Source organism: Bradyrhizobium sp. CCBAU 11430 (assembly GCF_028128855.1).
GTDB lineage: Bacteria > Pseudomonadota > Alphaproteobacteria > Rhizobiales > Xanthobacteraceae > Bradyrhizobium > Bradyrhizobium ottawaense.
Map to the genome: position 1 here is coordinate 57,672 of NZ_LBJV01000065.1, position 52,698 is coordinate 110,369.

General features: G+C 64.4%; 64 protein-coding genes, 3 tRNA genes and 1 pseudogene (2 of these 68 running past the window's edge). 33 read left to right on the forward strand and 35 right to left on the reverse strand.

Translation table 11 applies throughout. From position 1 onward, the window contains the following. Positions 1–4,690, reverse strand: the 5' portion of a protein-coding gene (locus tag XI04_RS24310; RefSeq protein ID WP_271623789.1) for an alpha-2-macroglobulin family protein. 515 nt of this gene lie to the left of the window's left edge; only the first 4,690 of its 5,205 coding nucleotides appear in the window; the start codon lies at positions 4,688–4,690; its stop codon lies off the left edge, out of view. Between the two features lie 408 nt (positions 4,691–5,098). Here XI04_RS24310 and XI04_RS24315 point away from each other — a divergent pair. Beyond that, positions 5,099–5,175: transfer RNA gene (locus XI04_RS24315), tRNA-Arg, on the forward strand. A gap of 144 nt (positions 5,176–5,319) precedes the next feature. Next, positions 5,320–5,547 (forward strand): hypothetical protein, encoded by a 228-nt coding sequence (locus tag XI04_RS24320; protein WP_157158010.1) that lies wholly within the window; start codon positions 5,320–5,322, stop codon positions 5,545–5,547. Positions 5,548–5,580: 33 nt separating this feature from the next. Here the strand turns inward: XI04_RS24320 and XI04_RS24325 are convergent. After that, positions 5,581–6,866, reverse strand: a pseudogene (locus tag XI04_RS24325) (hypothetical protein). Between the two features lie 116 nt (positions 6,867–6,982). Here XI04_RS24325 and XI04_RS24330 point away from each other — a divergent pair. Beyond that, positions 6,983–7,210 (forward strand): DUF2171 domain-containing protein, encoded by a 228-nt coding sequence (locus XI04_RS24330; protein WP_028144728.1) that lies wholly within the window; start codon positions 6,983–6,985, stop codon positions 7,208–7,210. A gap of 152 nt (positions 7,211–7,362) precedes the next feature. On the opposite strand, the gene XI04_RS24335 is transcribed toward XI04_RS24330, so the two are convergent. Both XI04_RS24335 and XI04_RS24340 read right to left on the reverse strand, forming a co-directional pair. Next, positions 7,363–7,581 (reverse strand): hypothetical protein, encoded by a 219-nt coding sequence (locus XI04_RS24335; protein WP_028144729.1) that lies wholly within the window; start codon positions 7,579–7,581, stop codon positions 7,363–7,365. Between the two features lie 280 nt (positions 7,582–7,861). Further along, positions 7,862–8,023 carry a hypothetical protein gene (locus tag XI04_RS24340; protein WP_162832224.1) on the reverse strand — a complete coding sequence of 54 codons (162 nt, stop codon included), beginning with the start codon at positions 8,021–8,023 and terminating at the stop codon, positions 7,862–7,864. A 246-nt stretch (positions 8,024–8,269) separates the two neighbouring features. On the opposite strand from XI04_RS24340, the gene XI04_RS24345 reads away from it, so the two are divergent. Further along, positions 8,270–8,443: a hypothetical protein gene (locus tag XI04_RS24345; protein WP_157158009.1), complete on the forward strand. Its 174-nt coding sequence runs from the start codon at positions 8,270–8,272 to the stop codon at positions 8,441–8,443. Positions 8,444–8,495: 52 nt separating this feature from the next. Here XI04_RS24345 and XI04_RS24350 read toward each other — a convergent pair whose 3' ends face one another. From XI04_RS24350 to XI04_RS24365, 4 genes are all read right to left on the reverse strand, one after another. Then, positions 8,496–8,807, reverse strand: coding sequence for a hypothetical protein (locus XI04_RS24350; protein WP_131233215.1), 312 nt, complete (start codon positions 8,805–8,807; stop codon positions 8,496–8,498). Then, the gene (locus tag XI04_RS24355; protein WP_271609164.1) at positions 8,798–9,589 is read right to left on the reverse strand and encodes a hypothetical protein; all 792 of its coding nucleotides are present in this window, start codon (positions 9,587–9,589) and stop codon (positions 8,798–8,800) included. The genes XI04_RS24350 and XI04_RS24355 overlap by 10 nt, the downstream gene beginning before the upstream one ends. Positions 9,590–9,776: 187 nt before the next feature. Next, on the reverse strand, positions 9,777–10,007 hold the full coding sequence (locus XI04_RS24360) for a hypothetical protein (protein WP_028144732.1): 231 nt from the start codon (positions 10,005–10,007) through the stop codon (positions 9,777–9,779). A gap of 77 nt (positions 10,008–10,084) precedes the next feature. After that, complete coding sequence (locus tag XI04_RS24365; protein ID WP_028144733.1) at positions 10,085–10,321, reverse strand: hypothetical protein; 237 nt, start codon at positions 10,319–10,321, stop codon at positions 10,085–10,087. Between the two features lie 266 nt (positions 10,322–10,587). Here XI04_RS24365 and XI04_RS24370 point away from each other — a divergent pair, with 266 nt between their 5' ends. Beyond that, a complete protein-coding gene (locus XI04_RS24370) occupies positions 10,588–10,935 on the forward strand; it encodes a DUF6481 family protein (protein WP_028144734.1) in 348 nt (115 codons plus the stop codon). A gap of 108 nt (positions 10,936–11,043) precedes the next feature. On the opposite strand, the gene XI04_RS24375 is transcribed toward XI04_RS24370, so the two are convergent. Further along, the gene (locus tag XI04_RS24375) at positions 11,044–11,289 is read right to left on the reverse strand and encodes a pentapeptide MXKDX repeat protein (protein WP_018323138.1); all 246 of its coding nucleotides are present in this window, start codon (positions 11,287–11,289) and stop codon (positions 11,044–11,046) included. Positions 11,290–11,621: 332 nt separating this feature from the next. Here XI04_RS24375 and XI04_RS24380 point away from each other — a divergent pair, with 332 nt between their 5' ends. From XI04_RS24380 to XI04_RS24390, 3 genes are read left to right on the forward strand one after another with little or no spacing between them, the layout of a single operon-like run. Further along, positions 11,622–12,644 carry a TRAP transporter substrate-binding protein gene (locus XI04_RS24380; RefSeq protein ID WP_028144735.1) on the forward strand — a complete coding sequence of 341 codons (1,023 nt, stop codon included), beginning with the start codon at positions 11,622–11,624 and terminating at the stop codon, positions 12,642–12,644. Beyond that, the gene (locus XI04_RS24385; RefSeq protein WP_038946715.1) at positions 12,641–13,195 is read left to right on the forward strand and encodes a TRAP transporter small permease; all 555 of its coding nucleotides are present in this window, start codon (positions 12,641–12,643) and stop codon (positions 13,193–13,195) included. Before XI04_RS24380 ends, XI04_RS24385 begins: the two co-directional genes overlap by 4 nt. Then, positions 13,192–14,550: a TRAP transporter large permease gene (locus tag XI04_RS24390; protein ID WP_018323135.1), complete on the forward strand. Its 1,359-nt coding sequence runs from the start codon at positions 13,192–13,194 to the stop codon at positions 14,548–14,550. Before XI04_RS24385 ends, XI04_RS24390 begins: the two co-directional genes overlap by 4 nt. A 117-nt stretch (positions 14,551–14,667) precedes the next feature. Here the strand turns inward: XI04_RS24390 and XI04_RS24395 are convergent, their stop codons facing one another. Further along, positions 14,668–15,360 (reverse strand): GntR family transcriptional regulator, encoded by a 693-nt coding sequence (locus XI04_RS24395; protein WP_271609163.1) that lies wholly within the window; start codon positions 15,358–15,360, stop codon positions 14,668–14,670. A 216-nt stretch (positions 15,361–15,576) separates the two neighbouring features. Between XI04_RS24395 and XI04_RS24400 the strand changes: the two genes are divergently transcribed. The 4 genes from XI04_RS24400 (at position 15,577) to XI04_RS24415 (ending at position 19,474) form a co-directional block, all read left to right on the forward strand. After that, positions 15,577–16,200: a TRAP transporter small permease gene (locus tag XI04_RS24400; protein WP_271609162.1), complete on the forward strand. Its 624-nt coding sequence runs from the start codon at positions 15,577–15,579 to the stop codon at positions 16,198–16,200. Further along, positions 16,200–17,465 (forward strand): TRAP transporter large permease, encoded by a 1,266-nt coding sequence (locus XI04_RS24405; protein WP_028144739.1) that lies wholly within the window; start codon positions 16,200–16,202, stop codon positions 17,463–17,465. Before XI04_RS24400 ends, XI04_RS24405 begins: the two co-directional genes overlap by 1 nt. A gap of 24 nt (positions 17,466–17,489) precedes the next feature. After that, positions 17,490–18,473, forward strand: a complete 984-nt coding sequence (locus XI04_RS24410) for a TRAP transporter substrate-binding protein (protein ID WP_212429172.1) — start codon at positions 17,490–17,492, stop codon at positions 18,471–18,473. Between the two features lie 74 nt (positions 18,474–18,547). Beyond that, positions 18,548–19,474: a dihydrodipicolinate synthase family protein gene (locus XI04_RS24415; protein WP_271623790.1), complete on the forward strand. Its 927-nt coding sequence runs from the start codon at positions 18,548–18,550 to the stop codon at positions 19,472–19,474. Positions 19,475–19,659: 185 nt separating this feature from the next. Here the strand turns inward: XI04_RS24415 and XI04_RS24420 are convergent, their stop codons facing one another. The 4 genes from XI04_RS24420 to XI04_RS24435 are packed head-to-tail and all read right to left on the reverse strand — an operon-like array spanning position 19,660 to position 25,337. Continuing rightward, positions 19,660–20,571: a hydroxymethylglutaryl-CoA lyase gene (locus tag XI04_RS24420; RefSeq protein ID WP_095424184.1), complete on the reverse strand. Its 912-nt coding sequence runs from the start codon at positions 20,569–20,571 to the stop codon at positions 19,660–19,662. A gap of 1 nt (position 20,572) precedes the next feature. Further along, positions 20,573–22,576 carry an acetyl/propionyl/methylcrotonyl-CoA carboxylase subunit alpha gene (locus XI04_RS24425; protein WP_271609161.1) on the reverse strand — a complete coding sequence of 668 codons (2,004 nt, stop codon included), beginning with the start codon at positions 22,574–22,576 and terminating at the stop codon, positions 20,573–20,575. A gap of 4 nt (positions 22,577–22,580) precedes the next feature. Further along, positions 22,581–24,185, reverse strand: a complete 1,605-nt coding sequence (locus tag XI04_RS24430) for a carboxyl transferase domain-containing protein (protein ID WP_038946711.1) — start codon at positions 24,183–24,185, stop codon at positions 22,581–22,583. A gap of 24 nt (positions 24,186–24,209) precedes the next feature. After that, complete coding sequence (locus XI04_RS24435) at positions 24,210–25,337, reverse strand: isovaleryl-CoA dehydrogenase (protein ID WP_085967564.1); 1,128 nt, start codon at positions 25,335–25,337, stop codon at positions 24,210–24,212. 166 nt (positions 25,338–25,503) lie between these two features. Between XI04_RS24435 and XI04_RS24440 the strand changes: the two genes are divergently transcribed. Beyond that, positions 25,504–26,532, forward strand: coding sequence for an AraC family transcriptional regulator (locus tag XI04_RS24440; protein ID WP_028144746.1), 1,029 nt, complete (start codon positions 25,504–25,506; stop codon positions 26,530–26,532). Between the two features lie 143 nt (positions 26,533–26,675). Here the strand turns inward: XI04_RS24440 and XI04_RS24445 are convergent, their stop codons facing one another. From XI04_RS24445 to XI04_RS24455, 3 genes are all read right to left on the reverse strand, one after another. Next, the gene (locus tag XI04_RS24445) at positions 26,676–26,972 is read right to left on the reverse strand and encodes a DUF3551 domain-containing protein (protein ID WP_028144747.1); all 297 of its coding nucleotides are present in this window, start codon (positions 26,970–26,972) and stop codon (positions 26,676–26,678) included. A gap of 250 nt (positions 26,973–27,222) precedes the next feature. After that, positions 27,223–27,714, reverse strand: coding sequence for an Lrp/AsnC family transcriptional regulator (locus tag XI04_RS24450; protein ID WP_038946708.1), 492 nt, complete (start codon positions 27,712–27,714; stop codon positions 27,223–27,225). Between the two features lie 274 nt (positions 27,715–27,988). Continuing rightward, the gene (locus XI04_RS24455; protein WP_028144749.1) at positions 27,989–28,294 is read right to left on the reverse strand and encodes an ETC complex I subunit; all 306 of its coding nucleotides are present in this window, start codon (positions 28,292–28,294) and stop codon (positions 27,989–27,991) included. A gap of 253 nt (positions 28,295–28,547) precedes the next feature. On the opposite strand from XI04_RS24455, the gene XI04_RS24460 reads away from it, so the two are divergent. After that, on the forward strand, positions 28,548–29,723 hold the full coding sequence (locus tag XI04_RS24460; RefSeq protein WP_038946707.1) for an OpgC domain-containing protein: 1,176 nt from the start codon (positions 28,548–28,550) through the stop codon (positions 29,721–29,723). Between the two features lie 100 nt (positions 29,724–29,823). Here the strand turns inward: XI04_RS24460 and XI04_RS24465 are convergent, their stop codons facing one another. From XI04_RS24465 to XI04_RS24485, 5 genes are all read right to left on the reverse strand, one after another. Further along, positions 29,824–30,018, reverse strand: a complete 195-nt coding sequence (locus XI04_RS24465) for a hypothetical protein (RefSeq protein ID WP_028144751.1) — start codon at positions 30,016–30,018, stop codon at positions 29,824–29,826. 752 nt (positions 30,019–30,770) lie between these two features. Further along, positions 30,771–30,847, reverse strand: a tRNA-Pro gene (locus tag XI04_RS24470). A 141-nt stretch (positions 30,848–30,988) separates the two neighbouring features. Beyond that, positions 30,989–31,474: a DUF192 domain-containing protein gene (locus XI04_RS24475; protein WP_028144752.1), complete on the reverse strand. Its 486-nt coding sequence runs from the start codon at positions 31,472–31,474 to the stop codon at positions 30,989–30,991. Between the two features lie 169 nt (positions 31,475–31,643). Continuing rightward, positions 31,644–32,306, reverse strand: a complete 663-nt coding sequence (locus XI04_RS24480) for a cold-shock protein (RefSeq protein ID WP_026202878.1) — start codon at positions 32,304–32,306, stop codon at positions 31,644–31,646. Between the two features lie 197 nt (positions 32,307–32,503). Next, positions 32,504–33,265 carry an SIR2 family NAD-dependent protein deacylase gene (locus tag XI04_RS24485; protein WP_028144753.1) on the reverse strand — a complete coding sequence of 254 codons (762 nt, stop codon included), beginning with the start codon at positions 33,263–33,265 and terminating at the stop codon, positions 32,504–32,506. Between the two features lie 242 nt (positions 33,266–33,507). On the opposite strand from XI04_RS24485, the gene XI04_RS24490 reads away from it, so the two are divergent. Next, positions 33,508–33,672 (forward strand): hypothetical protein, encoded by a 165-nt coding sequence (locus tag XI04_RS24490; RefSeq protein WP_162832225.1) that lies wholly within the window; start codon positions 33,508–33,510, stop codon positions 33,670–33,672. A 68-nt stretch (positions 33,673–33,740) separates the two neighbouring features. On the opposite strand, the gene XI04_RS24495 is transcribed toward XI04_RS24490, so the two are convergent. Beyond that, a complete protein-coding gene (locus XI04_RS24495; RefSeq protein WP_028144754.1) occupies positions 33,741–34,031 on the reverse strand; it encodes a hypothetical protein in 291 nt (96 codons plus the stop codon). A gap of 245 nt (positions 34,032–34,276) precedes the next feature. Here XI04_RS24495 and XI04_RS24500 point away from each other — a divergent pair, with 245 nt between their 5' ends. Together XI04_RS24500 and XI04_RS24505 are read left to right on the forward strand one after the other, a co-directional pair. Next, on the forward strand, positions 34,277–34,543 hold the full coding sequence (locus XI04_RS24500) for a hypothetical protein (protein ID WP_244439101.1): 267 nt from the start codon (positions 34,277–34,279) through the stop codon (positions 34,541–34,543). 102 nt (positions 34,544–34,645) lie between these two features. Then, positions 34,646–34,771, forward strand: a complete 126-nt coding sequence (locus XI04_RS24505; protein ID WP_109866604.1) for a hypothetical protein — start codon at positions 34,646–34,648, stop codon at positions 34,769–34,771. Positions 34,772–34,778: 7 nt separating this feature from the next. On the opposite strand, the gene XI04_RS24510 is transcribed toward XI04_RS24505, so the two are convergent. The 3 genes from XI04_RS24510 to XI04_RS24520 form a co-directional block, all read right to left on the reverse strand. Continuing rightward, entirely contained in the window at positions 34,779–34,976 is a 198-nt protein-coding gene (locus XI04_RS24510) for a hypothetical protein (RefSeq protein WP_095424320.1), read from the reverse strand. A 326-nt stretch (positions 34,977–35,302) separates the two neighbouring features. Continuing rightward, on the reverse strand, positions 35,303–35,449 hold the full coding sequence (locus XI04_RS24515) for a hypothetical protein (RefSeq protein ID WP_162832226.1): 147 nt from the start codon (positions 35,447–35,449) through the stop codon (positions 35,303–35,305). 563 nt (positions 35,450–36,012) lie between these two features. Continuing rightward, the gene (locus XI04_RS24520) at positions 36,013–36,150 is read right to left on the reverse strand and encodes a hypothetical protein (RefSeq protein ID WP_162832227.1); all 138 of its coding nucleotides are present in this window, start codon (positions 36,148–36,150) and stop codon (positions 36,013–36,015) included. 460 nt (positions 36,151–36,610) lie between these two features. Here XI04_RS24520 and XI04_RS24525 point away from each other — a divergent pair, with 460 nt between their 5' ends. Next, entirely contained in the window at positions 36,611–36,787 is a 177-nt protein-coding gene (locus tag XI04_RS24525) for a hypothetical protein (protein WP_157158356.1), read from the forward strand. Positions 36,788–36,840: 53 nt separating this feature from the next. Here XI04_RS24525 and XI04_RS24530 read toward each other — a convergent pair whose 3' ends face one another. Beyond that, complete coding sequence (locus XI04_RS24530; protein ID WP_007591377.1) at positions 36,841–37,137, reverse strand: HU family DNA-binding protein; 297 nt, start codon at positions 37,135–37,137, stop codon at positions 36,841–36,843. Positions 37,138–37,496: 359 nt separating this feature from the next. Between XI04_RS24530 and XI04_RS24535 the strand changes: the two genes are divergently transcribed. Together XI04_RS24535 and XI04_RS24540 are read left to right on the forward strand one after the other, a co-directional pair. Further along, positions 37,497–37,988: a hypothetical protein gene (locus tag XI04_RS24535; RefSeq protein ID WP_212476063.1), complete on the forward strand. Its 492-nt coding sequence runs from the start codon at positions 37,497–37,499 to the stop codon at positions 37,986–37,988. Positions 37,989–38,100: 112 nt separating this feature from the next. Next, entirely contained in the window at positions 38,101–38,403 is a 303-nt protein-coding gene (locus XI04_RS24540) for a hypothetical protein (protein WP_028144758.1), read from the forward strand. A 116-nt stretch (positions 38,404–38,519) separates the two neighbouring features. Here XI04_RS24540 and XI04_RS24545 read toward each other — a convergent pair whose 3' ends face one another. Both XI04_RS24545 and XI04_RS24550 read right to left on the reverse strand, forming a co-directional pair. Then, complete coding sequence (locus XI04_RS24545) at positions 38,520–38,900, reverse strand: hypothetical protein (RefSeq protein ID WP_095424190.1); 381 nt, start codon at positions 38,898–38,900, stop codon at positions 38,520–38,522. A 12-nt stretch (positions 38,901–38,912) separates the two neighbouring features. Further along, positions 38,913–39,131 (reverse strand): hypothetical protein, encoded by a 219-nt coding sequence (locus tag XI04_RS24550; protein WP_271609160.1) that lies wholly within the window; start codon positions 39,129–39,131, stop codon positions 38,913–38,915. A gap of 217 nt (positions 39,132–39,348) precedes the next feature. Here XI04_RS24550 and XI04_RS24555 point away from each other — a divergent pair, with 217 nt between their 5' ends. Together XI04_RS24555 and XI04_RS24560 are read left to right on the forward strand one after the other, a co-directional pair. Next, positions 39,349–39,801 carry a VOC family protein gene (locus tag XI04_RS24555; protein WP_038970232.1) on the forward strand — a complete coding sequence of 151 codons (453 nt, stop codon included), beginning with the start codon at positions 39,349–39,351 and terminating at the stop codon, positions 39,799–39,801. A gap of 303 nt (positions 39,802–40,104) precedes the next feature. After that, positions 40,105–40,743, forward strand: coding sequence for a glutathione S-transferase family protein (locus XI04_RS24560; protein WP_271609159.1), 639 nt, complete (start codon positions 40,105–40,107; stop codon positions 40,741–40,743). A gap of 124 nt (positions 40,744–40,867) precedes the next feature. On the opposite strand, the gene XI04_RS24565 is transcribed toward XI04_RS24560, so the two are convergent. From XI04_RS24565 to XI04_RS24575, 3 genes are read right to left on the reverse strand one after another with little or no spacing between them, the layout of a single operon-like run. After that, positions 40,868–41,035, reverse strand: a complete 168-nt coding sequence (locus tag XI04_RS24565; protein ID WP_085967565.1) for a hypothetical protein — start codon at positions 41,033–41,035, stop codon at positions 40,868–40,870. A gap of 6 nt (positions 41,036–41,041) precedes the next feature. Continuing rightward, the gene (locus XI04_RS24570) at positions 41,042–41,287 is read right to left on the reverse strand and encodes a hypothetical protein (protein WP_271609158.1); all 246 of its coding nucleotides are present in this window, start codon (positions 41,285–41,287) and stop codon (positions 41,042–41,044) included. 56 nt (positions 41,288–41,343) lie between these two features. Then, positions 41,344–41,598, reverse strand: coding sequence for a PilZ domain-containing protein (locus XI04_RS24575; protein ID WP_018323099.1), 255 nt, complete (start codon positions 41,596–41,598; stop codon positions 41,344–41,346). A 224-nt stretch (positions 41,599–41,822) separates the two neighbouring features. On the opposite strand from XI04_RS24575, the gene XI04_RS24580 reads away from it, so the two are divergent. From XI04_RS24580 to XI04_RS24620, 9 genes are all read left to right on the forward strand, one after another. Then, positions 41,823–41,897 (forward strand) — tRNA-Glu (locus XI04_RS24580). A 112-nt stretch (positions 41,898–42,009) separates the two neighbouring features. Beyond that, positions 42,010–42,684 carry a hypothetical protein gene (locus XI04_RS24585; protein WP_271609157.1) on the forward strand — a complete coding sequence of 225 codons (675 nt, stop codon included), beginning with the start codon at positions 42,010–42,012 and terminating at the stop codon, positions 42,682–42,684. 215 nt (positions 42,685–42,899) lie between these two features. Beyond that, positions 42,900–43,526, forward strand: a complete 627-nt coding sequence (locus tag XI04_RS24590; protein ID WP_038946697.1) for a PilZ domain-containing protein — start codon at positions 42,900–42,902, stop codon at positions 43,524–43,526. A 122-nt stretch (positions 43,527–43,648) separates the two neighbouring features. Continuing rightward, complete coding sequence (locus tag XI04_RS24595) at positions 43,649–44,656, forward strand: acyl-CoA desaturase (RefSeq protein ID WP_271609156.1); 1,008 nt, start codon at positions 43,649–43,651, stop codon at positions 44,654–44,656. A gap of 137 nt (positions 44,657–44,793) precedes the next feature. After that, entirely contained in the window at positions 44,794–45,048 is a 255-nt protein-coding gene (locus XI04_RS24600) for a hypothetical protein (protein ID WP_028144766.1), read from the forward strand. Positions 45,049–45,107: 59 nt separating this feature from the next. Beyond that, the gene (locus XI04_RS24605; protein WP_162832228.1) at positions 45,108–45,263 is read left to right on the forward strand and encodes a hypothetical protein; all 156 of its coding nucleotides are present in this window, start codon (positions 45,108–45,110) and stop codon (positions 45,261–45,263) included. 283 nt (positions 45,264–45,546) lie between these two features. Continuing rightward, on the forward strand, positions 45,547–46,587 hold the full coding sequence (locus tag XI04_RS24610) for a PrsW family glutamic-type intramembrane protease (RefSeq protein WP_028144767.1): 1,041 nt from the start codon (positions 45,547–45,549) through the stop codon (positions 46,585–46,587). A 54-nt stretch (positions 46,588–46,641) separates the two neighbouring features. Then, on the forward strand, positions 46,642–47,220 hold the full coding sequence (locus XI04_RS24615) for an HdeD family acid-resistance protein (RefSeq protein WP_028144768.1): 579 nt from the start codon (positions 46,642–46,644) through the stop codon (positions 47,218–47,220). Positions 47,221–47,452: 232 nt separating this feature from the next. Then, positions 47,453–48,538, forward strand: coding sequence for a 3-deoxy-7-phosphoheptulonate synthase (locus XI04_RS24620; RefSeq protein ID WP_038946693.1), 1,086 nt, complete (start codon positions 47,453–47,455; stop codon positions 48,536–48,538). Between the two features lie 59 nt (positions 48,539–48,597). Here the strand turns inward: XI04_RS24620 and XI04_RS24625 are convergent, their stop codons facing one another. From XI04_RS24625 to epmA, 3 genes are read right to left on the reverse strand one after another with little or no spacing between them, the layout of a single operon-like run. Then, on the reverse strand, positions 48,598–48,858 hold the full coding sequence (locus XI04_RS24625) for a hypothetical protein (protein ID WP_271609155.1): 261 nt from the start codon (positions 48,856–48,858) through the stop codon (positions 48,598–48,600). 43 nt (positions 48,859–48,901) lie between these two features. Then, entirely contained in the window at positions 48,902–49,996 is a 1,095-nt protein-coding gene (locus XI04_RS24630; protein ID WP_271609154.1) for a lysine-2,3-aminomutase-like protein, read from the reverse strand. After that, the gene (gene epmA / locus XI04_RS24635; protein WP_271609153.1) at positions 49,993–51,057 is read right to left on the reverse strand and encodes an EF-P lysine aminoacylase EpmA; all 1,065 of its coding nucleotides are present in this window, start codon (positions 51,055–51,057) and stop codon (positions 49,993–49,995) included. Before epmA ends, XI04_RS24630 begins: the two co-directional genes overlap by 4 nt. A 162-nt stretch (positions 51,058–51,219) precedes the next feature. Between epmA and efp the strand changes: the two genes are divergently transcribed. Together efp and XI04_RS24645 are read left to right on the forward strand one after the other, a co-directional pair. Then, positions 51,220–51,786: an elongation factor P gene (gene efp, locus XI04_RS24640; protein ID WP_018323088.1), complete on the forward strand. Its 567-nt coding sequence runs from the start codon at positions 51,220–51,222 to the stop codon at positions 51,784–51,786. Positions 51,787–51,807: 21 nt separating this feature from the next. Then, a protein-coding gene (locus XI04_RS24645; protein WP_271609152.1) for a M23 family peptidase crosses the window boundary here: on the forward strand, positions 51,808–52,698 show its 5' portion. It continues 732 nt past the right edge of the window; 891 of the gene's 1,623 nt are visible here — the first part of the coding sequence; the start codon lies at positions 51,808–51,810; its stop codon lies beyond the right edge, outside the window.

Here is a 52,698-nt window from a genome sequence, read left to right on the forward strand (position 1 = left end):
TATTGGTGATCTTCAGCGGCTTGCCCTCCAGCGTCGCGGCCTTATAGCTGCGGTACAGCGCGGTCTTGACCGGCTGACCGTCCACTTCCATGGACAGGTTCTCCTTGGCCAGCGCCCGCGCCGCCAGCACCAGCCATGCATTCTCCTGCGTGGAGGTGTAGGGCGTCAGCCCGCGCGCGGTCTCGACCCGCGACACCGCCTGCGTCAACGTCGCCTTCGGCGCGTTGCCTTCGCTGGCAAGCGACACCAAAGCCGCCGCATCGCGAAGCTGCGAGCCGTAGTCGGTACGGCCGAACTCCAGCACGGGCTTCGGCGCGAGGCTGTCGAGCGCGGCGCCGTACACGCGTTCGGCGCGGTTGCGATCGCCGACCAGAGCGAGCGCCGCCGCGAGCTGCGACTTCGCGATCGGGGTTGCGAGGTTGCTGAGCTTGGTGTCGGCGAGATAGCGGAGATCGCCGATCGGCGCTGCGCCGTTACGTGCGAGCACATAGAGGCCGTAAGCGAGATCGCGCCCGCCGTCCTTCTCCGGCTCGTTGCCGTTGACGACGGAGTTTCTGACACGGTCGAGCGCGTTCTTGAACAGGACGTCCGGCACCGCAAAACCCTTCTCACGGGCACGGGTCAGGAAGTCCGTCACGTAAGCGTCGAGCCAGGCGTCGTCGCCGCCGGCCGACCACAGGCCGAACGAGCCGTTCGAACCCTGACGGGCCAAAAGCCGCTCGATCGCATCGCGGATGCGCTGATCGACCTCGGTGTCCATGGCCAGATGCGCGCCGGCAGCAAGGTCGTTGACATAGAGCAACGGCATCGCGCGGCTCGTGATCTGCTCCGAGCAGCCATACGGATAACGGTCGAGCGCTTTCAGGATCGTCGCCGCATCGAGCGCGGTCGACAGGCTGGCCGAAACCGAGACGCTGCCGGTGCCCGGCACGAGGTCGGAGAACATGTCCGAGGTCAGCGTCAGGCTCTCGCCTTTCGCCAGCGTCCGGATCGACCGCCGTGCCAGGACCTGCGTCGCCGCCTTGACGTCGAACGCGTAATGGCGCGCCAGCGTCAGCCCGTTCGGCCCCCTGATGTCGACGTCCAGCGTCGCCTGCCCGGCCGCGGTCGCGTCGATCGCCAGCGCAAACGAGTTGCGCTGCTTGGCGGCGAGCTTGACCGTGGTGGCGGGATTGCCGGTCATCTTCACGGGGCCGCCGGTCTTCACGTTGATGACGTAGTCGCCGGCCTGTCCCTCGACATTGTCGATCTCGAGGTTGACCGTGCCGTGGTCGCCATTGAGCAGGAAGCGCGGCAGGGTCGTGGTGAGCACGACAGGATCGCGGATCACGACGTCGGTGTTGGCGCGGCCAAGCTTGGTCGCGGTCCACGCCACCGCCATCACGCGCGTGGTGCCGGCGAACTCCGGAATGTCGAAGCCGACTTCCGCGCTGCCATCGGAGCCAACCGTGACGATGCCGGAATAGAGCGCCAGCGGCTTCTGCGCGGGCGGCGAACCCTGCAGCTCGGCAGCCCCAGCGTCACCACCGGACTTGATCTGGCCTCGCGTGCCGGACATGCCGTCGATGAGCTGCCCATAGAGATCGCGGATCTCGGCGCTCAGGCGGCGCTGGCCGAGATAGTAATCGTCCGGCGCCGGCGGCTTGTAATTGGTGAGGTTGAGGATGCCGACATCGACCGCGGCGATGACGATCTTGGCGTCCTCGCCCGGATTGAGTCCGTCGAGCTTGACCGGGATCTTCAACGTTGCGTTGGGCCGGATCAGCGCCGGCGGCGACAGCTTGACCTGCAAGGTGCGGGCCTGCTTGTCGATGCCGAACCATTTCAGCCCGATCGCCCGGCCCGGCATGCGCTGGGCAGCGGCATCGAGCGGGCGGCGCAGCGTCGCCACCACGTAAGCACCTGTGCCCCAGTCCTTACCAACCGGGAGCTTCACCTGGGCAGTGCCTTCCTTGACGTCGATCGTCTGCGTCGTCAGCAGGCGGTCGCCGAGCACGTTGACGGTCAGCTTGCCGGCGCTGCGGACGTTGACCGACACCGTCATGGTGTCGCCGGAGGAATATTGCGGCTTGTCGATCGAGGTCTCCAGGAGGTCCGGCGTGTCGGCGCTGCCGTCGGAATACCAGCCGACGTCGAACTGCACCGAGGTCACCGGGCCATCGGCGTCGTTCGACTTCACATCGAGACGGTAGCGGCCGGGCTGGGGAGTGAGCGAAATCCGCGCCGGCTTGTCGGCCGTAACGGTCACATCACCGTCGGCAACGCGCGAGGTCGACTTGACCGGCTCGTACTCCCAGTAATTGTTCTGGCGATACCACTGGTAGCGCGACTCCATCTTCAGGAGCTCGTAGCGCAGGCCGTCGCGGCGCAACCTCTCGCCCTCGGGCGAGACGAACAGGACATCGAACTCGGCCTTGTCGCCCTCGGCGACGTTCTTGTCACCGAATAGCGGCTTGACGCCGATCAGGGCGGTCGCGGGCGCCACCGGCAGCACGATCTTGCGCTCGACGGCGCGGCCGCCGGTCTCCACCATGCGGACGAAGATCTGGGCTTCCTGCGGACGGGTCGAAGCCGGCTGCTTGTCCAGCGTCACCGGGAAGGTCGCAACGCCATTGGCGTCGGCCTCGGGCAGATTCTCGAGCGGCGTGCGCTCGTTGGAGGTGGTCTCCTCGTCGGCGACGCCGAACTGGTAGCCGGCAAAGCCCGGACGTTCGCTCGCGGTCGCGACCAGCATGTCGCCTTCAAGCTGCAGGCCGGACGCGGGCGCGCCATAGAGGAAATGGCCGTCCGCCTTAAGCTCCACTGGAGCGTTAGCTTTGATCAGCTTGTCCTTGGCGGACAAGTCGAATTCGATCCGATCAGGAACGTAGTCCTCGACCATGAAAGTGGTCTCACCGACCGAGGAGCCTTTCGGGTCGGTGAAGGCGCGCACCCGCCACGTCCCGGTCGGAACGGCCGAGTTGAGCGGCACGGCCAGCGTACGGCCGCCGGCGCCCTGGTCGGCGAGCACGGCACGTCGGTATTCGACGCCATCAGGACGCTCGATCACCAGCGTCAGCGGTCCGCCGCTGACGGCATTGCCCTGCCCGTCGCGGAGCAGCGCGGTGAGATAGACGGTCTCGCTGGAGCGGTACACGCCACGCTCGGCATAGACGAAGGCATCGGCGCCTGCAGGTACCACGCGGCCGGAGACGCCGCGATCGGACAAATCGAAGGCGGAGGACTTCAGGCTGAGGAAGGCATAATCGGCCTTCTCGCCCGTGACCGTCAGCATCGCCGGCGACAGGCCGCCCTCGCCGCGCGCAAGCCCCGCCTCGAACAGCACATGGCCGCTGTCGTCGGTCTTGCGCGTCGCCAGGATCTCGTTGTTGCGGGCAACCAGCCGCACCTCGGCCTTGCCGACCGGATCGGTCGAGGCCAGCGAGTTCACGAACACGTGGATACCGTCATTGCCGGAATAGGCTGACACCCCGAGATCGGAGACGATGAACCATTGGGTGGCGAGCTGGTAATCGTCGTCCGAGCCCGGACCCTTGGCGGCCGCCGTCATCACGTAGACGCCCGGCTGAAGCTCGCCGAGCGCCTGGTCGACCGGAAAGGCCGTGGTGACGTCCTGGTTCAGCGTCATCGCGGTTGCGAGCTCGCCGGTCCAGACCTTCACGCCGCGCTCGTCGCCGAGATCGGAGAGCTGGTATTTCGACAGCGTCTTCTGGAAATCGCTGTCGACCACCGTGTTGATCAGATTGCGGTCGCCGATCCGGAAGACGTTGATGTTGACCGCGGGCGTATTGACGCTGACCACGGGAATGCCGCGCTGGCCGGTCCGCGGCAGCACATAGGCCCGGCTGGTGAAGCGCACGAACGGCTTGCGGTCGCGCACATAGACGTTGAACTCGGCCGATTTCGGCAGCCCCTCCTTCACGGTGGACGGCAGGCCGGCGCGCAGACTGATGTTGTAGCGCTCGCCGTGCTTCAGCCCGTCGACGCAGAGCTGCTTGCCTTCGGCCGACAGCGCCGGCTTGTCCTGGCCCGCCAGCGCCAGGAACGGCGCAAAGTCGGTGCGTTTTGCCAATTCCTCGGAGAACTGGAAGCAGGCGCGCGGGCTCGCCGAATCCGAGTCCACCGTATAGTCGAGCAGCCGGAAGCCGTGCTCGTCGCGCATCTTCTCATATTGGCCGCGGACGTCGGCGACCTCGCGCATGTCGAGCGACAGCCGCAGCGAATCCAGCGCCGGCCGCCACAGCTTGCGTTCCGACAGCGACTTGCCGAGCACGGCGAGGGCGTCGGCCTCCTCGCCGGCATTGCCGGCGCGCTGGTAGGCGATGTAGGCCGCGGTCGAGGCGCGTTCCAGCAGGAAGGTCTGCTCGCTCGAGCTCTTCGGCGATAAATGGAAGATGACCTTGGCAAGCCGCAGCCAGTTGCCGGCGTCCTCCGGCGTGGTCGCGGCGATCTGGCCGAGCACCGACAGGCCGGTGCGATAATCATTGCGCCGGAAGGCGGCGTCCGCGTCGGTGCGCAGCGTCGCGTTGGACTTGGCGACCGGCCCGGCCTCGCTCTTGATCTGGGCCTCCAGCTTGATCGCGGAATCGGCGAGGTCGTCGCGCTTGAACGCCTTGTCCGCGGCATGCGCGGCGGCGAGGCCGAGCGCCAGCGTGGCGCAGAGTGTGACGGCGCGAACAAGACCGATCATGATGGACTCCCGGAAATCGCGGACAGCCGCCCGCGGGCAGCATGAAATGCGCGGAAAGGTGACGGACTCAAGGCGATGGAACCAAAGGTGCAATTCGTCGCATTCGCCATGGAAAGGCAAGCCCAGAGGAGACCGATCAAGATACCGCCGCTCACACCGTCCTGATGGCGCAGCGATACCCGACCCGTCGACCGGCGGCCACATCCCGGAAGCTGGCCAGCGTTCCCGGCGATGTGATCCATCGTCCAGTCCGCTGCCGCTCAACCCGGCACCCTGACATGCCACCGTCTCGCTTTGTCGCGGCTCTGAGGAAAACGGTTCGGTTCAGACTTGGCGAAAGACGATATTTTTCATATTTGGCATGGTAGATGAACCAGCCGGCCTCCAAACGGAGGCTGGCGCAGCGACGGTCCCATAGCTCAACTGGATAGAGTAGCGGATTTCTACTCCGCGGGTTGCAGGTTCGAGTCCTGCTGGGATCGCCAGTCTCATTTCTAAATCCACCGCCCTTCACGAACGCGTGGGTAACCATACGCGGGCCTTTGAACCGTGCCGATCAGCCCTATGTAAGCGGCGGGCGAATTGCGCCCGCGTTAAGGACTCCGATGCTTCCTGCCGAATGGACGAGAATGGCCATCGCATCTGCGGTGGCGATCGTCGCGATGTCGTTTTTGGCAATCGACGCAGGCGTTGTGAACACCAGTGTGGTCACCAGGCCCATCAAGGTGGCTCAAGCATCGATCATTGGCGCCGCCATGGGCCAGCATCACCTTTCCTTCGCCGTTCAGGAGTGGGCGCGTCCCAGCCGCGACAACAGCGAAAAGCCGGCCTTGGAGCACTGCCTGGCGATCGACTGATCGAGGCGCCCTCCTCCGCGCAAGCGACGACATTCATCCTCGGCCACCTGCCGACTGACGAACGTGCCACCATCGCGCAATCGCCGCGGTGAGATCATCCCAGACCTCCGTCGGCAAGTCCGAGACTGCCACCCGCACGCTGTATTGGTCCGTGGTCGCGTCGTGAAACCACTCGGTCGCGGCGAAGTCGAAACCGAAGCTGCCGGCATGGCGAATCGGGAGGCCCTCGGCGCGCAGTTCGTTGCTCATGTCCTCGGCGGCCTGCCGCGCGCTCGCCTCGTCGAGAGGGCTCCTGCCCCGCAAGGTGACATAGAGACCGTGGGCGAAATGGAGTTCGGCAGAGAGTGCCGGGAGTGTTGCAGCAAAATGGCGGGCCATGCTGCGGCCGTTGCGCAAGATCGCCGCAACACGCCTCTTTGTGAGGCCCAGTAGACCGCGCTGCCGACAAAGGGCGGGAAGTGCGCCGGCAACGCCGCGCCTCCGAGCAATCGCACCGCGTTGCGGGTTTCGGCCGCGAGACGTGTCCATTCAGGCCGCCCTGCCCGCTGCAGGTCATCATTCCCCTGCACGAAAACCGCCGAGCCCAGGCGGCCATATTCCGCCCCGAGCGAATCGAGCTTGTTGTGGCTTCGCACCAGCACCAGTGGAATTCCGTATCGCCGGGCCCAACTCAGGACGCGCCGGATCCGGCCCGAGCTGCCCGCGAAGCATGTCGTATCGAAAATCACGAGATCGAGACCCGAGCCGTCGCTTCGGATCGCCGCCTCAAAAGCGCCGGCGCGGGAGCAGGAATCCAAAAGCAGAATTTTCGGCGAATTCGCCGAAGCAAACGCATCACCCAACGGCGGCCTCAAAGCCACGAGCCGCAAATGAGGAACAAGGCCCCGGATCAGCTCCAGCGTCTCGCCATAGGAGCCGGGAAGCACCAGCAAATCAGCCTTCTCGACGATTTGCGCGGAGGCCAGCAGGACGGCGGAGATCGCAGCCATGCCCGAGGCAGTATAGGTCGCCGCGCTCATGCAGCCGCATTCGAACTCATAGAAGGAAGGACCGCGCACCGTAAGATCGGCCCGCTGGTAATCGTAACTGAACTTGAACGGCCCGCTGACGGGATCGGCGCTGTGCGACCAGGCTGTTTCCGTTGCCTTCCACTCGTGCAGCTCGTGCTCTGCCCTGAGCGCCGCAGTGATCTGGAATTTGGACCTGACGACCTCGTCGACCGATCGCGGACGCGTCAAATCGAGCCGATGGCTCAGGCAGTCATTCAGCAGCCTGAGTTCCCTGTGCTTCCGTTCCAGATAGGCCTGAATGGTCTCCATGCGCGTCTTGGGCAGATCCGATCGGACGTCAACGTGCGGAAATCGCCTTGGGTCCAACGCACGCCTGCTGCAACGAACAACGATCCTGGCCGTTGAGACGGTGCAAGGAGGACAACATGTCTGAGATCAGAGAGCACATGAAAATCATCGGCAAGGACGGCGCACATGTCGGCACCGTCGACCGCGTCGAGGGCAACCGCATCAAGCTGACGCGCAAGGACAGCCCGGAAGGTCACAAGGACCATCATCACTACATCGACATGAAATATGTCGGTGCCGTCGAAGGCGATGTCGTCAAGCTTTCAATGAATGCCGACGCCGTACCGAAGACGGAAGCCGCCTGAACATTGAGCCGCCTGAACATTGAGCCCCTTCGGGGGCTTTTTGTTTGTTCACGATCCGACTCCGCTTCGTTCCAAAAGCACGAATCGTAATCGTAATGTCGGCGCCGCGCATTTCTTAACGTCGCGTTTCGTCGGATCGATCACGTCGCCATTCACGTATCCATGGGCACGAGCGTCGGCCGCAGCAGGTAGGCGTCGATCGCGGCGTTCGACAACAACAGCCTGCGGCGCTCTCCTCGCAGCATCAACCGATCGATCCTGTTCAGGATGAAGCGAGCGGAGTCCTCGTGCTCGCCTGTGAGCAAGCCGGATCGGTCGAGATATTTCCAGGCAATGTCGAAGGACTGTGCGCGTAACTCGGGGTCGGTCATGGACGGCCAACGTCCGCGGGGAACGGAGGTTCCTGTTCGAGCGCGAGCGAGGCGGGTCGCCTTGCGCAATGCCAGGCGTATCGAACACGGCACAACAAAATGAGCAGCGGCATGGAACGAGATCACGACCGGCACGTTGGATGGCTTGAAATCAAGTGGTGCCGACCTGCCAGCCCCGGTCGGCTTTGAAGGGCCCCGTGCTTGTCCCCCGAGCACGGGGCTTTCTCATGCAGATCAGCCGGCCGGCCGAGTTCGGCCCGTCGTCTGACGCGAAATTCCCCTAAGAATGCCCGCAGTCCGCCCGCTCATCGCGCCGGTCGCGGGCCAGCTCGTGCCAGGCCAGAGCCAATTGGATCAGCCTTTGCCGGTCGGCACCTTCCGATGCCGCAGCCCGCTTCATCGCGGCCTCCGCTTCGTGCTGTGGGTCGTACTTGGTATACATGCGACCGACTCTAGCCGGCCATCTGGACAAGCCCATGGCAATTTCGTCCGTATGATTGCGGGGTAACGTCCGCGTCTCCCGGACCGAGGCAAACGCTCCGGCACAATTGCCTCACTGCACGCATGCGCTGATTGCGAAGCCATTCGGCTGGGCTTCATCCAGGCGATCTGTGAATTGTGTCACAGTCCGCGACCTGCATCTCGGTTAAACCATGTTTCGACGCTCCAGCAGCACGCGGAGGCATCGATGGTATTTCCCGTCATGACACAAGAAGCAGCAGCTCCGGCCAACGTCCCGACGCAACGACGAAGGACCGACCTGCTCGGCATCGCCTATCTCGGGACCATCGGCATCGTGATGCTGGCCTGGATCGCCGGCCTGGTCTGGGGCGCAATTGCGTTCTTCAACTGGCTCGTGTGACGCAGAACGATCCGTCGCGTTGGCGAGTAAGGCTCGCGGCCGGCTTCGTTCGCTAAACCAGGCAGTGCAGCATCTGCCCCAGCTTGATCCCGCCGCAAACGATCATGGCCCAAAGCGCCAAGCTGATCTGGATTGCATCCAGCATGTCCCACGTCCCCGCGAATCGTTTTCCCAACGTTTTTTCTTTTGAGAATCGCGTGAAGCGGCACCGGGAGCCAGTGCTATTTTGAGGCAGTTGTTGTGCGCCGCCGAACGTCGCGCCGACATACGCATCGAGACAATCGGTTGACGGCACCAGAACAAAAAGAGGTGGGCGTTCGCCCGCCTCTTTCAGGTCAGGATGCGACCAGTGCCTTAGCGGCACGCTCGCGGATCGGTCGCCACGTACTGCCCGTCCGGATAGCGGTAGTAGCAATTGCCCTGCGCCCAGTAGTAGCCCGGCTGGGATGCGGCGGTGGCACCGGCGATGGCTCCGGTCGCGCCGCCGAGGACCGCGCCCGCGGCAGCCCCTGTTGCGTTGCCCGAGATCAGTCCGCCCAGCACGCCGCCGACGATGGCGCCGCCAAGTGCGCTCGCGCCGGGATCAGCCGGCGGCGGCGGAGGTGGCGGTGCATAGGCGACCGGAGGCGGCGGCGGGGCATAGGCCACCGGCACGTCGTCGTAATATTCCTCGGAGATGTAGGCCGGCGGGCCGGCCATCCGCTGCGGATAATAATACCAGACGCCGCCAACGTCCCACCACCAGCCGGAGCGGCCGTTGTGGACTTCGTGGCGCCAGCGCCCGCCATCCCAGGAGCGATTGCCACGATAGGCATGTCCGCCCCAGTCGCGCGTCGGAGCGGGACCACGGGCGACATAGCGTCCCGGCGGCGGGCCGCCGGCGCTGTGCTGGCCGGGACCAGCATGGGGCTGGCCACCGGGCTGCGGCGCGGGTCGGGCCGCCTGCTGCGGGGCCGGGCCCCTGCGCATGTTCTGACTGTCCGGAGCCGGTGCTCCAGCGCCCGGGCGAGCCGGAGGCTGGCCGGCATCCCTCGACGGCCCCGCGTCCCTCAACGGCCTGGCGTCCTGGGCCTGTGCCGAAAGCGCGAGCAACGACATGGCCGAAACCAAGGAAATGATGATCTTCATGCGGCTGGACGCACTCATGCGTGCTTGACCCCTACTCTTTCGATTGCTCTCGCAATTGCCGTGGTGCCTGGCGCGATAGACGATTCGGATCGCGCTCGGCTTGATGCCGGCTGACATAGCTGACCTGCTTTGTTCGGCTAAGTCGCGTTACAAATGATTAAGATCACGGCAATTTTTCGGCTCGACGGGCCGCGCTGGAGCGCTTCTAGCGGGCCGGCTCGATCACGTTGCAATTGCTCCGCCCGGACATCAGGCAGTCTTGCATCTTGCTGGCCGCGGTAAGGTCCCGCGCGAGCCACCAGCCGACACCGAGGATCAGGATCGCGATGATCAAGCCGGCGATCGCGCCGCGGCGGTTATCGCCGGATTGAGGCTTCGGCCGGGATTTCGGCTTCTCGCCCGGTTCGGGCTTGGACTCGAGTTTGGACGTGGACATGGCTACCTACCGTGCGGGCGCCGGCTTACCACCTCTGCGACGTCCCGTCACATCCCGATCGGTCCAGTTCGTCAGGTTCAGCCTCGGGTCGCCCGGATCGCATCCTTGCGCGAGGTTTCGACCGCCGGGATCGCCTGCTGGAGCCGCGGTGCACAGGTCGTGAGCACGAACGCGGTCTGCGTGCATTCCCAGTCGGCCCCCAGGACGGCGCTCTCGATGGGCTGGGGACGAGCGAGCAGCAGCGCGGCGCCGGCCACGGCTATCAGAGCCAAGGCGATTGCCAGCGCCTTCTGGCGGAAGCGGAAGATCGTCATGCCCGTGCTCCGTCTCGTATCGGGGCGGACGCTAGGCGTCGCCCCTCGTGCTCCCTTATGAGGGACATCACAATTCGGCAGTTTTTCCGGGCTACGAGATCGTCGGGGCGACGATTTTTCGTCTACCTGATCGGCTGCGATTATGGGTGGCTTCGCGACGCGCGCCGATGTACACGCTTCTGCGTCGCGTGGCGCCCGCTATGCCCAGCCGACGTACCAACACGCAGTGATGTAGGGCTGAAAGTGAGGAAGACAAGGTTCGTTCGATGAGTGGATTCAGGGAACCAGGCTTCTCCGACCGACAAAAGGCGGCGCAGGAAGCACGCAAAAATCTTTTGAACAAATTCAAGTCGCAACCGGGTCATGACGATCCGGCGGTCGCGGCACGACGCGCCGAGCGCGAGGCCCTCGCGGCCAAGCGCGCCGAGACAAAGGCAGCGCGCGAGGCCGAAAAGGCCGAGCAGAAGCGTATCGCCGAAGAAGCCGCAGCCGCGGAGGCAGCCCGGATCGCCCGCGAGGCGGAGGAGGCGGTCGCCAAGCAGGCTGAAGTCGAGGCCGAGCAGAAGGCCAAGCGCGACGCCCGCTACGCCGCCCGCAAGGCCAAGCGCAAGTAGCATTCACGGTCGCGTTCAACTGAATTTGAACTGACTATCCGGGGCGGTCCACGTGACCGCCCCTGGATTTTCGACGCACGTCCGTCTGCTGCGGACCACAGTCGAAGATCAGTTCTTCTTCATCATCCCGTCGTCCTTCTTCATCCCGTCCTTCGACATGTGATCCTTCTTCATGCCGTCGTCCTTGGACATGGTGTCCTTCTTCATCATGCCGTCCTTGGACATCGTGTCCTTTTTCATCATGCCGTCATCCTTGCCCATCTTGTCCTGAGCAAAGGCGGCCGGCGCGAGCGCGAGGCCGAGCGAGAGAGCGGCAGCGGAGACGCCGAGCACGATACGGGTGCGAATGGTCATGGATCATCTTCCCTTCAAGATGGTGTTTGTCAGCGACGGACGCCGCTATTCAATCTCGACGGATGCGAGTCCCGCGTTGTTACCCCGCCGCCGATAAATTTTTGACGAGCCCGCTGCGATCCGACGTTCGGGGGAGTCCAGAGCCTGCGGCGGGAAGAGGATGTGTGCAGCGCAGCACGGCCACCCCCTTGCCGTGGCATTCGGTCTCGAACTATCAGATGAGAGAATATCGGGTGAAAGACCGGCTAGGATGGGCCTACGTGCCGGTCACATGACCCGCCCAAATCACGCCAACAAGAACCGTTCGAAGAAACGTTCAGAGGGATCACACCATGCTCACGCGCCGCCATCTGCTCGCGACCGCGGTCGCCGCACCCGCCATTCTCCGCTTCGGCACCGGCACCGCGCAGGCCGCGACCACGCTGAAAATCTCGCACCAGTTCCCGGGCGGCACCATCGACAAAGGTGATTTCCGGGACCGGCTCTGCCGCATGTTCGCTGCCGAAGTCAGCAAGCGCAGCAACGGCGACATCGCCGCCGAGATCTATCCGAACTCTTCGCTGATCAAGACCAACGCGCAGTTCTCCGCGATGCGCAAGGGCGCGCTCGACATCAGCCTCTACCCGATGCCGTACGCTGGCGGTGAGCTGCCGGAGACCAATATCGGCCTGATGCCCGGCCTCGTGACCACCTACGACCAGGGCCTGCGCTGGAAGAAGGAGCCGGTCGGCAAGGCGCTGACCGACTTCCTCGCCGACAAGGGCATCATCCTGCTCTCCTGGGTCTGGCAGGCCGGCGGAGTCGCCAGCCGCTCCAAGCCGATCGTCGCGCCGGAAGACGCCAAGGGCCTGAAGGTGCGCGGCGGCTCGCGCGAGATGGACATGGTGCTCCAGACCGCCGGCGCCTCGGTGCTGTCCGTGCCCTCGAACGAAATCTACGCGGCGATGCAGACCGGCGCCTGCGATGCCGGCATCACCTCCTCGACCAGCCTGATCTCGTTCCGTCTGGAAGAGGTCGCCAAGTCCCTGACCTCGGGCGCAGGCGCCTCCTACTGGTTCATGCTCGAGCCGCTGATGATGTCGAAGGCGATCTTCGACAAGCTGCCGAAGAACCAGCAGGACATCCTGCTCGCGGTCGGCACCGAGCTCGAGGCCTTCGGCCGCAAGGGCGCGCAGGACGACGACGTCGAGGTCGCCAAGGTCTACGAGAAGGCCGGCGCCAAGGTCTCGGTGCTCGACGCCGCGACCGTCGGCAAGTGGCGTGACATCGCCCGCGACACCGCCTGGAAGGACTACAGCGCCAAGACCGCGACCTCGGCGAACCTGCTCAAGCTCGCCACCGACGTCGCCGCATGAGCCACGGTCCGCTTCCGGATCGTGACGATCAAACCAGCGCGGCCGCAAGGACAGGCCTTGCGGCAGCGATCGATCGTGGTCTCGCCATCCTCAACAGCATCATCGTGGTGTTCGCCGCGATCGCGCTGGTCGCGGCCTGCGCCATCCTGAGCTACAGCGTGCTCAGCCGCGCCTTGTTCAAGGCCGCCAATTACTGGCAGGACGAGGCCGCCGTGTTCCTGCTGGTCGGCGCGACCTTCATGACGGCCGCCTATGTGCAGCAGAACCGCGGCCATATCGGCATCGAGGCCTTTGTCGGCCTGCTCTCGCCGCTCGCGAACCGGATCAGGCTCTGGCTGGTCGATGCCGCCACGTTTCTGTTCTGCGCCTTCTTCACCTGGAAGTCCTGGACACTGGCCCACGAGGCCTATGTCGACGGCCAGGTCTCGAACTCGATGTGGTCGCCGCCGCTCGCCATTCCCTATTCGCTGATGGCGTTCGGCATGAGCCTGCTCTGCATCCAGATCCTCGTGCAGCTTGCGCTGCCGTTTACCGGAGCCAAGCGTCCATGAGCGTGTTCGGTATCGGCGTTGCCTACGGTGTTGCGACGCTGCTCGTGATGTTCTCGGGCATGCCCATTGCGTTCGCGCTCGGCGCGGTCGCGGTCGTGTTCATGGGCATCTACATGCCGGCGGCGTCCCTCGATACGGTGACGCAAAACGTCTACGAGGAAATGGCCTCGATCACGCTGTTGTCGATCCCGCTCTTCATCCTGAAGGGCGCCGCGATCGGCAAGTCGCGCGCCGGCCAGGATCTCTATTCGGCCCTGCATGCCTGGCTGCATCGCGTTCCCGGCGGGCTCGGCGTTGCCAACGTGTTCGCATGCGCGCTGTTCGCGGCGATGGCGGGCTCCTCGCCTGCGACCTGCTCGGCGATCGGCTCGGCCGGCATTCCCGAGATGCGCAAGCGCGGCTATTCCGGCGGCTTTGCCGCAGGGATCATCGCTGCCGGGGGCACGCTCGGCATCCTGCTGCCGCCCTCGATCACCATGATCCTGTTCGCGGTCGCAGCCGAAAAATCGCTCGGACGGCTCTTCCTCGCCGGCATCGGCCCCGGCCTGCTGCTGGTCTCGCTGTTCGGCGCCTACGCCGTGATCCGCTTCCGCCAGGAATATGCCGCCGCAGAAGCGATCTACAAGAACGGCGGCCCGGAAGCAGCGATCCTCGCCCGCGACGAATACACGCTCGCCGAACGCTTCAGCGTGCTGCCGCGCGTGATCCCGTTCGTGCTGCTGCTCACCGGCGTGATGATCGCGCTCTATGGCGGCTACGCCACGCCGTCAGAGACCGCCGGCCTCGGTGGCCTGCTGGCACTGGCGCTGATCGCGGCGATCTACAGCGTGTGGCGGCCGAGCGACCTTGCGCCCATCATGAAGTCGACGATCCGGGAATCGACCATGCTGATGATGATCATCGGCATGTCGCTGCTCTATTCCTACGTGATGAGCTATCTGCACATCTCGCAATCGGTCGCCGAATCCATCGTCGCGATGCACCTGCCGCGCTGGGAGCTGCTGTTCGCGATCCTCGTCATGGTCGTCGTGCTCGGCTTCTTCCTGCCGCCGGTCTCGATCATCCTGATGACGGCACCGATCATCCTGCCGCCGCTCCGTGCCGCAAACTTCGACATCATCTGGTTCGGCGTGGTCATGACCATCGTGATGGAGATGGGGCTGATCCATCCGCCCGTCGGCCTCAACATCTTCGTCATCCGCAACGTCGCGCCGGACATCCCCCTGCGCGAGGTGATCTGGGGCACGCTACCCTTCGTGCTGCTGATGATGCTGGCAGTGCTGCTGCTGTGCTTCTTCCCGGCGATTTCGACCGGGCTGCCGGATCTGGTGATGGGGCCGGACGGGAGCAGGTAACGGCGTCACAGATGCCGTAGGGTGGGCAAAGCGCAGCGTGCCCACCACCTGTCGATGATCACGGAGAGATGGTGGGCACGGCGCGATGCGCCTTTGCCCACCCTACGCGTGCAGCGATTACGGCTCGGTCTTCCGCCGCACCTTCGGCGCGACCACGCTACCGGCCACCACATGCAACAGATCTTTGCGCACGGCTTCGATGTGCCGCTCCAGGAAGTGGCAGGCCTCCTCGACCTTCTGCGCGCGGCAGAGCGCGATCATATGGGCGTGCTCCTTTTCGGCCGTCCCCATCGCTTTGGTGTTGGAGAGCTGCAGCCGCGTGTAGCGGTCGCTGGTCTGGAGCAGCGACAGCACGATCGCGCGCGTGCGCGGCTGCGGGGCGTGAACATAGAGCGCCAGGTGGAAGTCGGCGTTGAGCTGGCCCCATTCGCTGACATTGCGCGCCTTGATCGCCTTCTCGAAACTCTTGTGGATGTCGTCGAGCCCGTCGAAATCGTCAGCAGTGAAATGCGGCGCCGACTGCGCCAGGAGGCGCGGCTCCAGAATGCGCCGCAGATCGAAGACGTCGTTGATCTCGTCCAGTGACAGCTCGGAGACGATGGCGCCTTTCTGCGGAACAATCCGCACCAGGCCTTCGGCCTCGAGCTGAAACAGCGCCTCGCGCACCGGGATGCGGCTGACGCCATAGGCCTCGCCAAGGGCATCCTGCCGCAACTGCGATCCGGCCGGATAGGTACCGTCGAGGATCGCCTGCCTGAGCTGGTCGACGATCGCGGCCGACAGGGTGCGATGCTTCAGAGGCTGTTTCATCTGACCTTCTGTTGTCCTTCCCGACTCGTCCGGCCGAAGCGGTCTCTCTCTTGCATGTCGGGCGCTCCAGCAAAAGCCGGGTGCCCCGCAAAGCGGCGTGCCCAGCAAAAGCGCGGCCTGCCGCCGAAATGACCCCAATCTCCGTTTGACACCCAAATTGTATAAATTATACATTTGTCGATAGCACGACAATTTTCGGAGTGTGGGGCCTCTTTCATGATCGAGCAGACGATCCCGGCCAACCGCGCGTTCAGCGTTCGACGGATGGTCATTCGCGCCTCCAGCGCCCTGCTCGCCGTGGAGCGCCTTGCGCTGATGGGCCTGATGTACGTGCTGACCGGCCTGATCCTGGTGAACGTCGTCACCCGCTACGCGCGCTTTCCGATCTACTGGATCGACGAATCCGCTGTTTATTGCGTGGTCTGGCTGACCTTCATCGGCGCCTCCGCGATGACGCGCCTGCGGCTCGACTTCGCGGTGACCATGCTGACGGAACGTCTTTCGCCGCAGCACCAGAAGATCGCGAAGGTGATCTCGACCGGCCTCGTCGTCGTGTTCGGTGCCGCCCTGATCGTCACCTGCATGCTCTGGATGGATCCGGTTGGCCTCGCCCGCGCCAGCTTCGACGGGCGCAAGCTCGCGGCCGAAACCTTCAACTTCCTCTACACCGAGCACACGCAGACGCTGAACTGGCCGACCTGGGTGCTCTACCTGACGCTGCCGATCTTCGCGGTGTCGATGACCGTTCACGGCCTCGCCAATTTGCTGGAAGATCTCGGGCTGGTGCCGCGCGTGCCGCCAAAGGGCTTCCAGCTCTCCGAGCTCGACGGGGTCAACTGATGATCACGTCAGCGGCCTTTATGGTTTTCATGCTGGTCGGCGTGCCGATCGGCCTCTGCCTGTGCCTCGCCGGGCTCGTCTACATCGCGGCATCCGGCAATCCCGTGCTGTTCCAGTCCTATCCGCTGCAGCTGTTCGGCGGCGTCGACAGCTACGGCCTGATCGCCATCCCGCTCTTCATCCTGATCGGCGAGATCATGAACGGCGGCGGCATCACACGGCGCATCGTCGACATGGCGATGGCCTTCGTCGGCTCGCTCAAAGGCGGGCTCGCCTACGTCAACATCCTCGCCAACATGTTCATCTCCTCGATCCTGGGATCGGCGACCGCACAGGTCGCGATCATGGCCCAGATCATGGTGCCGGAGATGGAGAAGAAGGGTTACGACAAGACGTTTGCGGCGGGACTGACCGCCTATGGCGGCATGCTCGGACCGATCATACCGCCCTCGGTGATGTTCGTGGTCTACAGCGTGCTCGCACAGGTCTCGGTCAGCGACATGCTGATCGCCGGCATCGTGCCGGGCGTCATCCTCACCGTGATGTTCTGCCTCGTCATCGCGCTGATGGGCTATGTCTACAACTATCCGCGTGCGGACTATCAGACACCGCGCCAGCGCGTCATGACGATCCTGCGGACGTCGCCGACGCTGCTGATCCCGGTCGTCATCGTCGGCACGATTCTGAGCGGCCTTGCCAATGCGACGGAATCCGCCGCCGTCGGCGCGGTGGCTGCCGCACTCGTCGGAAAATACTGGACCAGGGAGTTCGAGTTCTCGCAGCTGCCGCAGATGATGCTGCGCAGCGCGATCTATTCGGCGATCGTGCTGTTCCTGGTCGCGGCCGCCGCCGTGTTCTCCTGGGTCCTGATCTTCGGCAAGGTGCCGCAGGAGACGGCTGCCTGGATCCAGACGGCTGCCAAAGACCCGGTCAGCTTCATGCTGATCTGCAACGTCATCTTGTTGGTGATCGGCACGGTCATCGACGGCATTCCCGGCCTGATCATGACGGTGCCGATCCTGCTGCCTGTTGCAACCGAGGTCTATCACATCGATCCCCGGCATTTCGGCGTCGTGGTGGTCATCAATCTCGTGCTCGGCCTGCTGTCGCCGCCGGTCGGGCTCTGCTTCTTCGTCGCGGCCGCCGTCACCGGCGCCAAGCCCGGCAAGATGTTCATGGTGACGCTGCCCTTCTTCGTCATCTCCTGCGTCCTCCTCGTGCTGCTCTCGCTCTATCCGTCGCTCTCGCTGATCCTCATCAAATAGGCCCGTCCAAAAGGAAGCCCGACCATGCCGCTTACACGCCGCCGCTTTCTCGCCGCCAGTGCCGCCACATCGGTGTTCGCACCGTCGTTGGCGCTCGCCCAGACCAAGGAATTCCGCCTCGGCCTGATCACGCCGAACGGCCATTCCTGGAATAAGGCCGCGCTCAAATTCGGCGACGATCTCAAGGCCGCAACCAACGGCCGCCTGACCTTGACCGTGTTCCATTCCGGCCAGCTCGGCAACGAGCCCGCGATGATGCAGCAATTGCAGTCCGGAGCGCTCGACATGGGCTTCATCCAGGCCGCCGAGCTCGGCTCGCGCGTGCCGCACATCGCCGCGATCAACGCGCCCTACATCGTGCGCTCGACGCCGGCGGTGGCGAAATTCGTGCGGCATCCGGCGGCCGTCAAGCTGTTCGAGGTGCTGCCGCAGGAGACCGGCACCATCGGCCTTGGCTGGGGCATCACCGGCATGCGCGCGGTGTTCTCGTCCAAGGATTTGACGACGCTCGCCGACATCAAGGGCATGAAGCTGCGCATCAACCCGACGCCGGTCTATCGCGACTTCTACTCGTCCCTCGGCGCTGCGCCGACGCCGATCCCCACGCCACAGGTGTTCGACGCCATGGCCAACGGCCAGGTCGACGGCCTCGAGGCCGATCTCGAATTCTCCTGGAACCAGCGTTTCGACAAGGTCTCCAAGGTGATCCTGCAGATGAATGCCGTCTTCATGCCGATGGCGGCCGTCGTCTCCGGACGGGTCTGGCAGTCGCTCCCCGCTGCCGACCGCGAGCTGATCGCCAAGACGGTGAAGGCGACGCTGGATGCGCAGATCGACGAACTCGCCGGCAACGAGCCCGCGCTGATCGAGAATTTCAAGAACGCGCCGATCCCGATCCGCCAGGTCCCCGCCGGCGACACCGAAGCCGTCATTGCCGAGTTCGACAAGATCTGGCTGCCCAAGGCACCGGTTCTCGCCGAGCTGCGCAAGGTCGGCGCGACGCTCTGATCCCACCCGTCAGCCTCTTCACCACGCCCGGCGGATCCAGCCCCCCGCCGTCAATCTTACTTGGAGTCAAATCAATGAGCCGCCGCGTTTCCTGGGAAGGCGTCTTCCCGGCCGTCACCACGCAATTCCACGACGATCTCTCGCTCGACATCGATGCAACCGCGAAGGTGATGGACGGTCTGATCCGCGACGGCGTCTCCGGACTGATCGTCTGCGGCTCGGTCGGCGAGAACACCTCGCTGGAGCGCAAGGAGAAGGTCGCGATCGTGGAGACGGCCAAGTCGGTCGCCGCCGGCCGCGTGCCCGTATTGTGCGGCATCGCCGAGTTCACCACGGCATTTGCGGTCGAGACGGCGAAGGAAGCCGCGCGCGTCGGCATCGACGGGGTGATGGTGATGCCGGCGCTGGTCTATTCGTCCAAGCCGCACGAGACTGCCGCGCATTTCCGCGCCGTTGCCTCCGCGACCGACCTGCCCGTGATGCTCTACAACAATCCGCCGATCTACAAGAACGACGTCACCCCGGACATTCTCGCCACGCTCGCCGACGTCGAGACCGTCGTCTGCTTCAAGGATTCGTCCGGAGACACGCGGCGCTTCATCGATACCCGCAACATGGTCGGCGACCGCTTCGTGCTGTTCGCAGGCCTCGACGACGTCATCGTCGAGAGCATCGCCATGGGCGCCGTGGGCTGGGTCTCCGGCATGTCGAACGCCTTCCCGCGCGAGGGCGAGACGCTGTTCCGTCTGGCCAAGGCCGGGCGCTTCGCCGAGGCGATGCCGCTCTACGAATGGTTCATGCCGCTCTTGCACCTCGATGCGCGCCCCGATCTCGTCCAGTGCATCAAGCTGTGCGAGCACATCATGGGCCGTGGTACCGCGCTGACCCGCCCGCCGCGCCTCGCGCTGCTGCCGCAGGAGAAGGCCGAGGTCGAGGCGATGATGGCCAAGGCGCTGAAGAGCCGGCCGCGTTTGCCGGATGTCGGCCTGAAGGCCGCCTGAGGGCAAGTCTCGTAGGGTGGGCAAAGCGCAGCGTGCCCACCGTTCGAGGCCAGGGATCGCGGAGAGATGGTGGGCACAGCGCTACGCGCCTTTGCTCCGCCGTCATTGCGAGTGCAGCGAAGCAATCCAGAGTCCCTCCGCGGGGACAGCCTGGATTGCTTCGCTGCGCTCACAATGACGGAACATTAGGAAGCCGCCCGCTTCTTCTTCGCATTCAGTGCGGACGCGACCCGGCTCACCGGCGGCTTGCCCAGCACGCCGCTCATCTCGTTGGTCGCTGCCAGCAGCTTCTCCATGTCGACGCCGGTCCTGACACCCATGCCCTCGAGCATGTAGACGACGTCCTCGGTCGCGACGTTGCCGGTGGCGCCCGGCGCGTAGGGGCAGCCGCCGAGGCCGCCGGCCGCGGCGTCGATGACGCGGACGCCCTCCTCCAGGCCGGCATAGAGATTGGCGAGCGCCTGGCCGTAGGTGTCGTGGAAATGCATTGCAAGCTTGGCGGCGGGAATGTTGGCGGCAACCGCGCGCAGCATCTCCTTGGCCTTATCAGGCGTGCCGACGCCGATGGTGTCGCCGAGCGAGATCTCGTAGCAGCCGAGCTCCGACAACGTGCTCGCAAGATCGGCGACGGCCTTCGGCTTGATCTCACCGTCGAACGGACAGCCCAGCACGCAGGAGATATAGCCGCGCACCCTGACGCCGTCAGCCTTGGCACGAGCCAGCACCGGCCTGAACCGCTCAATGGACTCCGCAACGGTGCAATTGATGTTGGCGCGCGAAAAGCCCTCGGACGCCGCCGCGAACACCGAGACCACTTTCGCGCCCGCGGCGCGCGCGGCGTCATAGCCCTTCTCGTTGGGCACCAGCACGTGGAATTCGGCGCCCTTGATGCCGCTCACGCCGCGCAGCACGGCATCCGAGCTTGCCATTTGCGGGATCGCCTTGGGTGAGACGAACGCCCCGACCTCGACCGTATCGAGGCCGGCCGCGACCAGCGCCTCGACGAAGGCGATACGGGCTTCGACGCTGACGGGCGTCTTCTCGTTCTGGAGGCCGTCGCGCGGCCCCATTTCGATGATGCGGACGGGGTCGCTCATGTCACTCTCCCGCAGGATCGACCACCGCGAGTTCGACGCCCTCCTGCACGATGTCGCCGACCTTGCACTTGATGGACTTCAAGACGCCGGCATAGGGCGCGCGCAGCGTCTGCTCCATCTTCATCACTTCCAGCGTCAGGATCGGCGCCCCCTTCTCGAGCTTGGCCCCCTCCTCGGCCAGCACGGCGACGACGGTGCCCGGCAGCGGCGCTGCGATCTTGTCCTCGCCGGTCTGCTCTTCGGTCTCACCGCCGAACGGATCGACCCAATGCAGGTCGAAGCGGCCGTTGCGCGTGCGCAAGTAAAGCTCATGGCCGGCGATGACTGCGGCGACCGAGGATTTGACGCCGTCAAGCGTCAGGTCGAAGCCGCCGTCGCGTGGCGTGATCGCGAACGCCAATTCGCGTTCGCCGATGACAAGCGTGGACGGGCCGCTGCCGTAGTTCAGCACGATCTTCTGCTCGGGGCCGTGACCGACGCGAAAGGCAAAGCTGCGCTGCCGGCGGCCGACCGGCTGCCAGCCAAAGGTTTGCCAGGGCGAATTCGCCTCCGCTTGGGCGGCCCGCTGCTCGTCGCTGATGATAGCGGCCACTGCGGCGCACAGTTCGAGCTCACCCGGCGCCGGCGCGGCCTGTGTCAGCACCGCCAGCTCACGCTCGATGAAGCCGGTATCGATCGCATTCGTCCGCACCTTCGGATGCGTCATCAGCGCCGACAGGAACGGGATGTTGCTGACGATGCCGCGGACATCGGACTCTTCCAACCCGCGGTTCAGCCGTTCGATCGCGACATCCCGCGTCGGCGCCCATGCGATCATTTTTGCGAGCATGGCGTCATAGTAAGGCGAGACGCTATCGCCCTCGCGGTAGCCGGCGTCGATGCGTAGGCCACCGGTCTCGGCGGGCAGCCGCCAGGTCGAGATCCGCCCGACCGACGGCATGAAGTTCTTGGTCGGATTCTCCGCGTAGACGCGCGCCTCGACGGCGTGGCCGTTGAGCTTGATGTCGTCCTGCTTCAGCGGCAGCGCCTCGCCGAAGGCAACGCGCAGCTGCCATTCGACGAGGTCGATCCCGGTGATCAGCTCGGTCACGGGATGCTCGACCTGCAGGCGCGTGTTCATCTCGATGAAGAACACGTCCTTGCCGTCGGAGACGAACTCGATGGTGCCGGCACCGACATAGTTCACCGCTCCGGCCGCCTTTCGCGCGGCGGCACAGACTGCCTCGCGCTGGGCGGGATTGAGCGTCGGCGACGGCGCCTCCTCGATCACCTTCTGGTGGCGGCGCTGCAGCGTGCATTCGCGCTCGAACAGCGACAGCAGATTGCCATGGCTGTCGCCGATGATCTGCACTTCGATATGCCGGGGATTATCGACATACTTTTCGATCAGCATGCGATCGTCGCCGAACGCGGCCTTGGCCTCGCGCTTGGCGCTGACGATCGCAGGCGCAAGCTCGTCGGCCGAGCGCACGATGCGCATGCCGCGGCCGCCGCCGCCGGCGGACGCCTTCACCAGGATGGGAAAGCCGATCTTGTCGGCCGCCTTCGAAAGCGTCGCCTCGTCCTGGGCTTCGCCGTGATAGCCGGGCACCAGCGGCACGCCGGCCTTCTCCATCAGCTCTTTCGAGCCGGACTTCGAGCCCATCGCCGTCATCATCCCGGCGGTCGGACCGACGAACACCAGCCCTGCATCGAAGCAGGCCCGTGCGAATTCGGCATTCTCCGACAGGAAGCCGTAGCCGGGATGCACGGCCTCGGCGCCGGTCTTGCGCGCGGCCTCGATCAGCCGCTCGACATTGAGATAGCTGTCGCGGGCCCGCGCCGGCCCGAGCAGCACGGCCTCGTCGGCGAGCGCGACATGCATCGCGTCGCGGTCGGCCTCGGAATAGACCGCGACCGTGCGCAGCCCCATGGCACGCGCGGTGCGGATGACGCGGCAGGCGATCTCGCCGCGGTTGGCGATCAGGAGCGTGCGAAAACGACGGTAGAGCTTTGAGTGGTCCATCGCATCACATCCTGAACAGGCCGAATTTCGTCGGCTCGATCGGCGCATTCGACGCCGCCGAGAGGCCAAGGCCGAGCACGAGGCGCGTGTCAGCGGGGTCGATCACGCCGTCGTCCCACAGCCGCGCGGTCGCGTAGTACGGGTGTCCCTGGCTCTCGTATTGTGCGCGGATGGGCTCGCGGAATTTGTCTTCCTCTTCCTTCGACCAGCTATCGCCCTTGGCCTCGATATTGTCGCGCCGGACCTGGCTCAGCACCATCGAGGCCTGCTCGCCGCCCATCACCGAGATGCGCGCGTTCGGCCACATCCAGAGGAAGCGCGGCGAGTAGGCGCGGCCGCACATGCCGTAATTGCCGGCGCCATAGGAGCCGCCGATCACGACGGTGAACTTTGGCACCGAGGCAGTCGCAACCGCGGTCACGAGCTTGGCGCCGTCGCGCGCGATGCCGCCGGCCTCGTATTTCTTGCCGACCATGAAGCCGGTGATGTTCTGCAGGAATACCAGGGGAATGCCGCGCTGGCAGCACAGCTCGATGAAATGGGCGCCCTTCAGTGAACTCTCACTGAAGAGAATGCCGTTGTTGGCGATGATGCCGACCGGATAGCCCCAGATATGGGCGAAGCCGCAGACCAGCGTCGTGCCGTAGAGCTTCTTGAACTCGTCGAACTCGGAGCCATCCACGACGCGGGCGATGATGTCGCGCACGTCGAACGGCTTTCTGCCGTCGACCGGCACCACGCCGTAGATCTCCTCGGCCGCGAACAGCGGATCGCGCGGCTTGTGCATGTTGAGGTTCGGCCGCACCGACGGCTTCAGCGTGCCGACGATGCGCCGCGCGATGCCGATCGCATGGGCATCGTTCTGGGCATAGTGGTCCGTGACGCCCGACTGGCGCGAATGCACGTCGGCGCCGCCGAGCTCCTCGGCGCTGACGACCTCGCCGGTCGCGGCCTTCACCAGCGGCGGGCCGCCGAGAAAGATGGTGCCTTGATTGCGCACGATGATGCTCTCGTCCGACATCGCGGGGACATAGGCACCGCCGGCGGTGCAGGAGCCCATCACGATGGCGATCTGCGGAATGCCCTGGGACGACATCTGCGCCTGGTTATAGAAGATGCGGCCGAAATGCCGCTCGTCCGGGAAGATCTCGTCCTGCAGCGGCAGGAAGGCGCCGCCGGAATCGACCATGTAGACGCAGGGCAGATTGTTCTGCCGCGCCACGTCCTGCGCGCGCAGATGCTTCTTCACCGTCATGGGGTAGTAAGTGCCGCCCTTGATGGTGGCGTCGTTGGCGACGATCATGCATTCGCGCCCCGAAATACGACCCACCCCCGTCACGACGCTCGCCGAATGCACGTCGCCGCCATAGAGGCCATAGGCCGCGAGCGGCGACAGCTCCAGAAACGAGGTGCCGGGATCGACCAGCAGGTCGACGCGCTCGCGTGCCAGCATCTTGCCGCGCGAGGTGTGGCGGTTGCGCGAGGCCTCGCCGCCACCGCCAGCGACTTGGGCGAGCTTTTCGCGCAAGTCGGCGACAAGCGTGCGCATGGCTTCTGCATTGCGCGAAAAGTCTGATGAAGATGGATCGATGCTGGAATGGAGCGGCATGTTGATTCCAATGAGGTGAAGGTTTTAAGCCGTCTCGGACATCAGTTCGCGGCCGATCAGCATGCGGCGAACTTCGGACGTCCCCGCGCCGATCTCGTAGAGCTTGGCGTCGCGCCAGAGACGCCCCACGGGGAATTCGCTGGTGTAGCCGACGCCGCCAAGCGCCTGGATCGCCTCGCCGGCCATCCACGTTGCCTTCTCCGCGGAATAGAGGATCGCCGCCGCCGCATCCTTGCGCAAGCTGCGGGCGTGGTCGGCGCGGTCGCAAGCGCGTCCCACCGCATAGACATAGGCGCGAGTGGCCTGCCACGTCGCATACATGTCGGCGAGCTTGCCCTGCATCAGCTGGAAATCGCCGATCGGCTGGCCGAACTGCTTGCGCTCGTGCATGTAGGGCACGACCGCGTCCATGCAGGCCGCCATGATCCCGAGCGGACCGCCCGACAGCACCGTGCGCTCATAGTCGAGGCCGGACATCAGCACCTTGACGCCCTCGCCCACCTTGCCGAGCACGTTCTCCTCCGGCACCTCGCACTCGTCGAAGAATAAGGGATAGGTGTTGGAGCCGCGCATGCCGAGCTTGTCGAGATGCTGGCCGTGGGTAAAACCCTTGAAGCCCTTCTCGATCAGGAAAGCGGTCATGCCACGCGGGCCGGCCGCCGGATCGGTCTTGGCGTAGACGACGAGCACGTCAGCGTCGCCGCCATTGGTGATCCACATCTTCGAGCCGTTGAGGACGTAGCGGTCGCCGCGCTTGTCGGCGCGCAACTTCATCGAGACGACGTCGGAGCCGGCGCCCGGCTCGGACATGGCGAGCGCGCCGACATAGTCGCCGGAGATCAGCTTCGGCAAATAGCGCTGGCGCTGCGCGTCATTGCCGTTGCGCCGGATCTGGTTGACGCAGAGGTTGGAATGGGCGCCGTAGGACAGCCCCACGGCAGCGGAGCCGCGCGAAATCTCCTCCATGGCGACGATGTGGGCGAGATAGCCCATGTTCGAGCCGCCATATTGCTCCGGCGCGGTCATGCCGAGCAGGCCAAGGTCGCCGAAGCGCTTCCAGAGGTCTGCGGGGAATAGATTGGCCTTCTCGATGTCGGCCGCGCGCGGGGTGATCTCCGCCTCCACGAAGGCGCGAAGCGTGTCGCGCAGCATGCCGACGTCTTCGCCCAGTTCGAAGTCGATGCTCGGGATGTTCAAGGCGATTCCTCCGTATTTGACCTTCGAACCTAGCCGGATCGAAGCCCTCTTGCGGTCGAAAAGGTTGCATTTTCCGCCAAACTTGGCGAGGATTTTCGAGAGGAATTCCCAAAGGTTCGCAATGCCTTTTCAAGCCGCCACCGCGACCTCGCGCCGCGCCGTGACCCCCACCGCCTTCGTGCGGGGCGTGGTTGCCGCCTATGCGCGATACGGACGGGATCCGGCCGAAGCGCTGCAGCGGGGACAGGTAGCGCCAGACCTTGTCAATTCTCCGGGTGGGCGGATCACCGCCGCCCAGTTCGAGGCGTTGGCGGGCCATGCCATGCGGGAGCTCGACGACGAGGCGCTCGGCTGGTTCTCGCGCCGCCTGCCCTTCGGTACCTACGGCATGCTGTGCCGCGCCTCGATCACGGCGCCGACGCTGGAGGTCGCGCTCAAGCGCTGGTGCCGGCATCATCGTCTGCTCACCGAGGACGTGCTGCTCGATCTCGAGCTCAGTGAGGAGACCGCGGTCGTCTCGATCCGGGAACTGCGCGACCTCGGGCCCTTGCGCGAATTCTGCCTCGTCACTCTGCTCCGCTACGCCCTCGGCTTCTCCTGCTGGGCGGTCGATTCCGCGATTGCGCTACGCGCGGCGGAATTCCCTTATCCTGAGCCGGGACACGTTTCGGTCTACCCGACCATCTTCTGCAAAAGCGTCCGCTTCGACGCGGACTGCGCTCGGATCGTCTTCGACAAGCATTATCTATCGCTGCCGCTGACGCGCAGTCCGGCCGATCTCGACAACATGCTCAAGGGCGCGCTGCGGTTGACCGTGCTGCCCTATCGACGCGACCGGCTGCTGGTCGAGCGTGTCCGCCGCGTGCTCCGCAATGCGCGCGGACGCAGTCTCGGTGCCGAGGATGTCGCAAGCGAGCTTGCGCTCTCCACTCGCACCATGCATCGGCGCCTGCGCGAGGAGGCCACCTCGTTGCGCGACCTCAAGGAAGAGGCAAAATTCGAACTGGCAAAACAGGAGCTGATGCGAGGCCGCACGCCGATCAAACGCATCGCGGAGATCGCCGGCTTCCGCAACGAGAAGAGTTTTTCGCGCGCCTTCCGCAACTGGAGCGGCGCCAGTCCCCGCGAGTTTCGCGGGCGGTATCGCTAAGACATCATCCGGAAAGCACGTCGCGGTCTTCCGTGCGTGCCGAGAGGGCGAGCACCCTGAGGCGCCGTACTCCTCAGACGTTTGCGGCCCCCGGGATCACTCCCGAAGGCCGTAAAGGTCGAAACCACCAGTCCTATCTCTGATCAATTCGAGTTGGTCTGCGCGCCGCTCCGAAGCTTGCTGCGCGACTGCGAATGCTTCGGCTGATAGGCGAGAGAGTCGGTCGCGCTCTTCGCACCGCTCTGCGCGCACGTTCCACCGATACCGCCGGCAGCGGCGCGGCAGGCTTCCATCGTCGGATAGCCGCAGCCGTGAGCGGCCTGGGCACCGTTCGTGATGCAATAATCTTCCGCTTTCGCAGTCGGTGCCGTCAGCACCAGAAACGCGGACGCAAACAGCGTCGCGGCGGAAACTGCGAACGTCTTCGAAACCGAGGTCATGATGTCTTTTCCTGCTTAAGAAGTCCCACATGCGAGCCCTCGACTCGCAACGCGCGCTGAGGCTCACACCTCGCATGTAGGCCAACCACGGGAACCATCAATCACGGCTCAGCGCATTGCTGGGATGTGATAATCACATTTCTCAATTAGGTGAGTTGATAAGCATTATAGTGCCACCAGGGCGATCGCCTCCAACTCTTTCGCAATTGATGCAAGTGCAGTGCAGGCTGCCCTCGGGCGTGGCCTGCCGCTAGCCCGCAGATGCCGCCGCGACGTTCTGCAACGGCAGTGGCACATCCTTCGCGACACCCAGCACGGGGAAGCTCCGAACGTTCTTCACGTCAGGCATCGCCGCGAAATGCAGCAGCTGCTGGCGCATGCTCTCGACGCTCGGCGCCACGCATCTCAGGAGATAGTCGGTGTCGCCCGAGATCCGCCAGCACTGCTGGATGCGCGGGATCGCGGCGATCGAGCTCTCGAACGCCTCCAGCACCGGCTGGGCCTGGCTGCCGAGCTGGATCGAGACGAACGAGACCACCTCATAGCCGAGCCGCCGCTCGTCGATGACCGCGCGCACCGCCCGGATCACGCCACGGCTGAACAGCGATTTTAGCCGCCGCAGGCAGTTCGGCGCGGATACGCCGACGCGCAGCGCCAGCTCGTTGTTGCGGATACGCCCGTCCTGCTGCAGCTCGGACAGTATTTTTAGATCGACGCCGTCGAGCTGGTCACGCCCGGCCATAGCCGTACCCTCGTCATGGTCGTGTCATGCGGGGCAGCGAAGCACGCGGCGGAATTGGTGCCAAGGGTCCGAACCCGGGGCGCGACGCCATCGCGTTCGGGAGGAATGCCTCCCCCACCGTCATGGCGGCCTGTCCCGGCCACGCATGTTCGTTCACGCGCCCAAAACGTCGATGCCCGGGCCTTCGCCTCGCCGAAGCGGCTTCGGCCGCGCAGGCGGGACGGGCCCGGCATGACGAGTACATCACGTCGATTAACGTCGCAGCAGCCGCCCCTCAATGCGTCCAAGGCTCGCCGCGGCGGAAGGAGAAATTATCGGCATAGGCGGCCGGGCGGCGGATCGAATCCTGCGGCTCGATCACCTGGTACGCGATGCCCTTGCGCTCACAATAGGCGATCGCCTCTTCCTTGCTGTGGAAGCGCAGCGTGATCTGCTGCTTCATGTCGCCCGACGAGGTCCAGCCCATCAGCGGCTCGACCGAGCGGGGCTGCTCCGGCTCGTAGTCGAGCTGCCATTCCTTCGTCTTGGACCGGCCGGATTGCATCGCGTTCTTGGCGGGCTTGAAAATGCGTGCGGTCATTGGCGGTCCGGCCTCTTCGTCTTTTCGTTCGATTTCGATGCGTCACGGTAGCAGTTGGTGGAAACCTCAGGGATAGTATACAGACACCGATTGGGAACTGATCGGTGATTCCGGCCCCGGGCAACCTTCTCCGACGGTATAGTCATTATGCTGCACCGTGACAATTGCGTACCCGCCGTTCGCGCTGGGGTCCCGCCCGGCGGCACTGCTTCGCCGACATCAGCGTAACCGCCCCTCCGAGAGCTTCCGTCGCATGGCCTTCCTGAACATCAACGCCACGCTCCCTGAAAAAGGCCGTGACCTCAGGCTCGACCTGTTTCGCGGGGTCGCCAACTGGGCGATCTTCCTCGACCACATCCCCGACAACGTCGTGAACTGGGTCACGACGCGCAATTACGGCTTTTCCGACGCCGCCGACCTGTTCGTGTTCATTTCCGGCTATACCGCCTCGTTCGTCTATGCGCGGATGATGCTGGAGCGTGGCTTCCTGGTCGGCGCCACCCGGCTGACCAAGCGGGTCTGGCAGCTCTACGTCGCCCACATCATCCTGTTCGTGATCTATATCGCCTCGATCAGCTATCTGGCGCTGCGCTTCGGCGATAGCGAGATGATCAACGAGTTCAACGTCGCCGGCCTCGTCGACAACGCCACCGAGACGCTACGCCAGGGCCTGTTTCTGCGCTTCAAGCCGCTCAATCTCGACGTGCTGCCGCTCTACATCGTGCTGATGGGCCTGTTCCCGCCGGTGCTGTGGTTCATGCTGCGCAAGCCCGATTTGACGATGGTGCTGGCGATCGTGCTGTGGCTGGCGGCGCGTCACTTCGGCTGGAATCTGAATGCCTATCCGGCCGGCCAGTGGTACTTCAACCCGTATTGCTGGCAGGTGCTGTTCGTGTTCGGCGCCTGGTGCGCGATGGGCGGCGCGCGGCGCTCGATGACGCTGATCAACGCGCCGATCACACTCTATCTCTGTCTCGCCTATCTCTTGTTCGCGCTGGTCATGACCATGGCCGGCCGCTTCCCCGCGTTCGGCGGCATGTTCCCGGAATGGCTGTTCTCGGCCTTCAATCCCAACGACAAGACCAACCTTGCGCCCTACCGCTTCCTCCACTTCGTCGTGATCGTGATCCTGGTGATCCGCTTCGTGCCGAAGGAATGGCCGGGACTGGAATGGAAGGTGTTCGATCCCCTGATCGTCTGCGGCCAGCAGTCGCTCGCCGTGTTCTGCGTCGGCGTGTTCCTGTCGTTCGTCGGCCATTTCGAGCTGTCGATGAGCTCGGGCTCGCTGCTCGCACAGATCTTCGTCAGCGTCGCTGGCATCGCGATCATGACGACGGTGGCCTATTACATCTCGTGGTCGAAGAAGCAGGACAAGCCGCTGAAGCCACCGCCACCCAAGCCGGCGGCAGCCGCGGCGAAGGCGGCCTGATCCGGCAACGCCTGGCGGTTGAAGCGCGGCCTTCAGCCGCCATGGGCCAAGATCGATGGCCTCAGCAATGGCCCAAGGCGCGACGATGGTTCGTCGCGCCTCATGCGGCTTCTTCGCCGTCGAACTCGGTGAATTTCTTGTAGATCCAGTCGCGGCCGTCATGGCGGCGCCAGACCTTGCCGACCACGAGTTGCCCGTTGATCGAGCGGCGGGGCACGATCACGGTCCAGAGGTGCCAGATCTCGCTCCAGCTCGATTGCGGACCGACGGTTTTGAAGTTGCGATCGAAAGACATGACGCAGAACTCACAGGATACGCGCGCTGCGACGAACCGTGACCTTGTGTGAGCACGAATTGCAGGCAGCCCATCGCGAGCCGGAATCGATCTGATAACGATCGCCGAAGCGGCCGCAACAACCGCTCATCCTTAACCTAACCGGTCAACCTTACTTCTCCCGGCCTGGGGCCGAGATCGGTTGAAAGCCGGCGCCGACTTATCTACAATACGCGCACGATTTGAGAATGACCGCGCCATCTTGGGCGCGTGGCGATTTGATTGAGCTGACGTCCAATTTTGTGAATTGAAATTTCGAGAATCTCGTCAGGGCGACCACAATGAATTTGCAGTGTGAACGTCTGCGCCTGGCGCTGCGATCGACACCTCCTGCGCCAATCGCAAGGACGCCGGCGCAAGAACCGACGAAAGCCGCCAACGACAACCACGGGATATGGCCGCTGCTGCCGTTTCCGCTCGGCTGGTACGCCTCGAGCTGATTGGCCGGATCCGAAAAGGCGGCAGCCGAAAAGCGCAACGCCGCTCAAGCGGAATATCATCGCTTGGCGGCGTCCGTTTAGACATTGGGCGCTGAAATCCCCAATACACATATGTCTGTGGCGACAGCGAAAGGTTCGATGCTGCGTCGGAAATTCTGTCCCGGTCAGCGCGCCGCAACCGCTTGAAACATCGCGCCGAAGTCGCGGAAACGCCGCCTGTCAGATCACGTCGGAGGTCGGATGGAAAAAGTCCAGGAGATTCACCCTCGGGACTGGTCGGGGCAGCTGGATTCGAACCAACGACCTGCAGTACCCAAAACTGCCGCGCTACCAGGCTGCGCTATACCCCGAATGTCCGGCGAGCCCCGTCGATACACGCTTCCCAAGGCGCCAGCAAGGCTTCCAAAGCGCCGGCAAGGCTTCCAAAGCGCCAGCAAGGCTTCCAAAGCGCCGGCAAGCTTCCAGGGTCCGGCAGGCGCTCGCCCGCCCGCCTATTTGCTGCCGAACAGCGGATGGCCGACGCGGTCGCCGGGGCGGATGCCGTATTTCTGCGCTGTTCCCGCCACCACCTCCAGCACGGCCCGGGCGGGCCCCCGGGACGAGATGATCTTGGTCGACATCGGCTCGGTATTCTCGGCGATGCGCAGGATGCGGCCGTCGGCGCGGATGAAGATCATGTCGAGCGAGACATAGGTGTTCTTCATCCACATCGACACCTCCTGCTCGGGGTTGAAGTCGAACAGCATGCCTTTGCCGTCCGCCAGCTCCTTGCGGTACATCAGGCCGGTCTGCTTCTCCTCCTCGGTCGTCGCCACTTCCACCGAGAACACCTGCACGCCGTTCTTGGTGACGATCTCGAGCGGCTGGAAGCTGGCGGCGCCGGCGGGCGCGCCGGCAACAGCACAGCCGGCGATGACGAGGATGGCGGCAAGCCAGCCCTTCAGGGCGGACCAGACAGCCTTTCGATCAGGATTCATGGGGGCACTCGAGGCGTGGGACTGGACCAGTCCTTACGCGGCGGTCGCCGGAAAAGCCAGAGGCGCACCGGTCTGCCGACGCGGCCCTGCTCACGATTGCGGGAAATAAAGCTTGGGGGATTTGAAAGCTTGCAGGGACTTGGACGCCAGAGCGCGAGTCTCCTCGCGCTTAGTGCGACTGCAATCCCGGCGATCCGGTCTCGGGATGGATCTCGGCCGCCATCATGCCCTTGGAGCCGGGCCCGAAGCGGACCAGGACATACTGGCCGGGCCTGAGCTCGGTCATGCCGAAGCGGCGCAGCGTCTCCATGTGCACGAAGATGTCGGGCGTGCCCTCGCCGCAGGTCAGGAAGCCGAAGCCGCGCAGCCGGTTGAACCATTTGACCTGGGCCCGTTCCAGCCCGCTGGTCGCGGTGACCGTGACATGGGTGCGCGGCGGCAGCATCTGCGCCGGATGGATCGCGGTCGACTCGTCCATCGAAACCACGCGGAACGCCTGGTAACCCTTGGCGCGCTGGATGCACTCGACGACGATGCGGGCGCCTTCATAGGCGGTCTGGAAGCCGTCGCGCCTAAGCACGGTAACGTGTAGGAGCACGTCCGGCCAACCATTGTCGGGAACGATGAAGCCATAGCCCTTGGAGGCGTCGAACCATTTGATGACGCCGTGGACTTCAACGAGATTGGCGCTGGTCTCGCCGAGCCCGCTGAACGGACTGAGCCCGCTCTCGCGACCGGCACTGCCGTGCTCGCCCGGCGTGATCCGCCCGGGCGATGCCCCCTGCCCGGGAACCCCGAGCTTCTTGGACTCAAATCCGTCCGACGACCCCATAACCCCGGACCCCACACTGTCATGCGACCCGCCTCAGCAGCGGTATCGAATCACGCGTCTTTCGAGAACCTTCTCAACTGGACGCGACGCGAATCTTTCGACTCAAAAGATAACACTCCCGGTTGCGAGGCATAGATAAAAAAGAGATTCGCCGGAACCTATGAACAGCTTGCACAGCCGCGAATCAAATTGATGCCTCAATTGCCGACAAAGGGCCCGAGTGCTTCGCCGATGTCGTGGTGGATGACGAGATCGGCAATGTCGTCCTGCTCGGTCGGCTCGCGGTTGATGATCACCAGACGTGCACCGGCGTTCTTCGCCATCATCGGAAAGCCCGCCGCGGGCCACACCACGAGCGAGGAACCGATCGCGATGAAGAGGTCGCAGGCCTGCGACAATGCGGTCGCGCGCTGCATTTCATCATCGGGCATCATCTGGCCGAAGGAGATCGTGGCGGTTTTCACCGGCTCACCGCACGCGGTGCAGTTTGGCGCGAGGCCGTCGCCGTCGAAGCGACGCTTCACCCAGTCGAGCGGATAGGCCTGCCCGCATCCGATACAACGCGCATAAGTGGTATTGCCGTGAAGTTCAATCACGTGCTCGCCGGCGAAGCCGGAGGCCTGGTGCAGATTGTCGATGTTCTGGGTGATGATGGCGGGAACCTTGCCGGCGCGGTAGAGCGAGGCCAGCGCCCGATGGCCGCGGCCGGGTTTTGCCGCCGCGAAGACCTCCTCCATCGCAAAACGGCGGCGCCAGGACTCGTCCCGCGCTGACTGGCTCGCGACGAATTCGTCGAACGGGATCGGACGGTTGCGCGTCCAAATTCCGCCCGGCGAGCGGAAGTCGGGAATGCCGCATTCGGTCGAGATGCCGGCGCCGGTGAACGGCACGATGACCCTTGCCTCGGCGATCATGTCGCCGAGCCGTTCAACGCCGCTCTGAAGATCCGATGCAATCAATCGCGGCCTCCGATTCGTTTCGCCTGACAAGCATCATGCACAAGCGGCAAGATTGTTGACGCTCTTATCAAGCGCTAACGCGAGATGCTCGGCAATTTTTTCCGACCTTCGCATATCACAATCCTGCAATGCCTCCTCCCCATTGACGCCCCATTCAGGAGCCCCAATGGATGGGTCAATGCGACTCAAGATGATGCGGCGGCAGCGCTTGAGTTGAGTTAAGTAAACCCGAGGGGATGGTCATGACCGAAGACGAAGAACGCAAAGCTCGTGAGCGCGACGAAATCGCCGCCCGTGTCGCCGCCTTCCGTGCCACGCAGGAAAAATTCAAGCGCGAGCGCGAAGAGTATTTCGTGTCGACCCTGGAGAACGCCCGCAAGGTCGAACGGCCCTCGCTCTGGCCGTAATTCACGTCCCGATCAATGCACGTGAAAAAAGCCCGGAGCATCGCTCCGGGCTTTTCGCTTGAAAGAGACTACCAGTGGCGCCAGTGGCGGTGGTGCCGGTAGTACGGTCCGCCGCCGTAATAGGCGTAGGAGCCCGGCCCGTAATAATAGTCGGGGCCGTCGTAATAGCCGTAGCGGGGGCCGTAATAGCCGTACGGATGGGACGCTGCGACCGCACCCGCGGTGATCGCGCCGGCGGCGAGGCCGAATGCGAGGCCCGGGCCAATGCCGCGCCCGCGCGCCTCGGCAGGCGCAGGGGCCGCAACCGCGGTCACGCCAACGGCTGCGACGGTGGCCAGAACTGCCAGTGTTTTTTTCATGCTCTCCTCCTTCGCGTCTCGCGGAGATAACGACGAGCGCCTGCGATGGTTGCGCGCAGGGCGCGGAACCGGCCACAGCAAAAAAGGTCGACCCAGCCGGAACGAAATCGCCGGCCGGGGATTGCCTCCTCAAGTGCGGGAGCCTCCGCCATCCGGGTCGAGGCGACAGCACGAAGCCCCGTCAGCATCTCCGCGATGCTGGCGGGGTTTTCAGTTTCACGGGAGCAGATGGCAGCAGACCACGATTGCTGCCAGCGGGGCGAACGACCGAGGAGGAGAGTTTGCCGTTATCCGCTTTGCTGGCCCGAATCCGCAGGCTGGTTCCCAGATCCGACGATCAGCACTACGATGAGATCGTTCGCAGCTTCGGTGTCGGGACGCTGCACCCCCCGCCGACGCCGATGAGCGACGGCGAGCTGGCGCGGGCGATCGCCGAGTTCCTGAAAGAGCAGCCGTCGAGCGAATCCGTCGCGACCCTCGGCCGCCGGCTCGACCCCTCTTCTCCGCTTTGAGTTTCCTTCGAATTTCTTCCGCATTTCTTGGCAAGAGCACGGAACCAGAAATGCGCGCGGACGTTGAATCCCCCTTCACGCAGAGAGCGGAAGAGGCCCGACATGCCCGCGTGGCTCGAAGTTTTGCTCAATTTGTCCGGCTATGCCGGTTTCGTGGCGCTCGCCTCGCGCGGCACCGCGAGCCCGCAGTTGCCGGCAGACGATCGCATGTACAGCGACGATCGCTAGCGCCTCTTTAATTGGCGTGCGCCGCCTGGCCCGCCGTGCGCACCAGCCGGTCGGCCTTGACCGCGACGCGCGTGTCCTCGAGCTGCGGCCGCAGCGAGAAGCTGATCACCAGGAAAGCGAGACAGAACAGCGCGCCGACGATGGCGACGCGCCGGTAGGTCTGTCGGTCGCCTTGGTAAAAGGACGGCTCTGAAAAAGGTGTCATGATAAAATGCTTCTTGGCAAAGGTCGTTTCTTGCTTGTCCTTGCCAGACACCTACCGCAACGAGCGACAAGCGCAACGCGATTGGGCTTTTAACCTAACCGAATAGGGTTATCGGCTTCCGCGCAAATGATCGTTAGGAGTTTGCGGAGCGCCTGCGATTTCCAGCGAGCCGCTTGCCATATCGCAGGAAGCCGAAGCGACCGCAGCCTGGCGACCGGCTTTGTTCCAGCTTCGACACCATTTCGTTCTCGAAGAACGAATCGGAATTGAAGAAATCGGCGCGGAGCAACTCTTAACAAAACGTGCGCGCAGGCACGACGATCGGCTCACGTCGCATCGGGAGACGAGGCCTCGGGAGATTTCGATCCCGGCGGCGGCACTTGCGGCACCGACGGCTTGCCGTTGCGCAAGCGTGGGTGTCGATCGTACCAGAACACTTTCGCGATCTCGGCGAGAAACCAGCACGCATTCATGTCGCTCTCCCTCGCCTCACTCCTTACGGAGGAGGCGCGGGCGGGACTGTGCGAAGCATCACGTTGTCTCGTCTTGATGTGTGTGGCCGCATCGCGCGCGGCAGGCGCAACATGTTCTGCATCCGACTCCATTTCGTTCTCAAGGAACGAATCGGAGTCGGAAAAATCAGTGCGAAGCGATTCCTAACGATCGATGAAAGCGCGCGACGCAACCTCTTCAGCGGCGTGACTCGCCGTCGGCACAATCTTCGGCGGCAGGAATTTCGAGACGACCGCAAACACGATGACGATCTCGCGGCAAGGTTCGCATCGAAAGCTGTTGGCGGACGTCGCCATCATCGGCTTGGCGCATCGCGGGCATGTCATGCAGGCCGAACGCTGACGGCACATGTTCGTTCCTGAAGCATCAGCGGCGAATGCTCGCGCCGGCAACCACACCCGCCGAGACGAACTTCAAGTTGGTCGCCTCGTCGCCCCTGCGCAAGCCGCCGATCAAGCGCGAGCCGTCAGACCAGACGGCGCTTGCCGGGTCCCCTGGTGTCGTCGGCGTCCGCCAGAACAGATCAAGCCGCCCGCTTCACTTTTTCCTTTTCCGAGAAGCATTCCAGGATCTGGATGCGGAGCTCTTCCGCGGCCGGGCCCTCGAGCTTCCTGAGCTCGTTCCAGAGCCTGATCACTTCGCGCTGTTTTTCGACGGTCATGAGTCCACCTCCCAAGCGGTCCTTAAGGCGGCTCACTAGAACAAAATGAGAACAAAAAGTCCAGTCCCTCGCGCGCGATTTCCGGCATGTCGCGTTGAACCTTTTCAACGCCGCCAGGACCCATGGAAGCTGGGGATTTCAGCGCCCAGTCATATGGCAGCGCTGCGGTGAACGAACATATTCCGTCATCGCGGCGCTGTTGCTTTTTGGGTTTTCAACTTTAAGTTAGAAATACGGCTGGCGGCCAGGCGCTGAAATCCCAATGCCGTCAGCCAGAAGAGCCCCGTGCGAAAGCGCGGGGTTTTTCTTTGAGGGCAACGGCTGCCTGCCCAGGTGCAGCGGGTCGTAACGGGAACGAATCTTCCAACATTCGCATTGACCGGCCGAATGAGGCGGCATCCCGCGTTTCCGCGTTCGGCCCCAGAGCCGATGCCCCGCGCCCTTCACGATCGAGGCGCCGATGATCTGCGAGTTCTGTGAGACCGAGATCCCGATCGGCCTTTCGGTCTGTCCGGCTTGCGGGAAACCGCAGAGCGCGCCGGGACGAACCGACCGGCGCGCTCTGTGGTTCGTCCTGATCGTCGTGGTGACGTTCGGCATCGCCGTCGCCGAGCATCACCTTGTCTTCAGCCATTGATCGTTGCAGCATCGCCCGCCGCAACGACATCGCCAGCGCCTTAGACGGAGTCCTTAGACGGAGTCCTTGGCCACCTTCAGCGGCGAGGCCTTGACCGACTTGCTCGCCGGCTTGGCCGCGAACTGCATCGGCTCCTTGGTGAAGGGATTGACGCCCATGCGGGCTTCGGTCGCCGGCTTGTTCACGACCGACATCTTCACGAAACCGGGAATGACGAACTCGCCGGACTCGTTGAGCTCCTTGTAACCAACCGTCGCCATGTACTCGATCACCGACTTCACGTCGTTCTTCGAAAGCTGCGTGCCCTCGGCAATTGCATCAATCAATTGAGTCTTCGTCATCTTCGCCATGTCTGAATTCCTTTTGTGGGCGCGAGCAACTCTGCTGGGGACGCGGCCTGAAGCGCGGGGGCGCGCTGATTTCATGCCAGTGGTCATGAAGTGACGGGGCTTAGAACCCATCGAGGCCGAAAACGCAAGCAGGGGTTCTGCGGGGTTCCCTACTTCCTGTGAAGATGCCGCAGGACCTTCCGTTTTCCGTTTGAACCATTTTGCGGCTGGCGCGTCATATCATTGAAGTCCCCAAAGAAATCCCCAAGCTTCACCCCACCAGAAAGCCCCGCTTCCCCCAGGCGGGGTTTTCGCTTTTGGGGGCATGGTAGAACGGCCCGGCTGCCTATAATGGTCTGAAGGTTTCTCGTGGGGTGCTCATGAAGGTCGCTATCGTCATCGCAGGTTTGATCGTTGTGGCCGTCGCAGCCCTCGTCGCGATCCAGCCGAGCTTCCTGAAGCCTGCGTCCCTCGCCCTCGTGAAGAAGTCTGACATCTTCGGCTTCTCGCCCGGGATGACATTCGACGAGACCAGCAAGCTCGTCAGTCAACGCCGCTATCTCTGCCGCCGGAGCCGCGACTCCTACACCTTCGAATGCGACATCAACGGCGCCAAGGTCACGGTCGACAGCGAGGAGGCCGACGCCAGGCACCCGATCTGGCGCGTCAAGGCGGAGTTGAACAATCCGGGGGCACAGGACGCCGCCGTCAAATCGATCTCCGACCAGTTCAACGCGCAGGCCATCAAGGACCGGGAGGGATGGACATGGATCGTCGGCCGCGGGCTCAAGCTGAGTTATGACGGCCTCGCCTTGAACCTCGTGGACGAGGCCGCGGAGGCCCGGCTTCGCAAGGACGAAGCAAAGCGCTAGAGCGTGAAGTCACCTCGTCGTGAAACTTGTGGCTCGGCACGCCTTGTTGACACTTCAGTAACCCAACGCCGCCAAGCTCCATTCAGTCTCGTTGCGTTGGAGTAACCCCACAGTGCTGGATTTTGACGAGCTGCGTGAACTCGCGGCTGATGTTCGTGTTTTCGTCGACGTCGCCGAGGACAAGGCCGAAGCACTCAGGGCCGTCATCGCGGCCTATGACGTGGTGCTGGCAATCTTCCCCACTGACGAGGGCATGGGCCTTCACGTCATCAAGGGCAAAGAGATCCTGGACAGGATTGCAACATCACGCAGCCATGCGATCTACAGCCACACGGCGATCGCGGTCCCCGACCTGCAACACGCCCAGGCGCTCAAGCTGCTGACGGCCCCGGTCGAACAACGCATTGCGGCCTGATCGAAGGCGGCGGCTCCAGCGGCCATTGCCGGGCGATGCTCTGCATCGCCGGGCGAACCCTGCGGGCCGAGCAGTTCGGCCGCCTCGCCCCGCAACTGACACCCCCCATGCTTCGGCTAGTCGCGAAGCCGGTTGACGATCTGGAGCGGGATCCATGATCCCAGCACGATGACGATCGCAACGAGTGTGACCACGACATACTTCACCGGATTTTGCGAGGACGCGAGCGAACCTTCGAGCTGAAGGTACGGCAGCATCGCGTCCATGCCCATTCCGATGAGCGCAACCCCAAGCAGGCCGCCAAAGGCGGCGGCGACGATGTTGACGACCCAGCCGATTGCGCCGCGTCCGTTCGACCAGGCCTCGTAAATCGCGACAGCCAGCACGACGAGGGCAAGCACCAGCATGAAGCTCATCGAGCCGCCGACGCTCGACGTCGGGCCGAAGACCTCCAGCAGCACCACGGCCGCCACCGCAAGCAGTGTGATCGTCTTCACGACGCTCCCCCGTTAGTGCCCAAACAACAAGACCACAGAGCCGATCGCGATGCAGACAAGACCGAAGACGGCCGTCGCGATCTCGACGGCGTTTTCCAGGCCGAAGAACCTGACGATCGCGCTCCATGCGGCAGACAGGAGAATATCCACGATCGCGCTAAGCAGGGCATGAAGCATAGCAATTGGTCGCGCCGCCGGCGTTGGGGTTCGGTGACGGTGGATCAAATTCATCAGCCGTCGCCCCTCAGCATGAGCAAGATTATGGTGACAGTGCTGGCCTGCTCACCCGCAGGCTCTGCGGATTCGGTCCACGCTTGGCTGGTCTGTTTCCACCAGCCGCTTCCCCTGGCGCGCCCGCCCCCTGCCCCTCCTGCCCGTTTCCTGCTATCTCCTGTCCCCGCCGTCCCGGCCCAAAGCAAAACCCCACCCGTTCCAGGGAGCAACAACCATGCGATACCTCCACACCATGCTGCGCGTGCGCAATCTCGATGTCGCGCTGAAATTCTATGTTGATGCTTTCGGGTTGAAGGAGGTGCGGCGGATCGAGAACGACAAGGGGCGGTTCACGCTGGTGTTCTTGTGCTCGGCGGACGATCTCGAGGCGCTGAAGGCGCAACCGCAGTCGCGCGGCGCGCCGCTGGTCGAGCTCACCTGGAATTGGGACGAGGAGAAGTATGGCGAGGATCGCTTCTTCGGCCATCTCGCCTATGAGGTCGACGACATCTACGCCACCTGCGCACAGCTGATGAAGGCCGGCGTCACCATCAACCGTCCGCCGCGCGACGGCAACATGGCCTTCGTCCGTTCGCCGGACCTGCATTCGATCGAGCTGCTGCAGAAGGGCGAGCCGAAGCCGCCGCAGGAGCCCTGGGCGTCGATGCCCAACACCGGCCACTGGTAGGTTCGAGACGCTGGAACAAGCCCTCGCCGCCTGCGTTCACTCTCCGACAATGCGATTGGAGGAGAAAATCATGGGACGCGGAATTCTATTGTGGATGCTTGGCGTGCCGATCCCGGTGATCATTCTGTTGTGGCTGTTCTTCGGCCGCTGAGCGACGGGTTCAACTTGCCGGTTTGTTTCGCAACGAAAGCTCCGCCTCGGGCGGAGCTTTTTGCATGAGAGGCGCGCCGCAATCGCGCATCGCTCCGAACGGCGAATTCCGCTATCACCCGCGGCAAGCGACAACGCCGCGGGAGACGCTCCATGCCTGACACCAAGCTGACGATCTGGGGCCGCGCCAATTCGGTCAACGTGCAGAAGGTGCTGTGGTGCCTCACTGAGCTCGCTTTGCCCTATGAGCGTATCGACGCCGGCATGAGTTACGGCCGGACCCGCGAGGCCGACTATCTCGCGATGAACCCCAATGCGCGGATCCCGACGCTGGCCGAGGGCGACTTCGTGCTGTGGGAGTCCAACTCGATCATGCGCTATCTCTGCCTCGCGCATGGAAGCGGCACGCCGATCTACCCGGAGGCGCCGAAGAGCCGCGCATCGGTCGACCGCTGGCTCGACTGGACGCTGTCGACGGTGCAGCCGGTCGACCGCCCGGTGTTCTGGGGCATCGTGCGCACGGCGCCCGCCGAGCGCGACATGATCCAGGTGCAGCGCGATGCCGATGCCGCCGCCGAGGTCTGGGCGATCGCCGACCGCCTGCTCTCCTCGCGCCGCTTCATCGAGGGCGATGCGTTCACGCTCGCGGACATCGCGCTCGGCTCCTATGCCCGCCGATGGCTCGGCGTCGAGGGCATCACCCGGCCGGCACAGCCGCACCTGACGCGCTGGCTCGCCGAGCTCGGCAAACGGCCCGGATTTGCACAGCATGTCGCACCGCCGATGTCGTGAGCCGGCAGGGCTGCATAAGCCGCGGTGAGAGCGCGATGAATCCGCGCTTCGGCGCAATCCTCCGGCGCCAACTCAGCACTTGACGCTACTTTGCATGGGGTTGTTTTCGCGTTTTTGTTTTGGCTCAGCGCCAGCCGCGCTCGACCAGCAGCACGCAGACGATCAGCACCAAGGTCACCACCGCGGTCGCCAGCCGCGCCGTCCAGCTCAGGCCGCGGCCGACCCACCACAGCAGCGCGCAATACATCAGCACGGGAACGATGAGGTCGAGGCGCAGCAGATCCACTGGCATGGGCCTCTAGCGCCTCACGGTGGTGTCGATGCTGATCGAGCCGCCGATCTTCACGCAGGTCCCGGCGCCCTCCACCATGACGAAGCGCGGGCCGTAAGTGGCGCAGGAGCCCGCTCGTGCCTTCCCGGCCGCATCCTTCAGCGGCACGGCCGTGCCTGCCTTCGGCTGCTCGGCAGGCGGCAGACGCAGGGCTTCCGCCGCGGCGGCGGACGTGGCGAAGAACGGGATCAGGATGAGGAGCGACACGCGCATGGCGGCCTTCTAGCCCGGACGGGCGCCGCGCGCCATCGGGGCGGCCGCGGCCGCGATCAGATGAACTTGATGCCGGCGGATTTGCCGCGGCGCCAGACCACCTGGCAGCTCCGCCCGGTGCGTGCATCGCGCGCGAAGGCGAGCCGGATCACGCCCGGGAGCTGGCTCGCGTCCTCGTCCAGCGTGATCTTGGCGCCCGAATCCGAGATGTCCTGGACCAGGCAATGCCGCGCGGCGAAGCCACCGTCGAGGGTGATCCAGGCATGCTGCGACAGCAGCTTGCGGGCTGCGCGCTTTTTCGGCGGTGGCATTGGCAAAGATCTCCCGCTCCAGCGCTACTCAGGGAACCCTAAGAAACCGTTGAAATCGCCTCCGGATCACCCCGGCGCCGGCGCTGTCCACCGGGGCCAAAAGACCGTCCCGGACGGCTTGCCGGGAGCCAGAAAGGCCACTATACGTTCGCCCGCTGCAAGCCGCCGGGCTCGACTCGGCCGGCCAGCGGCTGTGCCGGGGATAACGGCAGGGCCCTGCGTTTGCTCCCTTCGTCTATCGGTTAGGACGCCACCCTTTCACGGTGGAGAGAGCGGTTCGATTCCGCTAGGGAGCGCCAGTGCACGCGGCGGCGCACTGAGCCGCCACGACCGCCCGGCTGCAATTTCCGCCGCTCCCGCATGAACCTTCCCGCTGCTCGCCACCGACCAATGTCAGTTGGAACCGGTCCCATGGCACAGCGTATTCCCGAGATTGAAGGTTCGTCCGACACGTCCGCAATGACGCCGCGCCTTCCGCCATGGCTGAGCCAACCCCACCAGCATCCATCGGACCGGCGCGCCAAAACGCTGCAGCACATGGCGCGCGCCAGGTCGCTTGCGCAGCCGCAGCCAGATTCTGCGCCGGCCGCGCTCGTGCCGTCAGGCGAGAGCGCCAAGAACGTGGTCGGCGACCTCATTGGCCACGTTATCCTGTTCGGTATCCTCGCCCTGCTCTTCCAGTCGCGCATTCCGCTCTATCTCGGCGCGTTCGTCGTCCTGACCGACGGCGAGCGCATCGAAAGCGCGCTGGCAACGATCGGTATCCGCCTCGAGCCCGAAACGATCGGCCCCGACATCGTCAAGCGCTCGGCATTCTGGTTCGGCTGGTTCGCGTTGCTCGCCACTTTGAAAGGCTCCGTCCCGGCCTGGCTCGCGCCATGGATGCCTCCAGCTGAGTCGTGGTCTTTCATCGCCGGCATCGCCCTCCTGCTCGCCATCGTCGAAGCCTTCACGGCGCTGGCGATGCGGCGCGCGTTGCCGCCGCTGGGATTGCAGATCAGCTCGAACGGCCTGACATGGACGACGATCCAGTTCGCAATGGCCGTCAGCGCGTTGGCTTTGCTGGTGCTGTTCGGAGCTCTCTAGGCGCCGCGGCGCGTCGTTGCTTCACTGCGCCATCAATGACGATGTTGTGAGCTGGCCTGCAGCATAACGGGTCCTTATGCCGCGCTTTCCGCCGGGCGTGCGAAGCGCGCGTTTACCGGAAATTTACCCCTGCTCCTGTGCGCTGGTATCATTTGCTTAGAATTTGACAGCTACCGTGGAATTACGGAAGCAATCCCGAACATCATTGGCACCTCATGTCCGTCGCAGAGTTCCTCAGGCAGCGTGCAGTGGACGTCACGGTCAGCGGCAGCTACTCGCTGCCCCGCTGGTATGATTGCGAGGGCAAGCTGCGCAGCTTCGCCTGCCGCACCAAGCGCGTCTCACCCTTCCGCATGATCGTGGACGTGCCCGTCGTCGGCAAGGTCGGCGAGCGCCTCACCTCCTACTTCCAGGATTTCGGCGAATTCCAGTGCACGATCAGCGCGACGCTGAAGTCGGGTTTCCTGATGGAGCTCGACATGACGCGGGCGCGGCGCGCCTGGATGTCGGAAAAGCTGACCTGGCTCGAGAAGAAGCAGAAGGACGCCAGCGTCCAGGAGCTGCGGAACGACGCGCGTTTCGTACCTCAGGTCTCGCACACCTTCCTGACGCTCGCCAACGGCAGCAGCCATCCGTGCTTCATCATCGACGTCTCCACGGCTGGCGTCGCAATCTCCTGCGAATACGATCCGCCGCTCGGAACCCCGCTTGCGGTCGGTGCTTGCGTCGGGCGCGTGATCCGCAAGTTCGAGCACGGGTTTGCGGTCAAATTCGCCGAAAAGCAGTCACGGGATGACCTCGTCCGTCTGATCGTCCGCACGCCCTTGCTGCAGTCGGCCTGAAGCCGGCCCGATCAATCTTAACTCTTTCTTAACTAAATACTGGAGATGGCGACCCCTGCGCGGTAGGGTGTGGCCCGGTGCGTCCGCAATCACTGCGGGCCTCGAGTATTGGAAGCCCCAGAATGTCCATCGCCGACGCCGAGTTCGCCCCGGCAGAGATCGCGCCGAACGCGCCCGTCGCACCGAAGCCGCAGCTTCCACCCGGCGTGGTCACCGAAGGGCCGCTGGTCGAGGCCAAGTTGCGCGAGAGCTATCTCCTGCTCGGCATCCTCTATGTCGGCGCGGTTGCCGGCATCATCTGGGCCGTGACGCAAGGCGTCGGCAAGGTCGAGCTGTTCACGTTCGCCTGGATGTTCGCGCTGACGACGTTCGGCATCGGTGCCGGCATGCATCGCCTGTTCGTGCATCGCAGCTTCCGTACCGGCCCGATCATGCGTGTCTTCTTCTGCGCCATCGCCCAGATGGCTGTGCAGGGCTCGATCGCCAAATGGGTCGCCAACCACCGCCGCCACCATCTCTACGCCGATGACGTCGGCGATCCCCACAGCCCGCAATTCGACGGCTTCGGCAATCGCTATGTCAGCGCGTTCAAGGGCTTCCTGCACGCACAGGGCAGCTGGGTATTCGACCAGGCCACCACCGACAACGAGTACTATGCCAAGGATATCCTCGCCGATCCGATCGCGATGTTCTTCGTGCGCACGCGCTGGGTCTGGTACGGGATGTCGGCAGTCTTCATCCCCGGCGTGATCGGCTACACGTTCGGCGGCGTGCACGCCATGATCGGCTGCGTGCTGTTCTCCGGCCTGCTTCGCGCCTATCTGCTGATCCTCACCAGCCAGCTCACCGGCTCGGTCTGCCACGCCTATGGCTATCGCCGCTTCGAGGTCGACGACGCCTCGACCAACGAGTTCGTGACCACGATCCTCACCTTCGGCGAGGGTCTGCACAACAACCATCACCGCTTCCCGCGGGACGCCTACATCTCGCACGCCTGGTGGGAGATCGATCTCAACGGCCTGATCATCCTGGGCCTGGAAAAGATCGGTCTCGTCCACGACGTCTTCCACGCCTCGCACCGTCAGCTGGAGCGGGCGGCCGAAGCAGAGGCGGCCTCGACGGCGCGCTGAATCGGCGGGCAGCGGCCACCGCCGGGCCGTCTTGCCCCCGCATCGCCGCCCTATCGCGGCCCCATTGCGGGATCAGCTTTTGATCGTCCGTGCCTCCAGGCCGGGCGTCATTTGCAGACTTGCGATCGGGGGACCGAATGGCAGTCGACAAAGTTACAGTGGACAAGATCACCTGGGACAGGGTCGGCCGGGTCACTGAGCCCGGACGCTACATGTACACATTCGGCTGGCTCACCATCACCGCCGGCGATCTGGAGATCTGGAAGCTCTACCCGCAGGCCGCGTTCACGCTGCTGGCGCAACCGGGCGAAGCCGACACATCCCTCGGCGAGGAATTCCATCTCGGCGCCTTCGACGTTGCTCCCGGGGCGCCGCCGCTCACCACACACTGAAAGCGGAAAGCGCCGGCCGTTGCGGGAACGCATGGCATGGGCGTTGCTTTATCATCGCCATGATACACATCCCCGCTGTCGACCAGGCCTTCCTGCTGGTGCTCATCGTCTTCTGCCTCGGCACCTGCCTCGTCCGCGCCTTCTGGGAGCTGGAGCAGGCGCGGACGCGCCGGCTTGCCTCGCCGCCCCGCAAGGGCCCGGCGAAGCGCGGCTAGCTGGCCTACCCCGCGCAGGCCTGCGTCGTGAATCGAAGAAACCTGCGCACTTCCTTGATCTGGCTTGCCAATCGCGTTCCAACCGCGGTCGGGCCGTCATTGCTGTGGATGACGAACAGGTGCTGTCATGCAATTGATTACGCGTGTATTTTACATCGCCACGAGCCGTGGCGGATGAACGGAAGCTATCGCACTCATTAAGCGAGCCGACAGCAAGCGCATGACACATGGTCGCATCGGTGAATGTAGATAAGCGGATCAAGGGAACCTATTTTCGGCGCCGATGTACCTGATTGAAGCATTGCCCACCGTCATCGGAACGGCCGCCATCGCCCCGGCGCTGCTGATGCTGTGGCTTGTCATCGCCGCCGAAGAGCGCCCTGGCCCGCCGGCCCAGGTCTGGACTGCGTTCCTGTTGGGGGCGGCCAGCATCTCGCTGCTGGGCCTCGCCCGCGCCCCCTTCGCCAAGATGGTCGCGGCGCCCGACGACCCCTGGGCGGCGCTGGCCATGCATTCGATCTTCGGCGTCGCGCTGCCTGAGGAAGCCGTCAAGGTGATCGCCATCGTGGTAATTTCCTCGACCAAGCGGCGGACCTTTGCCAATCCGATGGACACCGTGGTCTATGGCGCCGCGGTCGGCCTCGGCTTCGCCGCTTACGAGAACCTCGCCTATCTGGTCCAGCACGCTGAGATGTGGCGCTCGCTGGCCGCCTTGCGCAGCGTGCTGACCGTGCCATTCCACGGCGCGCTCGGCATCATCGCGGGCGCCTACCTGACGATCGCGCGCGCCGGCACGGCGCTGGGCGCGAACCGGCACCATCGCGACTGGGCCCGCCTCTCCAGCCGCCTCCTGATGCTGGCCGGCCCGCTTGCGCTGCATTCGGCCTTCGACTTTCCACTGCTGACCCTGCAAAGAATGCCCGACCTCGATCCGACGCTGCGGATGTGGCTGGGCGCCTCCAGCCTCTTGATCGGCTTCAGCTCGATCGCCTTCGCCATCCGTCTGGTCCGGCGCGTCGCCCGCCACCACGCTCCCCGGACCGATGTCGCGCGGGAACGGCTCAGCCAGCTCCGGCGGATGTGGGCGCTGCTGCTCGCCGGCGGCGGCGTCGGCTTTCTCGGGCTCGCCTTCGTGCTGACCTCGATCCATCACTGGCTTATCAACCCCGAGCGCAATCTGACGCTGGCCCTGATCCCGATCGGTTTCGTCTCGATCCTGCTCGGCCTGGCGCTTCTGATTGTCACAACGGCGATCTATGTTCTCGGCCGCAACCGCATCCGCACCAGCGCGGAGGGTTTTTCCTCGGCGCCCGGCGGCGGGTGAGCCGCGGGATGGCGAGCGCGCTGCGCGCATACTAGAACGATCTGGAGCCTGCCGATGACGTCACCTGAGGATTTTTCGCGGCTGCAATCCATGATGAGCCAGACGGTCAAGGCACACTGGAAGGCCTTTCTGTTCGAGGGCATCCTGCTCGCAATTCTCGGCGTCGCGGCGCTGATCCTGCCGCCGCTCGCAAGCCTTGCAATCGCGATCTTCCTCGGCTGGATGTTCCTGATCAGCGGTATCGGCGGGCTGATCGTGACCTATTGGGCGCGTAGCACGCCGGGCTTCTGGTGGTCGCTGATCTCGGCTGCGCTCGCCGTGCTTGCCGGCATGCTGCTGCTGGCCCGCCCGATGCAGGCCGTGCTGACGCTGACCATCGTGGTCGGCGCCTACTTCCTGGCCGAGGGCGTCGCCACCATCATGTACGCACTGGAGCACCGCCGCGAACTCAGCGGCCGCTGGTCATGGCTGCTGGTCTCGGGCCTCGTCGACATTGCGATCTCCTTCATGGTGATCACGGGACTGCCGAGCTCGGCGGAATGGGCCATCGGCGTCCTCGTCGGTATCAACCTCCTGTTCGGCGGCGCCAGCCTGATCGGCCTGGCGCTGGCGGCGCGCAACAGCAACACCTGACCCGCCTCGTCACCTGCCGCGCCGATTGGGGGGTGACAATCCGCCGATGGCGCGCTATATGCCCTCCATGATCACCGTCGCCACCAGCTATTTTTGGTACTTTAGCTACGACAGCTCGCTGGCGGCAGGAGGATCGCGCTCAATCTGAAAATTGCAGCAAACGTCCGAACAAGCCGCCAGACCTGGCGGCTTTTTTATTGGCCGGCAGGTTCGAAACAAACAGGAGCCCGCCGTGCTGAGCACGACCGACGATCTTCGTATCCGCGAATTGAAAGAGCTGAGCACGCCGGATGAGGTGATGCGCGAAGTCCCGCGCACGCTCACGGCGACGCGCGTGGTGATGGCTGCGCGTAACGCCATCCACGCAATCCTCAATGGCCAGGACGACCGCCTGCTGGTCGTGGTCGGCCCCTGCTCGGTGCATGACCCCAAGGCCGCGCTCGAATATGCCGAGCGGCTCGCGAGCTTGCGCGAGGAACTCGCCGACCAGCTCGAAATCGTAATGCGGGTCTATTTCGAGAAGCCGCGCACCACCGTCGGCTGGAAGGGCCTGATCAACGATCCCGATCTGGACGGCAGCTTCGACATCAACAAGGGCCTGCGGCTGGCGCGCAACGTGCTGTCGGCGGTGAACAATCTCGGCCTGCCCGCCGGCACGGAATTCCTCGACATGACGACGCCGCAATACATCGCCGACCTCGTGTCCTGGGCCGCGATCGGCGCACGCACGACCGAGAGCCAGATCCATCGCGAGCTGGCCTCGGGCCTGTCCTGCCCGGTCGGCTTCAAGAACGGCACCGATGGCAATGTGCGGATCGCGGCGGACGCCGTGAAGTCGGCCTCGCATCCGCATCACTTCATGGCGGTGACGAAGCTCGGCCGCTCGGCGATCGCCTCGACCGCGGGCAACGAGGACTGCCACATCATCCTGCGTGGCGGCAGCAAGCCGAACTATGATGCGGCAAGCGTCGCGGCCGCCTGCAACGAGCTGACCAAATCCGGTGTCGCGCCGCTGGTGATGATCGATGCCAGCCACGCCAATTCGAGCAAGAAGCCCGAGAACCAGCCGCAGGTGGCGGCCGACATCGCCGGCCAGATCTCAGGCGGCGAAGGCCGCATCATGGGCGTGATGATCGAGAGCAATCTCGTTGCCGGCCGCCAGGACGTCGTGCCGGGCAAGCCGCTCACCTACGGCCAGAGCATCACCGACGGCTGCATCGATTGGCCGACTACGGCGACCGCGCTCGAGCAGCTCGCCGACGCGGTGGAAATCCGCCGCAACGCCCGGCGCGCCGGACTTCAGGAGCGCTCGGCCTAGCTCATGGCGAACGCGCGTTCGCTCTCCTCACCTCTCCCCAACGGGGAGAGGTGAAAGGATCAGCAGCCGCGGCAGATGCTCTTGATCTTCCGATCGAGCTCCGCGTCTTCCTTGTTCGCGGGGGTGTTCGGATTGCTCAAATTCTTCTCGCTCGGCACGTCAGCCGCGCGCGGCTGGCGGTGACCGACCGGTGCCGGCAACACCGATCCAGAGGCTCCGCCGCTACCGCCGGTCGTCGACCCCTTGGAACCGCCGGTCTGTGCTGCCGCCGCGCCGCCGAGCAAGACCACGAGCGATGCTGCCACCATGATCTTCTTCATTCTTGCTTCTCCATTCTCGAACCGGCGCGCTCTCCATCACCGCTCAGCTCTCGGGCGGATAGAGATGAACGTCGCCGCAATAGTCCACGATACGATAGCGCGTTTCGGCTCCCGCATCACCCGCATGAGGTGCGGTATTTTGCGGCGCCAAGACGTAGCTCGGCCCCACCGGGGATTTGCCGGCGCCGCCGGGAATGTCGATGACATAGTCCGGCTGACAAAGCCCTGACACCCGCCCGCGCAACTGCCGCATCAAATCCTGTCCTTCGGCAAGGGTCGTGCGAAGATGCGCGGTGCCCGGCGCGAGGTCGCCGTGATGCAGATAGTAGGGCTTGATCCGGCATTCGACGAAAGCTCGCATCAAATCCGATAGAGCGGCGATGTTGTCATTGACCCCGCGCAACAGCACCGACTGGCTCACCAGGGGAATTCCGGAATCGACGAGCCGCGCGCAGGCGGCGCGCACCGGTCCCGTCAGTTCGCGCGCGTGGTTGGCATGCAGCGCCACCCAGGTGGTCGCGCCCTCGACCTTGAGCGCCGCAACCAACTCGTCGCTGATGCGCGCGGGATCGGCCACGGGCACGCGGGTGTGAAGGCGGATGATCTTGACGTGATCGATTGCCGCGAGTTCGGCCATGATCTCGCCCATCCGGCGCGGCGACAGCATCAGGGGATCGCCGCCGGTCAGGATCACTTCCCAGATCTCGTGATGCGAGCTGATGTAATCGATCGCCGCGCGATAGGCGTCGTCCGAGAGCGCATTCTCCTTGCCGGGGCCCACCATCTCTCGGCGGAAGCAGAAGCGGCAATAGACTGCGCAGACGTGGACGAGCTTGAACAGGACGCGATCGGGATAGCGATGCACGATCCCTGATACCGGCGAGTGCGGATGATCGCCGATCGGATCGGCGTCCTCGCCCGGCTGCATCTCCAGCTCCGCGGCGCTCGGAACGAATTGCCGTGCGATGGGATCGTCGGGGGCGGACGTGTCGATCAGTTCGACCAACGCCGGCGTGATCGCCACCGCATAGCGTGCGGCAACGCGTTCGAGCGCCGGCAGCGCTGCTGCGGGCGCCAGACCTTCGGCGACGAGCTCAGCCGGCTCGCGCAGAGTGCGTGCAAGGTTCGTTTTCGTCATGTCTCACTAGACGCTTCATTTGCAGGTGGCGTCCAAACCACCTGATCGATCCGCGATGCGCCGCTTGCCAGCATCACCAGCCGGTCGAGGCCGAGGGCGACGCCGCTCGCCTCCGGCATTGCGGCGACCGCAGCCAAAAAGTCCTCGTCGAGCGGATAGGCTTCGCCGTAGCGGCGCTGCTTTTCCGTCATCGATTCCGTGAAGCGCTTTCGCTGCTCCCAGGCATCGGTCAGTTCCCCAAAGCCGTTGGCGAGCTCGACGCCGCAGGCGTAGACCTCGAAGCGCTCGGCAACCCTGGGATCGTCAGTCTTCACTCGTGCCAGCGCCGCCTCTGGAGATGGGTATTCGAACAAAATGGTCAAACGCCCCTGCCCCAGACGCGGCTCGACGTGCTCGACCAGCACCTTGCTGAAGATGTCGGACCAGGTGTCGTCCTCGGCCACCCGGACCTTGCCACCGGCCGCCTCGGCGAGCGCGGCACGGTTACCCTCGCCGTCCCTGATTGTCGACAGCAGGTCGATGCCCGCGAAGCGTTCGAAGGCGCCCGCCACCGTCAGGAGTTCCGGCTCGGCGAAGGGATCGGCGGTCCGCCCCCGGAACGAGAAGGTGCCGATGCCGGTCGCCTGCGCCGCACGGGCGATGACGACGACGCAATCGGCCATGATGGCGTCATAGGAGGCGCCTGCCCGATACCATTCCAGCATGGTGAATTCGGGCAGATGAAGGTCGCCGCGCTCGCGGTCCCGGAACACCCGGGCGAGCTCGAAAATCCGCGTCTCGCCCGCCGCCAGCAGCTTCTTGCAGGCGAATTCGGGCGAAGTGCGCAGATACCGGAGGGCTCGGCTGCCGTCCGGCCGCATGATCTCGGTCCGGGGGGCGTGCAGATGGGTCTCATTGCCCGGGGAGACCTGAAGAACGGCGGTTTCGACCTCCACGAACCCCTGCTCGGCGAAAAAGCCCCGTAGGGACCCGGTAATGGCCCCCCTGGCCTGGAGGAACGGCCGACGGTCGAGGTGTCGCCCGGGCGACCAGAACGGTGAGATGGGCTTGTCCCCAGCCATTACCCAACCGCCCCAGACCCGAGCAAAACGCTGGCATCTAATGGCAAAATCAGTATGTTGCGGCCCGAAACGGGCGCCGAGGTCCGATTTGAGGCCCCAAGTCCCCCATCGATTTGACCACGTCCTGGCCGGTGCCGGGCCAAGCAAGCAGGAAATATAGCTTTGAGAGTCATCGCCAGTTCTATTCGCAAAGGCAACGTGATCGAGCAAGACGGCAAGCTCTATGTCGTCGTCAGCGCCGAAAACATCCACCCCGGCAAGGGTACCCCGGTCAGCCAGATCGAAATGCGCCGAATCTCGGACGGGGTAAAGATCTCCGAGCGCTACAAGACCACCGACCAGGTCGAAAAGGCCACCATTGAAGAGCGCAACTACACGTTCCTGTATGAAGATGGCGACGGCTTCCACTTCATGAACCCCGAGACCTACGACCAGGTCCAGGTCTCCAAGGACGTCGTCGGCGACGCGGCCTCCTATCTTCAGCCGGACATGACCGTCAAGCTGTCGACCCACGATGTCAACGTGGTCTCGCTCGCGCTGCCGCAGCGCGTGACGCTGGAGGTGGTCGAAACCGAGCCGGTGACCAAGGGCCAGACCGCCTCGTCTTCCTACAAGCCGGCGGTGCTTTCCAACGGCGTGCGCACCACCGTGCCGCCGCACATCGCGGTCGGTACCCGCATCGTGGTCATGACCGAGGACGGCTCCTACTCCGAACGCGCCAAGGACTGACGGGGAACAGAGCGATCGCAGGTGCCGCCGGGGGGCGAGACAGTGGTTGGGAAGGGTTTCCGCTTCGTCTCGCTTCTTTTGGCGTCGCTTTCGCTCCTCATTGCCGCTCCGCTCGCTGCGGATGAATTCCGCAGCCCCTCGCTCACGGCCCTGCGCGTCGACTGGCGCGCAGCGCTCGACCAACTCCGCACCGAGATCAACAGCCGCCCCCGCGTCGCGGACGATTTCATCTTCGCACCTCGCCGTTCGGTGCCGCGCTACGATCCGCGCGCGATGCCCGCCCTGGTGCAGCTCAACGCGGTTTCCTCACGATTCTTCACCGGCATCACCCGCAGTCCCGTGCCGGTGCTGCTGCCGTTCGACGCCGCCGCTTACCTCGAGGCGCAACGCAGCGGCGCGACGGCGACGCTCGCGCTGTCGCGCTATCAGGCGGACTTCAATCCCGTCGACATGTTCGATGCCGGCCCCGCCGGCTACAGCGCGACTTTCTCGCTCGAGCCCGGCGCCGGCGACGGCATGCCGGGCCGGGTGTTCACAAGGCCGGTCGAAGTGCAGATCACGGGCTCGGCGCTCGTCTACGACATCGCCGATCCCGCCGGCGGCAAGGGCGAGCAGATCAAACCGCTCGCAACACTCTACCCGGACCTGCGCAGGTTCATCCGGGAAGGCTATGTACGCTACGCTTTCACCCGTTTCGGCGTCGCCTATGTGGTGTCGATCCAGTGCCTCGACAGCGTCGCCAAGCCGCGGCGGCTGGCCTGCAAGGAAGCCTATCCGGTCGCCGAGCGCTTCCTGAGGGCCCTGCGCGTCGCGGGCGGCCAGCGCATGCGGCCATTGACGGACATTGCCTCCAACATCCTCGATCGCCCGACGGGCCGTTCGGCGGATTTCAGCTACCGGCCGAGCGGCGAT

What these genes read in the sequence shown, in the direction of transcription:
- XI04_RS24495 (WP_028144754.1), bottom strand. Translation starts at nt 34,031, where the DNA reads ATGAAAAAAACACTGGCAGTTCTGGCCACCGTCGCAGCCGTTGGCGTG.
- XI04_RS24605 (WP_162832228.1), top strand. Translation starts at nt 45,108, where the DNA reads ATGATACACATCCCCGCTGTCGACCAGGCCTTCCTGCTGGTGCTCATC.
- XI04_RS24410 (WP_212429172.1), top strand. Translation starts at nt 17,490, where the DNA reads ATGCCGCTTACACGCCGCCGCTTTCTCGCCGCCAGTGCCGCCACATCG.
- XI04_RS24415 (WP_271623790.1), top strand. Translation starts at nt 18,548, where the DNA reads ATGAGCCGCCGCGTTTCCTGGGAAGGCGTCTTCCCGGCCGTCACCACG.
- XI04_RS24395 (WP_271609163.1), bottom strand. Translation starts at nt 15,360, where the DNA reads ATGAAACAGCCTCTGAAGCATCGCACCCTGTCGGCCGCGATCGTCGAC.
- XI04_RS24615 (WP_028144768.1), top strand. Translation starts at nt 46,642, where the DNA reads ATGACGTCACCTGAGGATTTTTCGCGGCTGCAATCCATGATGAGCCAG.
- XI04_RS24490 (WP_162832225.1), top strand. Translation starts at nt 33,508, where the DNA reads ATGACCGAAGACGAAGAACGCAAAGCTCGTGAGCGCGACGAAATCGCC.
- XI04_RS24585 (WP_271609157.1), top strand. Translation starts at nt 42,010, where the DNA reads ATGGCACAGCGTATTCCCGAGATTGAAGGTTCGTCCGACACGTCCGCA.
- XI04_RS24355 (WP_271609164.1), bottom strand. Translation starts at nt 9,589, where the DNA reads ATGAGTGCGTCCAGCCGCATGAAGATCATCATTTCCTTGGTTTCGGCC.
- XI04_RS24440 (WP_028144746.1), top strand. Translation starts at nt 25,504, where the DNA reads ATGCCTTTTCAAGCCGCCACCGCGACCTCGCGCCGCGCCGTGACCCCC.
- XI04_RS24520 (WP_162832227.1), bottom strand. Translation starts at nt 36,150, where the DNA reads ATGACCGTCGAAAAACAGCGCGAAGTGATCAGGCTCTGGAACGAGCTC.
- XI04_RS24360 (WP_028144732.1), bottom strand. Translation starts at nt 10,007, where the DNA reads ATGTCCACGTCCAAACTCGAGTCCAAGCCCGAACCGGGCGAGAAGCCG.
- XI04_RS24575 (WP_018323099.1), bottom strand. Translation starts at nt 41,598, where the DNA reads ATGCCACCGCCGAAAAAGCGCGCAGCCCGCAAGCTGCTGTCGCAGCAT.
- XI04_RS24550 (WP_271609160.1), bottom strand. Translation starts at nt 39,131, where the DNA reads ATGAATTTGATCCACCGTCACCGAACCCCAACGCCGGCGGCGCGACCA.
- XI04_RS24560 (WP_271609159.1), top strand. Translation starts at nt 40,105, where the DNA reads ATGCCTGACACCAAGCTGACGATCTGGGGCCGCGCCAATTCGGTCAAC.
- XI04_RS24455 (WP_028144749.1), bottom strand. Translation starts at nt 28,294, where the DNA reads ATGACCGCACGCATTTTCAAGCCCGCCAAGAACGCGATGCAATCCGGC.
- XI04_RS24530 (WP_007591377.1), bottom strand. Translation starts at nt 37,137, where the DNA reads ATGGCGAAGATGACGAAGACTCAATTGATTGATGCAATTGCCGAGGGC.
- XI04_RS24515 (WP_162832226.1), bottom strand. Translation starts at nt 35,449, where the DNA reads ATGAATGCGTGCTGGTTTCTCGCCGAGATCGCGAAAGTGTTCTGGTAC.
- XI04_RS24400 (WP_271609162.1), top strand. Translation starts at nt 15,577, where the DNA reads ATGATCGAGCAGACGATCCCGGCCAACCGCGCGTTCAGCGTTCGACGG.
- XI04_RS24425 (WP_271609161.1), bottom strand. Translation starts at nt 22,576, where the DNA reads ATGGACCACTCAAAGCTCTACCGTCGTTTTCGCACGCTCCTGATCGCC.
- XI04_RS24480 (WP_026202878.1), bottom strand. Translation starts at nt 32,306, where the DNA reads ATGGGGTCGTCGGACGGATTTGAGTCCAAGAAGCTCGGGGTTCCCGGG.
- XI04_RS24330 (WP_028144728.1), top strand. Translation starts at nt 6,983, where the DNA reads ATGTCTGAGATCAGAGAGCACATGAAAATCATCGGCAAGGACGGCGCA.
- XI04_RS24475 (WP_028144752.1), bottom strand. Translation starts at nt 31,474, where the DNA reads ATGAATCCTGATCGAAAGGCTGTCTGGTCCGCCCTGAAGGGCTGGCTT.
- XI04_RS24340 (WP_162832224.1), bottom strand. Translation starts at nt 8,023, where the DNA reads ATGTATACCAAGTACGACCCACAGCACGAAGCGGAGGCCGCGATGAAG.
- XI04_RS24510 (WP_095424320.1), bottom strand. Translation starts at nt 34,976, where the DNA reads ATGACACCTTTTTCAGAGCCGTCCTTTTACCAAGGCGACCGACAGACC.
- XI04_RS24370 (WP_028144734.1), top strand. Translation starts at nt 10,588, where the DNA reads ATGAGTGGATTCAGGGAACCAGGCTTCTCCGACCGACAAAAGGCGGCG.
- XI04_RS24460 (WP_038946707.1), top strand. Translation starts at nt 28,548, where the DNA reads ATGGCCTTCCTGAACATCAACGCCACGCTCCCTGAAAAAGGCCGTGAC.
- XI04_RS24555 (WP_038970232.1), top strand. Translation starts at nt 39,349, where the DNA reads ATGCGATACCTCCACACCATGCTGCGCGTGCGCAATCTCGATGTCGCG.
- XI04_RS24385 (WP_038946715.1), top strand. Translation starts at nt 12,641, where the DNA reads ATGAGCCACGGTCCGCTTCCGGATCGTGACGATCAAACCAGCGCGGCC.
- XI04_RS24590 (WP_038946697.1), top strand. Translation starts at nt 42,900, where the DNA reads ATGTCCGTCGCAGAGTTCCTCAGGCAGCGTGCAGTGGACGTCACGGTC.
- XI04_RS24380 (WP_028144735.1), top strand. Translation starts at nt 11,622, where the DNA reads ATGCTCACGCGCCGCCATCTGCTCGCGACCGCGGTCGCCGCACCCGCC.
- XI04_RS24570 (WP_271609158.1), bottom strand. Translation starts at nt 41,287, where the DNA reads ATGCGCGTGTCGCTCCTCATCCTGATCCCGTTCTTCGCCACGTCCGCC.
- XI04_RS24390 (WP_018323135.1), top strand. Translation starts at nt 13,192, where the DNA reads ATGAGCGTGTTCGGTATCGGCGTTGCCTACGGTGTTGCGACGCTGCTC.
- XI04_RS24375 (WP_018323138.1), bottom strand. Translation starts at nt 11,289, where the DNA reads ATGACCATTCGCACCCGTATCGTGCTCGGCGTCTCCGCTGCCGCTCTC.
- XI04_RS24600 (WP_028144766.1), top strand. Translation starts at nt 44,794, where the DNA reads ATGGCAGTCGACAAAGTTACAGTGGACAAGATCACCTGGGACAGGGTC.
- XI04_RS24525 (WP_157158356.1), top strand. Translation starts at nt 36,611, where the DNA reads ATGATCTGCGAGTTCTGTGAGACCGAGATCCCGATCGGCCTTTCGGTC.
- epmA (WP_271609153.1), bottom strand. Translation starts at nt 51,057, where the DNA reads ATGGCTGGGGACAAGCCCATCTCACCGTTCTGGTCGCCCGGGCGACAC.
- XI04_RS24420 (WP_095424184.1), bottom strand. Translation starts at nt 20,571, where the DNA reads ATGAGCGACCCCGTCCGCATCATCGAAATGGGGCCGCGCGACGGCCTC.
- XI04_RS24450 (WP_038946708.1), bottom strand. Translation starts at nt 27,714, where the DNA reads ATGGCCGGGCGTGACCAGCTCGACGGCGTCGATCTAAAAATACTGTCC.
- XI04_RS24435 (WP_085967564.1), bottom strand. Translation starts at nt 25,337, where the DNA reads ATGCTGCGCGACACGCTTCGCGCCTTCGTGGAGGCGGAGATCACCCCG.
- XI04_RS24630 (WP_271609154.1), bottom strand. Translation starts at nt 49,996, where the DNA reads ATGACGAAAACGAACCTTGCACGCACTCTGCGCGAGCCGGCTGAGCTC.
- XI04_RS24345 (WP_157158009.1), top strand. Translation starts at nt 8,270, where the DNA reads ATGGTATTTCCCGTCATGACACAAGAAGCAGCAGCTCCGGCCAACGTC.
- XI04_RS24335 (WP_028144729.1), bottom strand. Translation starts at nt 7,581, where the DNA reads ATGACCGACCCCGAGTTACGCGCACAGTCCTTCGACATTGCCTGGAAA.
- XI04_RS24430 (WP_038946711.1), bottom strand. Translation starts at nt 24,185, where the DNA reads ATGCCGCTCCATTCCAGCATCGATCCATCTTCATCAGACTTTTCGCGC.
- XI04_RS24625 (WP_271609155.1), bottom strand. Translation starts at nt 48,858, where the DNA reads ATGAAGAAGATCATGGTGGCAGCATCGCTCGTGGTCTTGCTCGGCGGC.
- XI04_RS24535 (WP_212476063.1), top strand. Translation starts at nt 37,497, where the DNA reads ATGAAGGTCGCTATCGTCATCGCAGGTTTGATCGTTGTGGCCGTCGCA.
- XI04_RS24445 (WP_028144747.1), bottom strand. Translation starts at nt 26,972, where the DNA reads ATGACCTCGGTTTCGAAGACGTTCGCAGTTTCCGCCGCGACGCTGTTT.
- XI04_RS24465 (WP_028144751.1), bottom strand. Translation starts at nt 30,018, where the DNA reads ATGTCTTTCGATCGCAACTTCAAAACCGTCGGTCCGCAATCGAGCTGG.
- XI04_RS24365 (WP_028144733.1), bottom strand. Translation starts at nt 10,321, where the DNA reads ATGACGATCTTCCGCTTCCGCCAGAAGGCGCTGGCAATCGCCTTGGCT.
- XI04_RS24405 (WP_028144739.1), top strand. Translation starts at nt 16,200, where the DNA reads ATGATCACGTCAGCGGCCTTTATGGTTTTCATGCTGGTCGGCGTGCCG.
- XI04_RS24505 (WP_109866604.1), top strand. Translation starts at nt 34,646, where the DNA reads ATGCCCGCGTGGCTCGAAGTTTTGCTCAATTTGTCCGGCTATGCCGGT.
- XI04_RS24565 (WP_085967565.1), bottom strand. Translation starts at nt 41,035, where the DNA reads ATGCCAGTGGATCTGCTGCGCCTCGACCTCATCGTTCCCGTGCTGATG.
- XI04_RS24595 (WP_271609156.1), top strand. Translation starts at nt 43,649, where the DNA reads ATGTCCATCGCCGACGCCGAGTTCGCCCCGGCAGAGATCGCGCCGAAC.
- XI04_RS24610 (WP_028144767.1), top strand. Translation starts at nt 45,547, where the DNA reads ATGTACCTGATTGAAGCATTGCCCACCGTCATCGGAACGGCCGCCATC.
- XI04_RS24320 (WP_157158010.1), top strand. Translation starts at nt 5,320, where the DNA reads ATGGCCATCGCATCTGCGGTGGCGATCGTCGCGATGTCGTTTTTGGCA.